A 57,671-nucleotide genomic window follows, 5' to 3' on the forward strand; every position below is an offset into this window, starting at 1 on the left:
ATGCTCAAAAGACTAGCTGCTAGCTAGCTAAAAAAGATATCAAATGGGTTCTATATTCTCTAGTTTTTAAAAATTAACATGAAAGACTCTGACCCAACTGCTGATATCACTAGAGAGTACCTGGAACGAGAAAACAAGGAAAAACAGGTACTAGCTTTACTCCTAGAGAAGTTTTTAGGGAGAAAAGATCAGATTCTAGTTCAAAAAACCGAGATGGGTGGTACTGAGGCTTATGTTAGCTCTGTTACCTTGGAATGGTTTGCAGGTCGGGTTCACTTCGCCTCTGGCTTACCTCTGTTTCAAAAAAAGTATAATCCTGAAACTGATAATGTCGAGATTGACGCGGATAGTATTGATGAAATTCAGCAGCGTCCCCTTGATTGGTCACGTCAAGCACCGCTAGTACAGTATTTGGCGGCTAGACACAACCATAAGTTTCCACCAGTACTAGTAGTAATTAATCAACCGTGGGTGGATAATCCCAAAACTGCTGAGTGGGATAGTGAAGGACGCGCCACAAAGTCTACTACTGATTTTATACCCTTAGATAAAGACGCTAAAGTAGGTCTGCTAAATATTTCTGAGGATGATGTAACTATTTATGCGCTAGATGGTCAACACCGATTAATGGGTGTACAGGGGTTGATGGAGTTAATTAAAACTCGCAAACTCCAGCGCTATAAAAAAGATAAAGGTGCTGATGACAGTTTTATTACAGTAAATGATTTGATAGAAAAATACCAAGTAGACCTTGCTTACTTGCAAAATTTACCCAAGGAGAAAATTGGTATTGAGTTCATCTGTGCGGTAGCGGCTGGGGAAACTCGCACCGAGGCAAGGCGGAGGGTGAGATCGATTTTTGTTCATGTCAATCTGATGGCTGCACCATTGACTAAAGGTCAGCTAACACAGTTGAATGAAGATGATGGTTTTGCGATCGTTGCTAGAAAAATTGCAGTTACACATCCACTATTAGAACAACGACAAGAGCGCAATCCTCGTGTTAATTGGAATAGTGCAACAGTCGCTTCAAATTCTACAGTTTTGACGACATTACAAGCTCTGCAAGATATGTCTGAGCGATATTTGGCTCCAAAGTTTCCTCACTGGAAACCCTTGGAAAAAGGTTTAATTCCCATGCGGCCAGAAGATGAAGAAATTGAGCAGGGAATTGAGGAATTTAAAAAGCTATTTGATTCTTTGGCTAGTCTTTCCAGTTATAAGATTTTAGAACATGAGGATACACCAGCTTTACGGCGCTTCAGCTTTGAGAAAGATGGAGGTGAAGGAAATATGCTTTTCCGTCCAGTTGCTCAAGTTGCATTAGCGCAAGCTTTGGGAATTTTAGTTTTTAAAAAAGGTTTTTCACTGGCAGATATTTTTAAGAAACTGCGGAAGTTTGACCAGCAAGGTGGTTTTAGTGGTATGGAATATCCCCAATCTCTTTGGTATGGGGTTTTGTACGACCCAAATAAAAAGCGAGTGCAGGTTGCTGGACGAGATTTAGCCGCGAAATTATTGGTTTATATCTTGGGTGGAATTCAGGAGCAGATGGAACGTGCTGAACTTCGTAAGGCTTTGGCGGATGCTAGGACTGTGGAAGATAAAACTATAAGTTTTGATGGCGAGTTTGTTGAACCGAAAGCGGTAGGACTTCCACATATCCTGAACTAGTCAAGTTAAGTAAGGATTTTTCAGTGTGGTTTTCACCGATGCTACAGCCCATAAGGGTTGCATATCATGTTTGCTAACACCTGCCAATTGGTATAAATATTTATATGGCTCAAACAAACCAGGATAGTAATAATAGTGTTTCACCAGAGATCAAAGCTAAGTTTAGTACTTTGGTTGCGCCGTTCTTTGAAGACCATTATCGAGATTCCTGCTATCCAGGGCTGATTTTTCGCCAGGGAAAGCGGAAAATGCTACAAATTAATATACCAGCTAAGGACTTTCCAGCACTTTTAGTAACAAAACCTGCTAAGGACGATGATCCTGAATTAGGTAAACAACGCCCAGAAGTCCCCGGTCATGCTGAGGAGATCAAAAATTATATTATCGAACAAGCCCGAAAAGGAAAACCCTGGATTTTGGGGACGCTGACAGCAAATGTACCCGCAGATAAAATAACAATTCTCGAATTAGGCAGAGGTATTTGTATAGTTGTAATTCCTCGTGATGTTAAATTAGAGATTACAGATGGACAACATCGTAAGACTGCTATTCAAAAGTTAATTGAAAGTGAGGAAAGTTCCTTAATTAGTGATAATGTTTTTCCCATTACGCTGGTCTTAGAAGACGATATTGACCAGTGTAGGAAAGATTTTGGAGATATGGCTCAAACTAAACCGCTAGGTAAAGCATTGCTATTATCATTTGGTGAAATTGAAGGTCGTGTTGGTATTACTAAAAATTTAGTAAAACAAGTGAAAATTTTTTATGACAAAACAGATAAAATTCAAGATTCTCCACGTATTCAAAAGAAATTTATTTACACAAATAACTACATAACAAGGTCTGTGAGTTGTGCTTTTACAAAGAATCCTGATTCTGAACTTCAAGACTATGATGTGGAGAGTTCATCTAATGCTCTAGCTAGTTGTCTCAATAAGTTTTTCTTTGAATGCAGTAACACAAGATATATTTCTGAGACAAAGGTAGCTGATTTGACTATTGCTGAACTAAGAAAATTTAAAGATGAATGTATACTGGGAGTGAGTGCTGGTCTGGAAGTTTTAGGTCGATTGCTATACTTCACTTACAACAAAGACAGCAATTATTTTGATGATGCAAAAGTTTCCCAACTTGCACAGCTAGATTGGACAAGAAGTAATCCAATTTGGGAAAATAATTTAATTAGGATAGATCCTAATCCTAAAAAACCGGATAAGCGTTATAAACTATACACTAATGCTAATGCAGTAAGTGGTGCAGTCAAGGCGCTTAAAGATAAACTAGGATGGATGGAAAACCCTTCCTATTGAAGATACCCTGATTCAAGAGAGGAATTTGGTGAGATCAAATTCCTCGTCTTGTTGCTCTATATTCGTTCGCTCATAACTGAGAAATAATAAAATTCGCTCTGCATAATCTACTGATCCACGTAACTCATTTTGCAATATTTCTAATCCACCATTAGCGTACTCTTCAAATATATGATTACGTTGCCTTTCATATTCTTCTTCATTAATAGATAGTGTTTTAATATCTTTCGTTTCATTAATTGCTAATAATTTTATTAAAATATCATTTCCCATTGAGGCAAAATACTCTATCCTGATTGGCGATGGTTCCCTTTTAGAAATCTCTCCCAAAACCACACGCTTTTTATGCTTTGCACCCAAAGCTGCTGCAAACACAATCACATCAGCAAAAGTATTAAAAGGCCCTGTTCCACCATCTGAAGATGTTAAATCTTTCACCAACTCAGCTTTATCTTTAGCAACCCTGATTCTGCCAGTTTCAGCCATTGTTTTAATATCTATATTGTTGCTATTTTAACTGAAAGCGATCACACATCTTGCTGCATTATTTTATACTAGTATGCGGGCGATCGCTTAAACGATAATCTTAATTTAAATAGGAAACTGAATATTTTCATACACCAAAGAAATAGGAAAGTGAAAATCAACACTAGTTAAATGAACTTCATCCCCTTCTTCGTAAGGGTGTAACTCCCAGAGTCCTCTATCATTTAACCGAAAGCAATCTAAACCAATTTTTTCAGCATCGATGAGGACGTATTCTTGCAAAGTCTGAATACGACGATACCGCGTAAATTTTGTACCTCTATCGTAAGCTTCCGTACTTGGGGACAAAACTTCAACAATTAAACAAGGATATTGGAGAAATTCAATAGCTTGTTTATCCCGTTCATCACAACTCACCACAACATCGGGATAATGAAAAGGCCCCTTCTCAGATACACCTACTTTCGCATCCGCCATAAAGGGAAGATACTCACTCCCTCTTAGATGAATTTTTAACGCTGAAGCTAAGTTTAAAGCAATAGTTGTATGGGGAAGAGTACCCCCAGTCATGGCAAAAACTTCACCATCAATATATTCATATTTAATTTCTTGGCGTTCTTCCCATTCCAGATATTCTTGGGGAGACATATAATTTCTGTCTGAACTCGCAACCATAACTTTATTCCTCTCTTTTTCTCAAATGTAACCAAGAAAAAACCTTTGCGCCTCTGCGTGAGTAATTACCCATTCCGTTCAACTGCGATAATTTCCGTATACTCAAACTCATTCGGACTTTGTTTCACCAAAGGATATCTTTCTCCACCCAACTCAATATAATCTTGTTCGCAATCTGGCTTAGAAGAATAATACGTAAGCACATATTCTCTACCAATTCTGCTTGTCATTTCTGCTTCAACTTCACCCCGCCACTGAGTCTTAGTGACTAAAACTATCAACTGATTCGCTAATTGAGGAATTGTCTTCGCAATGTGTCGCCGCGAATTCTCATCCAAACTACCGAAGGGTGAATCCATGACAATTGGAAAAGTGCTACTATCGGGAATCATCATCATTTTGCGTTTCTCACTCCATTCGCGCACTTTGTCAATGATGCTGGCAATAAAAGATAAGCTGAGAATCTGATTCTCCCCAGTGGAAGCTGCAACTGGTGCTTCTATACCCGTGGTATTTTCTACTAATGTCAGTTCATATTTTTCACTAATTTTAGGAATGTATGGAGTCACAGAAATCTCCATGAAGATTTCTTGTACTCGCTTTTCTAGTTGCAGACGAAATTGTTGTTCTTGACGATTTCTAACTTCCGTTAACCGTTCGATTGCATCTTGGGTGGCGTTAATTCGTCGCTGTGCTAAAGTTTGCTTATCTTCATTCAGCTTTTGTTTGGCGATTTGTTTATTTAAACCTTCAATCTCAGTTGTGAGTTGAGCAATTTGCTGCTGATTTGCACCCTGTTCTCGATTTAATTCATCAATTTTACTTTCAATTTCATCTAAACGTTTTTGCAAACTGCTAATTTCTTCATTAGCATCTTTTCTTAACCGTTCTTGAATATTGTCTAAATCACCTTCAATTTGAGATATGCTTTGCCTTAACTGATTAATTCTATTTTGTTCTCTATCAACCTCTTCCCAAAATCCTATAGCTTGTTTATCAATTTCATCTACTTGAGCTATCATCCGAATTGCAGTTTCTTCCACCGCCGAAGAACCTGCTTTATTTAACCAGGTACTCACATGAGTATGAGAATGATTACCCTCGTGTAACTCCGCACCACAAATACAGCGTTGAGAATTGAGTAAATCATTCACAAATTCCCGCGAGATTCCAGAGGTTAACTCGCCTCGTTGTTTCAAATCATTGATAATTTCTCGAAACTGAGATGTGGTTTCTGACAGCAAAACTGTATAACCCCGTGCGGAGATAACTTTCTTCAGCGCTTCCTTCGTTTTTTTATATTCTTCTTGATTCGCCGCTTTCTGTGATTCTAAATCTTGCCATCTTTCTTGCAATTCTTTAGCTGCACTAAGTTCTCGCAAACGGTTACTTGTCTCTTTTTTAAAAGTTTGTTGATATTCTAACTCTTCTTTAATTTCAGTTTGCCGTTTCGTAATGCGTTCGCGCTCTCGTTCTATCTTTTCTTGTTGTCGTAGTAGTTGTTTAATTTCAGAATCACCAATAGCTTTCAACTCATTTTCTAGAGTTTTTTTAGCATCTCCCAAATGTCTGATGGAACGGTTGATTACTTCCACACCTAAGAAAATTTTTGTAGCTTCGGCAATTTCAGCTTTTTTGTCAGAACGGGTTATTTGTTCAATTCGTTCGCCGTCAAAGAAAAAATATTGATGTAAAGTAGCAGGTAAAATTTGATTAATGATATCGTCGAGTTGCTGATATTGTATATTCCATTTACCATCATCCCCACCAACCCACATACTTAATTGAGTTTTGCTAGCGTCAAAATCACCATCGTTTTTATAACCCCGACAGGCGCGTCTAAGTCGATAACGTTTACCTTCATGTTCCCAGCCAATCTCTACCCAACATTCTACAGCTTGACCTTTTTGAGTTTCTGCGATCGCACGCTTATTTACTAACTGTTCTATCGATGCAAATGCTGCACTAAATTTCTCATATAATACCCAAGTAAAGGCATTTAGTAAACTGGTTTTTCCAGAGCCATTATTACCATGAATAATCGTTGTGTTCTGAACATCTCCACCAGCTAAGAGCATCTCTGGTGTCGTACCATAAAAGGAGCGAAAGTTGCATAGCTTGATTGAAGTTAGCTTCATCGCACCTCTTCCTTAATAATGTCCAAAATATTATAATTTATATGGCTGTTAATCTTCTTATCTAGTCTGCCTTTTTCCAGCTTCCATACCCGCTCAATAATTCGCCGTACCTCTGGCGGAGCGCTGTTGATTGGCTCTTGCACATCATCGATATTCGCATCTTGTGACATCTTGGGTATTGGAAATATAGTTTTTCTATATTTTAACTTTCTCTACTGCTGTATTTACCTCCGTAAAGCCACTGTTAGCATTATCTTTAATTTTGCAAAAACTATTTTTTCAAATTTATAATTTTATTTGAAAAAATAGTTTATTATTGAATTGCTTTCTGCTATTATTAATATTAACGATTTAGATAGAAATGGGATATAATTGAAATTTTTAACGCAGCTTATATTCCATTATTATCAAACTCATAATCTTATTATTTCATACTTAATGCTTCTTTTTTCAAAACTCGAAAGATTTTACAAAAAAATACAACTATTCTCTGATTCATCATCAAATATCTAATAACCCATATCGCTTTTGTAAATCCAGTAATTTCATTCTGGCAACGCCTGCATTATCAGCCAAATCAGCAAACTCCACAAAGCGACGCAGTTCCTTTTTTAACAGATTGCGCTCAACTTCTATAGTTTCTCTATCTAAATCTGGTGGCAAAACAATCATGTCAAATATTGTTGCGCGTTCCTTACCAGGATGAGGACGTAAAACTCGCCCCCGTCGCTGAATAAATTGGCGGGGATTGCCAGAACTTGATAAAATCACCGCAGTTTGAATTGCCGGAATATCAACACCTTCATCTAAACAACGAATTGCGACTAAACCCTGCAATTCCCCACTTTCAAATTGGTGGCGCAATATTTCTCTTTCTTGCAAAGTTGTTTGGGCTGTATAGGTACTAACTTTATACCCTAAATCCACCCCCAGAATTTTTGCAACAGCTTTGAGTTGGCGTAGAGATGAACGTTGTCCCGCATCTTGGGAACCATCACTACAATAAAAAAGAGTGTGAGTAGTTTCGCGGCGAGTAATCATTAAATCCCGCAAAGCATTTAATTTATTTTCGGCTGCACCAATTAATCTTGCTCTTTGCATCAATAAGGGCTTTAAATCTTCATTGTCTTCAAAGCTTCCCGCTTCGCCATTTTCTCGATCTCGATAAAGTAGCGATCGCCCAATTCTTTTAGTTAACTTTAAATAGGCAATACTTTCTGCTTCAGTTAACTCTACCAACACCGGATAATACAGATAATGCACCAAAGCACCTTGAGCGATCGCATCCCTCAAAGTAAACTCTGGCTGGAGAACTGGGCCAAAATAATCCAATAAAGATTGCGTCCCAAAATCATCAAAATACCTTTCCGGTGTGGCAGATAAAGCCAGTCTCAACCCCACACTGCGCGGTAAACTTTCTTCTAACTTAGGTGCGCCTAAATTATGCGCCTCATCCCCAATAATTAAAGTTTTGGCGGGAAAATATTTTAGTTGAGACTGAAACCCATCTCCAATTAAAGTAGAGTTCGTAGTAATGACAGTGATAAATCGTTGAGAACCAGAACGCAGATTATAAATTTGCGTAGACAGTTGACTTTGCCAAGTGCGTAAATTCTCAAAAGCTAAAATGGGTTGCAAATTAAATTTTTCACATTCTCGCGCCCATTGAGTGACGAGATGGCGGTAGGGACACACCACCACCAGAACTTGTAAATTAATCTGTTGATATAATTCACAAGCGATCGCTAATGCGGTAATTGTTTTACCACTACCAGTAGCCATTTTTAGCGTCCCTCTACCATTGTTGGTAAACCAGCTAGCGATCGCTTGGCGCTGATATTGCCGCAATTGCAGAGACACAGGCATTCTTGGGCATCCTGGTAATGGTTGCGTATAATAACTGCCCTTACTTTCCCTTGCATAAGGTGATTTCAACCGGAAAGTGGGCAGTTGCTGCACTGGATTTTTCGTCAGGTACATATAGCAAATGGGCATTGGGCATTGGGAATTGGGAATTGGGAAAGAGGAGATAGAAGTTCTTCAATTTTGAATTGATTTCTCCCCACTCCCCATTAATCAGTTGTAACCGCGCCAAACACCAATGAGTGAACCCTGCACCTGTACTTGCATAGCACTGACTTCAATGGGATTGTACTTGGGATTTGCTGGTTTAAGGGTGACGCGATCGCCTTGGCGATAAAAACGTTTTAATGTTGTACCAAATCCATCTACTCTGGCGGCGACGATGGTGCCATTTTTCAAATGATTTGGTTCTGCTACTGGACGCAGAAATACCACATCACCATCAGTAATTAAATCTTCAATCATACTATCGCCAGCTACGCGCAAAGCGTAAGTTTGGGGAGGTAAATCGAAATTAGAAAAGTCTAAATGATCTACAGCATCAGTAAACGGTTCTATTAAACCACCAGCCGCGATCGTCCCCAAAATTGGTACACCTTGCTTCACAGGACGCAAAATCCGAATCGTTCGCGCTTGTCCTTCAGTCCATTCTATATATCCCTTGGTGCGTAAATGTTCTAAACGACTTTGAATTGGTGCTGGTGACTTCAGGTTCATCGCTTGCATCATTTGCCGAATAGAAGGCGAATGCTGGTGCGATCGGATGTATTCTGCCAACCATTCGTAAAGTTCTTGTTGAGCTTCCGTTAGACGTTCCATAAATTTGCGGGAAGTAATTATTAATGTCTCTAGAACATTAGTACTACAAAAAACTCCCCATAACAAGAGAAAAGTAAAAATATGAAAGGCAAAAGTAAGATTATTTTTTCTCTTTTGCCTTTTGACAAATAAGTAATCCAGAAAATAACAGGGTAAAAGTAAAGGGAACAGGTTAAAGGTTAAAGGAAAGAAAACTATACCCAATGCCCAATGCCCAATTCCCTTACTCTGCCCCTAAAATACTCGCAAGTAAAGCTTTTTGGGCGTGCAGACGATTTTCTGCCTGTTCCCAAACTCGTGATTGAGAACCTTCAATAACTGCCTCGGTAATTTCTTCACCGCGATGGGCTGGTAAGCAGTGTAAAACAATTGCCTGTGGATCAGCAAGGCTCAATAGCTGCTCTGAAATTTGGTAAGGCTGGAAAATTGGCATTCGGTTGTCTGCTTCTGCTTCTTGCCCCATACTCGCCCAAACATCAGTGTAAAGTACAGCAGAACCCTTAGCAGCTAATTCTGGATCGTGAGTGAGGAGGACTTCAGTTTTGTTGTTAGCGATCGCTCTTGCTTGTTCTACAATCCTAGAATCTGGCTCATATCCGCTAGGAGTAGCAATTCTGACATTCATCCCCACCAAAGCACAGCCTAACATCAAAGAATTAGCCACATTATTCCCATCACCCACGTAGGTTAAAGTTAACCCAGCAAGAGTACCAAAGCCTTCTTGAATCGTCAATAAATCAGCTAATACCTGACAAGGATGTTCTGCATCGGTAAGTGCATTAATCACCGGAATCTTGGCATAGTGAGCAAAAGTTTCCAAATCTTGCTGGGCAAAAGTGCGAATTGCCAAAATATCCAGATATCGATCTAACACCCTCGCCGTATCCTGCAAAGGTTCCCCGCGACTAACTTGAGTGACGTTAGGGTTGAGATCAATTACCTGTCCACCCAGTTGGTACATCGCCACAGTAAAACTTACTCGCGTGCGAGTTGAAGCTTTGGAAAACAACAACCCCAAAACTTTATTACACTGCAACTTCAACTGCTGTGATTTAAGTTGAGTTGCCAATTGCAGGAGTTCTTGAAGTTCCGTAGAACTAATGTCCGCTAGACTTAATAAATCTCGTCCGAGCAATGCTGCCATGCTTGTAATCTGTAAAAAATAATTATATATTTCTGTTCCTTTATTCAGCCGTGCCAAGAAAAAACAATTTTAGAACTGTGCCAGATATTTTTGCGTCCAGCCCAGGATTTGAGTTAGCTTTTGATATGAATATTAATCTATCAACTTTATCAATGATTGCGATCGCTGGTTTGTTTCTGTTTCATCACAATTGCAACGCCAACTCAACCATCTAGGCGTACAAAAGCAGTGATATTGCTTAAATTTCTGCACTTTTAGCCTAATTTTTGAAGAGGCAGATATTTTTTAGCATTTACAGCTAGACAAATAAATATATTATGGTACAATAATATATTGTGGTTGCTAATTAAGAGTAATCCTCAAACTTGCCAGCATAGCACAGTGGTAGTGCATCCGACTTGTAATCGGAAGGTCGCGAGTTCAAATCCCGCTGCTGGCTTTAACGAAAAACCCCACGTTTGCAGGGGTTTTCACTTTTTGAGCAATACTCCTTACCGCGATTTAGCATATTAATATTGTGCTAAATTACCCTGAAATATGGTTAACTGTGGGAAAGATTTAGCGCAAATTTAGCCCAGGGTGTCAGACGTGAAATGGACTATTGAGGCAGTTAATGAGCGGCTGAAGGTAGGGAATGTGGGGGTGGCAGTGTACCAGAGAAGCGATCGCATCTTTTAGATACAGGTAGGTGAAGATGCAGGTGAACCTCTAATACCCATTTGGTTGGAGAAAATTTCCCAACGAGTAGCAAACCAGTTGTAACGGTAACTCGTGCAAATTTTAACGAACTGGTTTAAAAGGTCTAATAGATTGTAAATTAAAAGCTCTGAGGCAAGGGAAACTGATATGGCAAGGCAGAGGAAATCAGAGCAGAGAGAAATTGAGCAGTACAAGCATGAAAACCAGCAACGAGCCAATAACCCGCCAATTGGGCTAGTTAACCCAGATACTGACCCAGAAGAGGGTACTAAGAAATATGCCTACGATCCTCACCTTGATCCTCAGTTAGTTTGGGCTGGGAAAGCAGAGCATACCAGTTTTGAAGTGCCTACAGTATCACTACACGTCCATGAACGCATAGATCCGCGCACAATTATTGAGGCAGTACGAAAGCGCAAGGATGAAAAGGTTAAACAACTGTCCTTATTTGAAACCCCAGAAGAAAATCCCCCCATTCGACAGGCTATCGAATTTTACAAGCACAAGCATAATTGGACAAACCGATTAGTTGCTGGAGATTCCCTTTTAGTAATGAACTCATTACTAGAAAAGGAAGGTATGGGGGGGCAGGTGCAGATGATTTATATCGATCCGCCTTATGGAATTAAATATGGTTCAAATTTTCAGCCATTTGTCAATAAGCGAGATGTAAAGGATGGTAAAGATGAAGACTTGACCCAAGAACCAGAAACAATCAAAGCATTTAGGGACACTTGGGAGTTAGGAATTCATTCTTATTTATCTTATTTGCGCGATCGTTTATGGCTGGCAAAAGATTTACTTCATGATAGTGGTTCTATTTTTGTGCAAATAGGTGATGAAAACGTCCATCGAGTAAGGTGCTTAATGGATGAAGTATTTGGCAGTGATAACTTTTGTATGGAAATTGTTCTTATGAAAGCAAGCAGCCAGTCATCTAAATTATTGCCAGGTGTAAATGATTTCTTGCTATGGTTTGCGAAGGATATAAACCAGATAAAGTATAACGAATTGTTTACAGAATGCGACCCTATAGAAAATCCAAATGAGCGATATATTTGCGTTGAAACAAAACATGGAGAACTTATTGATCTTTCTGTAGCCCAAAAAACAAACAAGAAACCATTACCAGAAGGTCGTATTTGTAGATTATGGCCAACATTTTCCCAAAGACGTGGCAATGATAATTCATTCAAATACACCTTTAACAATGTTGAGTATGAGCCACCTGCAAGATATGGCTGGCAAACTACTATCACAGGTCTAAAACGTTTAGCATCCGCCGCAAGGTTACATCCTATTGGTAAATCACTAAGATGGAAAGTCTATCACGATGAGTTTCCATATAAGACTTTAAACAGTACTTGGTTAGATTTAAGACCAGGTGGATTTGGGGAACAGAGAACCTATGTTCTACAGACAGATCATAGAGCAATAGAGCGTTGTCTTTTGATGACAACTACTCCAGGAGATTTGGTACTAGATCCAACCTGTGGAAGTGGTACTACAGCCTATGTTGCAGAACGCTGGGGAAGACGTTGGATCACTTGCGATACTTCTCGTGTAGCTATTACTCTTGCAAAGCAGAGGTTGATGACGGCAGTTTTTGATTATTATCAATTGGCGAATATAAAAGAAGGCTTAGGTGGCGATTTCAAATATAAAACAGTGTCACGTATTACGCTGAAATCCATTGCCAACAACCCAGAAATTAAGGAAGAAATGGCAAGGAAAGAGATTGAGGAAGTTATTCAAAAATACGCTGCTAAAGAAACTCTTTACGACCAACCTACTATCGATAAATCAAAAGTAAGAGTTACAGGGCCATTTACGGTTGAAGCTGTTCCTGCTCCAACTGTTAAACCTCTTGATAATATTGAAGGGTTTGCCAATACTCCAGTTACCGATCAATCAATTGCTCGTTCTGGTGAAACGCTGCGGCAGGCAGAATGGCGAGATGAGCTTTTCAAAACAGGAATTCGAGGTAAAGGCGGTCAATACATTCTATTTTCCAGAGTTGAACCTTTACCGGGAACTCGTTGGCTTCATGCTGATGGCGAAACTAAACCCAGTAATGAAGAAGATGACACTTCTCAGGGAAGTGGCGGTACTCAGAACAAGTCAATGCGAGCCGTTATTTCCTTTGGGTTAGAACACGCTCCTCTCGATCAACGCCAGGTAGAAATGGCAATTCAAGAAGCAGAAACCCAGAAACCCAAACCCAAATTAGTTATTTTTGCGGCCTTTCAATTTGATCCTGAAGCAGCAAAAGACATTGATGAAACTAACTGGCCTGGTGTTACTCTACTCAAAGTACAAATGAATGCGGATCTACTTACAGAAGACCTGAAGAAAAAACGCGCCAGCAACGAGAGTTTTTGGCTCATAGGTCAACCCGATGTCGCACTTCGTCGTATTCATAGAGGAGAAAATACAGGTAAATGGGAAATAGAAGTGCATGGCTTCGATTACTACAACACCAGAAACGGAAATATTGAATCTGGAACTGTTGAAAAAATTGCCATGTGGATGCTGGATACTGATTACGATGGCAGAAGTATTTTTCCTTGCCAAGTTTTCTTTCCAATGGCAGGAGAGAAAGATGCCTGGTCACGTCTTGCTAGAAATCTTAAAGCCGAGATTGATGAAGATTTAATTGAGTCCTATCAAGGAACTATTTCATTACCTTTTCAAATGGGTAATTATCAGCGCGTTGCTGTAAAAATAGTTGATGATCGGGGAATTGAATCTCTGAAAATTATCCGGCTAACTTAAAAGATTTAACTAATTAAAATATCCGTATGCTCACCAATATAAAACTAAAAAACTTTCGAGCATTTCGAGAAAATATAGATATTCGGATCAAACCGATCACAATTTTGATTGGTCGCAACAGTGCTGGAAAATCCACCCTAATTAAGTTTTTGCTTATGCTACAGCAAACTCTAGAATCCAGTGAATCTAATGAAGGTGATTTTTTTACTACTGAGGGGCGGCACGTCAGTCTTGGCACTTTTAAAGATTTAAAAAATACTAAATCTAATAGTAATGGGTTTCAATTTACTTTAAATTTAAAAACTAATTCTTTGCCTGAATCTATAATTCAACAAATTAGAGAAGCACTCCAAAAAAGTACCTCTATACAAAAATTAGAAAGCGATAGTGTTGAATTGTCAGTTAGTTTGCCTTTTTCAACTGTTACTACCGAAGATGCACTAGGTAAAACAACCAGCGTGAAAATTGCCTCACCAATAAAAGCAGATGAACTAATGGCTGAATATCGCGTTTCGGGAAATATCCCATATCGTGAAATTCTAGGTAACAAATATAAGCACATAGTCACTTGTAAAATTCAAGGTGAACAAGTTATCCATAAAGAAGAAACTAATCTTAGGAGAACTAGATTTCTTAAATTTCCTCTTCCAAACAATCCTATAGATGTACTTAAATCCGCTTTTGATAATCTCTATCTAGATACCGTAAAAGATGAAATTATATCTATCCGGCATCTCTCACCTGTTCGTGAAGAATCAGAGAGAAGTGTCATACTAGGTAGCCCGCCCCTAGATGATGTTGGACATAGGGGTGAATACGCTATGCCTCATTTACAGCGTTTGCTTACTAACGGTGGAGAAAGAGCAGATTTTGTTTTACGACATATTGAATCTGTTATTGATATTGAAGATGTAAAATTTAAATCTCAAGTGAAAGGGTTTATTCCTGAATTTCGAGCAAAAAACAAGTTAACTGGAGCCGAATCTTATCTAGCTGATTTTGGCTTTGGTGTTAGCCAATGTATACCAATTTTTGTACAAGGAGCTTTACTCAGTCCAGGAAAGTTACTAATTGTTGAGCAACCAGAAGCTCAAATTCACCCCACAGCACAACTTGAAATGGGTTCTTTTTTCGCTGAATTATGGACAGAAAGAGGTGTTCCGTCCATAATTGAAACCCATAGTGAGAATATCATTATCAGGTTGCGTAAGCTGATTGCAACAGGACAATTGAATTCAAAAGATGTGACAGTTGCATATTTTTATATCAAGGATAATTCTGTCCAAGTAAAAAATATAGATATTAACTCGGATGGCAGTTTTCAAAAAGGACTTCCTATGGAGTTTTTTGGAGCAGATATTTTGGAAGCTCTCAGTATTGATATTATGTAATGGATCAAAAATGACAGATAATAAACAATTAATACCAATTGTGATTGATACTAGTGTATTTATCCATATTCTTAATCCCCAAATCAATGAAGGTAGGCATATCGACATCCTACTTGCCCGACTTGCATCCACACATCAACTTCAAATTGACAAATCAGGTAAAATTGACCTTGAGTATAAAAAGAAGCTTGTGGAAACAATCAAGAATATGGACGAGCAAAGGTTTGAAAAATACACTCTCCAGTTCTGGATTTTAATCAAGGAAAAAAATATAATAGACATTGAACCATCAGAGCAATTAAGAAATGGGATAGAAAAGATTATTAATGATAAAACCAAAAGTGTTGATCGTTGCCTTGTAGCAACTGCTGCTTTAACTACTGCGGATTTAATTACTAATGATGGTGTAGACATTTTGAATAATGCTTCAGACCTGCATAAAGAAATTAAAAGAAATAAACTAAAAAAAATTAAATTAATGAATTCCCAAGCGGCACACACTAATTATTGTATAAATACGAATTAAAAATCACAAATCCTTGTTAGGGAATATTGAAAAAGCTATGATATCTACATCTACAATTCACCAGCTTATTATAAATTCCCCCTATGAGGAGCCAAAAAAATATTGGCAGTACAATTACCAAACTCGTCTGTTTAAACTTGTAGAAGGCAGAAGATCCGCAGGTTACACGATCGCTTCTGAAAACTCAAAATCTTTTGATGTTCCTGGTAAATTTGTTGAAATTCCTCTAGTTAACCAAATACGTCTGCGTGTCAAAGCTTGGTGTGAGAATGGGCATCCCGGCGTTACAGGTGTTACCAAGCGTCTATTAGAACACTGGCACAATCCAGAAGAACGTGATTTGCCTTTGTTCTTTTGTCAGTTAGAAGCAATAGAAACCTTAATCTGGATGGTTGAATCTCCACCATCTGACAAGGTTGGTATTGATATTCCCTCTGATGGTGGAGCATTCAAACGTCTCTGCTGCAAAATGGCGACAGGCTCAGGAAAAACAATCGTCATGGCAATGCTAATTGCATGGCAAATCCTTAACAAAGTCACCTACCCCCAAGATCACCGCTTTTCCAAAGCCATCTTTATTGTCGCACCCGGACTAACAGTTAAAAATCGCCTTCAAGTTCTAATTCCTTCCGCCGAAAACAATTATTATGAGATTTTTAACATCATTCCTCTTGGCTTGTTTGATAAGCTGCGTCAGGGTAAAGTCCTAGTACGTAATTGGCACATTCTCAATTGGGAAACACAGGAACAGATTGAGAAAAAGAAGGGAGTAGATAAACGTGGAGCAAAAAGTGACGAAGCTTATGTCAGGGATATTTTAGGTGAACTTGCTAATTTTAGGAACCTTCTAGTCATCAACGATGAAGCACATCATGCTTGGCGGATTCCTGCTGAATCTAAAATAAAGGGCATTAGTAAAGAAGATATTGAGGAAGCAACAAAATGGATTGGTGGACTTGATCGTATCCACAGGGCTAGAGGAATACTCACCTGTTTTGATTTTTCCGCCACACCCTTTGTACCTTCTGGCAAGAGAAGTTCTGAAGAAGCTTTATTCGGCTGGATTGTTAGTGATTTTGGGTTAAATGATGCCATTGAATCAGGTTTAGTTAAAACTCCCCGTGTTGTTATTCGTGATGATGGCAGGCTTAACCTCAAAGATTTTAAATCTCGTTATTATCACTTATATAATGATGTTGAAGTTAAAGATGATTTCAATCGCAAAGCAAAACCAGATGAATCTTTACCTGATTTACTAAATAATGCTTATTATTTGTTAGGTAAAGACTGGTTAGAAACAGCCAAAGCTTGGGAGCAAGCTGGACATAAAGTTCCTCCAGTAATGATTTCTGTTGCTAACCAAACTGAAACCGCAGCCCGGATTAATTATGCCTTCAATCATAATAAAATTCAAATAGAAGAACTTTGCATTCCAGAACGCACTCTCCACATAGACTCTAATGTTCTGAAAATGGCAGAGGCTCAGGAAGAAAGTTCTGAGATACAATACAAAACCTCAGATACTAATGAAGACGATACATCTGATGAAGAAAATACTCCCAAGTTAACTAAACAGCAGCAAGCAGAACTTTTAAGACAAAAGGTTGACACCGTTGGTCAAGTTGGTAAACCAGGTGAACAAATTCAAAATGTGATCTCAGTTGGGATGCTGTCTGAAGGATGGGATGCTAAAACAGTAACTCACATTATGGGTATTAGAGCCTTCACCAGCCAACTTCTCTGTGAACAAGTTGTGGGTAGAGGCTTGAGAAGAACTGCTTACGACATTAACCCTGAAACCAATTTACTTGAACCAGAGTATGTCAACATTTTTGGTGTTCCCTTTACCTTTATTCCCCATGAATCTAATGAAGAAACAACACCTGCACCTCCTCAACCTAAAACTGAAATCAAACCCGACCCAGAAAAGCAAGAGTTTGAAATTAGCTTTCCTAATATCATCCGAGTTGATTACATTTATAAGCCTGAACTTAAGCTTAATTTAAGTCAAGTTGAGCCTTTAGAGTTAGATGCTTTTGATAATAGTACACTGGCTGAATTAGCGCCAATTGTTGATGGTAAACCGGATGTCACAAAAATTAAGGGGATTGATCTGGAAGATTTAGGGCGCAAATTTCGGATGCAGAAAATTGCCTTTGAGACTGCCAGAGATATCTTTGATCAGATGAAACCTGGATGGAAAGGTAATCGAGAATATTTATTAGCCAAGCTGATTAGATTAGTGGAAGACTTTATTGACTCAGGTTTAATCCGAATTAGTCCACCTTTATTCAATTTAGATGAAATTCGACGGCGGATTATTATTACTCTCAATCTGAGTAAATTAGTTCAGCACATTTGGAATGCTATTTATTTAGAAAATACAGAAGCAATTGAACCTGTTTTTGACCAAAATCATCCAATTCGCTCTACTGGTGATATGCGCTTATGGTATACGGGTAAGCCATGTGAATACACGCGGAAGTCACACATAACCTGCTGTACTTTCGATAGTACATGGGAAGCTAGTGAAGCATTTGAATTAGATAGAAATCCCAATGTTGAGGCTTGGGTTAAGAATGACCATCTGGGGTTTGAAATTCTCTACATATTTGAAGGGGTTGTTCGCAAATATCGGCCAGACTTTATTATTCGGATAAAAACTGGGAGTTTCTTGATTTTAGAAACTAAAGGCCGTTATAGTCAAAAAGACGCAGCTAAAAGTGTATTTTTAGATCAATGGATTCAAGCAGTTAATCAGCATGGTGGCTTTGGTTTTTGGCAACGGGATATATCCAGAAATCCAGCTGACGTTAAGATGATTTTAGATAGGGCGGTTTCTCTGTCAAAATAAAGAAGTGAGATTCCTGGATATAAACGACTACTAAACAATTAAAAGAAGGGAAATTCGCTGAAGTCGATAACTAAAACGTATGTTTCATATTCAGGACTTCTACCAATTCTTAATTACGAATTACGAATTACGAATTACGAATTAGTACAAGTCCTATTATTTAGGAATTTGCAAGTTGTCGGTAGCGTTCTTGAACTTCCTGAATCGAAAACAAAGTTTCAAACTTCAAGCCTGCTGACTGATACAACTCACTTCCCCCTTGTTCTCGATCTACTAGTGAAATTACTTGATTGACGGTATAACCTGCATCTTTAAGACGCTCAACTGCTTTCAGAGCAGATTGCCCAGTTGTCACGACATCTTCCAAAACTACTACTTTTGCGCCTTCAGATAAACTGGGGCCTTCTATATAAGCTCTTGTCCCGTAACCCTTGGCTTCCTTACGAATAATCAATGCTGGTATCGGGCGGTTTTCATAAACAGAAACTATACTCACTGCTGTCACAATTGGATCAGCCCCCATCGTTAAACCACCCACAGCCTGTGTATCTACAGGTAATAAAGGGAACAGCAATCGTCCTACTGCCAAAGCGCCTTGAGGATGGAGTGTTACCTGTGTCTTGTTGACGTAATAAGAACTACGTAGCCCGGAAGAGAGGAGAAAATCGCCCTCTTGATAAGCAAGTTGACAAAATAAATCTAGTAGCTTGTGGCGCAAGGTAGTCAAATCAGTAGTGGTTGCCCAAATATCTGAGTGGGTAAGAGTTTCAGTAGGATACGTCATTACAAAACATTAAAAGTTGTGCTACACCAAAGGTTGAACTCATGAGAGTTCTGAACTTAAGCATAAATTAAGATTGCCCAAAAATTGAGGAGTCAGAAACGTGCATATAAAATTCAAAACCTTTGGTGGTTTATTAGTGCTATTTGCTGTTGGTATTGCTTTTCCCTCTGTTGCATCTGCCCAAACCGCAACACCCAATTATGAAACGACGAATGATGTATTTGAACGAGCTTATTTTCGTCACGATCGCAATTTCTACGAAAATGGTAGCCTGAAGCGTCAGCTCGACTCATTTCTCGGATCTGGTTCTGGTTTCGGTGGTTCCTTCCCAGAAAATGAAATTGCCCGCGATGCGGAGTTGGTTAACACTTTATATCATGATGTCTTGACTCAGCAAGTCGGCAATGATCCTTATATTCGCACTCCTGATTTACCAAATCCTTATGACACATCACTGATTATGTCTCCGCGTTTAAATAGCAACAAACTCAAAGTGGGAACTGAATTCCGGTTTGAAACTTTACCATCCCGGTAAGATTGAGGAGTGGGCAAGTGGTAGTACTGAGTGCTGAGTGGGAAATCTCACTTCTTTACTCAGGACTCTTAACTCAGAACTGATTTGCCCAATTCCACGTGCCCTTTATGTCTCTATTACTGCTTTTTGATGATTCAGTGCGCCCTGCTGGAATCGAACCAGCCTTAAGGCGAATTATGAGTTCGCTGCCTCCCCAATCGGCCAAAGGCGCATATTTTTTTGGGTTTCGGTTGCTATGAGTAAATTGCTTTAACTCTTAGGTCAACTTTATTTGCTAATTTTAGACTGAGGAAAATACCTCATGCACTAACTTTAGCCAATTCCGTAATTATAGCATAAATTTACCGCTTGTGAATACTGGACAATTATTCCCCAGATTTTTATACTACATAATTTGATCATGGATATAGTGCAAACTAATATTGATTAAGTTCCTTTAAGGATTGAGGTCAAAAGCTTCACTATTCTTAAATAGACCAGCATTCTCTTGTGATAGCTTGTCAGCGATGAAAATAAATTCTACTGTACTTCTTACTTTGATTTTGTTAATTCTGATGATGGGAGCAGGTTCTGTGAGCGCGTTTTTGGGGTTTGAACTAGGGAGTTCAGCACTTAAAGGCGTTACCACACCAGACGGGCGTCCCACAACCAAATTTGCCAGCAATAAGGCAAATAACTCCCAACAGGGAGGGCTAGTGCTATTAAAAGAGGAAGAGATTCTGAAAATTGTCAAGGCGCGAATTGAGGGTAAGACCAAGGCTGCTAAATCAGAAAAGCTAGAGGAAGATGATGAAGAAACCAATAGCAGCAAGCAGAAGCCAGAGGAAAAACCCCCAGAAGTGGTTGAAGAAAAACCCCTACCAGGTTTTCCGGTTACTGCCCAGAGTGAGGGTGTAACCATGACTGTGCAATCTGCCCGCTACTCTGGTGGTGATTTGCTACTGAAAGTGAAAATGCAGAACAAAGGTAAGGATTCTGTGCGCTTCCTGTATAGTTTTTTAGATGTTACCGATGATAAAGGACGAACCCTAAGTGCAAGTACAGAGGGTTTACCAACAGAATTGCCTGTAAATGGGCCAGCATTTTCAGGTACAGTGAGCATTCCCACAGCTTTACTTGATGATGTCAAGAAAATATCACTTGCTCTCACTGATTATCCCGCTCAAAAATTGAAGCTAGAGGCATCGGATATTCCTGTAGAAAGGTAGATGGGCATTGGGCATTGGGCATTGGGCATTGGTGATTATCAGTTATTTTTTACTATTCCCTATTCCCTATTCCCCTAAATGGAGGGCGTGAGTTTTACACGAGCTTTGGCGGTGAGTGGTTTTCCTAATTTAATTTGGACAGACGTGGCGCTGCGGTTATTGTCAGTGCTACTACTGATTGCCATAAATGCCTTTTTTGTGACAGCGGAATTTTCGATGGTGAGCGTGCGGCGATCGCGTATTCACCAGCTAGTTAAGGCTGGGGATATTCCAGCGATCGCTGTAGAAATGCTACAACGTAGTATTGACCGACTGCTATCTACCACCCAATTAGGCATTACCCTCTCTAGTTTGGCGCTGGGATGGATTGGCGAAAGTACGATTGTCGTACTGGTAAATGCATGGCTAAGATCCTGGCCTTTACCGAGTGGGATGACTACATTTCTCGCCCATTCCCTATCAATTCCCATTGCCTTTTTCTTAATTGCCTATTTGCAAATTGTGATCGGAGAACTATGTCCTAAATCCTTAGCCATGCTGTACTCAGAACAGCTAGCAAGGTTTTTGGGGCCTTCGGTAAAAGCGATCGTGCGTTTTTTTGGCCCCTTTATCTGGATTCTCAACCAATCAACTCGTTGCTTGTTGCGGATTTTTGGTATCCAATACACAGGTCAAGGCTGGCGACCGCCTGTAACCCCTGAAGAATTGCAACTGATTATCTCAACAGAATGGGGGTCTACTGGTTTACAGCGTGCAGAGCGAGAACTGCTCAATAATGTTTTTGAGTTTGGGGATGTTATGGCTCAAGATGTAATGATCCCTCGCACCAGTATTATCACGCTGCCAAAAGATGCTACCTTCCAGACATTACTCAGGGAAATGGCTTCTACTGGTTACTCTCGCTATCCCGTGATTGGTGAATCTTTAGACGATGTTCTCGGCATTGTTTATTTTAAAGATTTGGCACAACCTTTAGCTGTAGGAAAGCTCAGTTTAGAGACACAGATCCAACCTTGGATGCGTCCCGCCCGGTTTGTTCCAGAACACACGTCTTTGAGTGAACTTTTGCCCATGATGCAGCAAGAGAAACCCGCTATGGTCATGGTAGTGAATGAATTTGGCGGTACTGTGGGACTAGTGACAATCAAAGATGTCATTGCCGAAATCATTGGCGATCCCAGCGAACCGGAAAACAGCGACGACTTACTGATTCAGATGTTAGATAAGCAGAAATTTCTGGTGCAGGCACAAATCAACCTTGAAGACCTCAACGAAGTTTTGCATCTTAATTTGCCCTTGACCAGAGAATACCAAACACTAGGGGGCTTTTTACTATACGAGTTACAGAAAATTCCTACAAAAGGCGAAACCTTCTGTTATCAAAATCTCGAATTCACTGTGATATCAATTGTTGGGCCACGCTTGCATCAAATTCAACTACGACGGCTAGAGGAGGAGGGGGAGTAGGGGGATGAGGAAGCAGGGGGAGCAGGGGAGCAGAGGGGAAATACCAATGCCCAATGCCTCTACTGTGCATACGCCAGTGGATCAACAAGTCCCAATTCAGCAAAAGCTGCTAGCCGCAAGCGACAAGAATCACACACGCCGCAAGCAATATCACCACCAGCATAGCAAGACCAAGTTAGCTCCCAAGGAACTCCCAATTGGTTCCCCAGTTGGATGATTTCGGTTTTTTTCAGGTTGATTAGGGGTGCAACAATATTAATTGGTTGTCCCTCACGCCCTTGTTTAGTTCCCAGGCGAAAAACTTCCTGCATTGCCTGGATATAGTCGGGGCGACAGTCAGGATATCCTGAGTAATCTAAGGCATTAACGCCGATATAGACACGCTCTGCGGTGATCGCTTCGGCGTAACCAAGAGCAAAGCTCAGAAAAATAGTATTACGAGCCGGTACATAAGTGACAGGAATATTTTGAGACATTTCATCCAGCGATCGCTCCTGGGGTAAATCAATGGCATTATCGGTAAGTGCGGAACCGCCCCATTGCCGTAAGTCAAAATTAACCACCTGATGTTTTGCGATCGCAGCTTTTTGAGCGATAGTGAGGGCTGACTGTAACTCTCGTCGGTGTCGCTGCTGGTAATCAAAGGAAATAGCATGACATTCACAGCCATCAGCCTGAGCCTTGTACAGAATTGTGGAAGAGTCCAATCCCCCGGATAACAGAATTACAGCTTTCATCTCAGTTGCAAGTTTTGGATTTCAAATCGCCAAATCAAACCTTAACAAGATGCCAGAAAGCAATGTCAAGGAGAATTTATACTTAGGTCTTACTGAATTTTTTCAAGTTAATAAAAAAACATATATTTTTGTAGAAAGTGCAAAATCCAAACCAAACTCGAAATATCTATACAAAAGATATTTGGATTACGGGAACCGATCACAAACTTTGAAATTCTTCATAAACATAGGCTCTATGTTACCATCTGGATGGTTTTAGACGGATCGTAACTGGCTTTCGAGTATAAACGCCAACGGCCGTAGCGTCTCTAAATTTGGTGGTTGAGGAGAGAATAATAGTGCAAGATAGCATGTCAGTGGCAGAACCGAATCTATATACACAGCGCAACCAGCCACGACCGATCCGCATAGGCGTGATTGGAGTGGGTAACATGGGACAACACCACGCTCGCGTGCTGAGTTCAATGAAAGATGTTGAACTAGTCGGAGTGGCAGATATTAACGTCGAGCGAGGATTAGAAACTGCCAGCAACTACAAGGTGCGTTTTTTTGAAGATTACTGTGACCTGCTACCCCTTGTGGAAGCAGTTTGTGTCGCTGTTCCCACCCGTCTGCACTATGCCGTGGGCATCAACTGTCTGTTAGCGGGAATTCATGTTTTGATTGAAAAACCGATCGCAGCCAGTATTTCAGAGGCAGAGTCTTTAGTCAATGCTGCGGCTGAGTCTGGGTGTATCCTGCAAGTGGGACATATTGAGCGTTTCAACCCAGCTTTTAAAGAATTGAGCCAAGTATTGAAAACAGAGGAATTGCTGGCGCTAGAAGCCCACAGAATGAGTCCTTACTCAGATCGGGCAAATGATGTTTCGGTTGTGCTGGATTTAATGATCCATGACATCGACCTACTTCTGGAATTAGCTGCTTCCCCAGTCACAAAATTGACTGCTAGCGGGACTCGCTCCTTAGACTCTGGTTATTTAGATTACGTAACCGCCACCTTGGGGTTTGCCAATGGTATTGTTGCTACTCTGACTGCCAGTAAAGTCACCCACCGAAAAATTCGCCGGATTGTCGCCCATTGCAAAAATTCGTTTACTGAGGCAGATTTCCTCAAGAATGAAATTTTGATTCACCGACAAACCACTGCTAATTCTCTCACCGACCACCGACAAGTACTTTACAGGCAAGATGGTGTGATTGAAAAAGTCTACACCAGCAACATTCAACCTTTGAGTGCAGAATTAGAACATTTTGTCAACTGTGTACACGGTGGCAATCAACCCTCAGTAGGTGGTGAACAAGCTCTCAAAGCCCTGAGACTGGCAAGCTTGATTGAACAGATGGCGCTGGAAGATCGAGTTTGGAATCCGCTAGACTGGCAATCGGAACCAAGAGTACAATCATTGACCCCGACAGCCTAGAAGAAGATGCACAGAGGGGGACAAGGGGGACAAGATAAAATTTTTTCCTTTCTTTCCCCCCTGCTCCCCTATTCCCTTCATCTTTCCCACAGCATCAACCTCAGAAGCAAGCCCTAAAGTATGTCCTAAAGTATGTTTTTAAACTTGCCATCAAATCTTTAGATCCTCCCTAGTCCTTCTAAAAAGGTAGCTAAGGGGGATCTAAAAAATTAGAGAATAAAACCTAGTAGTTCGTTTGATGAATTTTGTAAAGTTCGTAGTGAGCCATTTATCACTCAAATTCAAGGGCTAGAGCTACTGACTATGAACTTTTATAACCCTCAAAATTAATGAAACAAACCCCTAGCTTCTACTTGTCTTACTCTGTTTATCAATTGCGACGCAGGGATAATTACCTTTTTATAACTTACGTAAAAATAGGGAAAGCCCGATTTTTAGATAGGGAAAATACCGTGCGAGAAGCCGCCTTGCGTTTACATCAATTACCCCGATAGGATGTGATTTTGCCTAAATGCTTGCTTTTAAAAAAGCTAAGGCTGAATTTAGTAACAAGACTAGTACAGCAATTTCAGGAATTGACTCAATGCTTGAATGGATAACTAATACTATCAACTATTTTGGCCATTGGGGAATTGCCCTACTAATGTTCTTAGAGAACCTTTTTCCCCCCATTCCTTCAGAATTGATCATGCCATTGGCTGGATTTACAGCAAGTCCATATCAGCCAGGAGGGGCAAAGCTGAATATCATTGGTGTGTTTTTCGCAGGACTTTTGGGTTCTGTATTAGGCGCACTTATTTGGTATTATCCGGGTAAGTTTTTGGGCGAAACTCGTTTGAAAGCTTGGGCTGACAAGTATGGCAAATGGCTGGCTATATCTAGTAAAGATATCACCAAGGCCAAAAAGTGGTTTGACCGCCAAGGTAGAAAAGCAGTATTAATTGGTCGCCTTGTACCTGGAATCCGTACCTTGATTTCTGTTCCCGCAGGTATTAGCAATATGCCCTTGCTACCATTTCTGTTTTACACTACCTTAGGTAGCGCTGCTTGGGTGGGCTTGCTAACATACTCAGGATACATATTGGGTAGTCAGTATGAACTTGTGGACAAATACCTTGCTCCTGTATCCAAAATCGTACTTGGGGGTCTGGTTTTGGCATTTGTTTTCTGGATATTCAAGCGCCAGTTAAGACGTACTAGAAGATGAAACACGGACGCTTTTGGTTTGAAAGCAGTGAAAGCAGGGGTTACATCTGGCCAAAATTCGCCTACACTATGCCAAATAATACTAGATGTACGTTGGCAAAGCCCATCGGAGGTATCGCCGGAATTAATTTTTGGCGTATTTCTAGCTACACTTGACGCAACCTAGAATTTCTGGTTGCTCGCATTTTTGTAAGATGAGCATGACAACTTTTTACAGTTAAGTTTGTGAACTAGGAGCTTTCATGACAGACCAACCTTCCGCCGCTACCCCAATCAATGCTGCTGCTATACCCATGAATAGGCAGCCGTTAGCATCAACTCCCATCAATGCTGTTAATAATAATCCTCCCAAGCCAGCCGGTGTTCCGGGAAAAACCATTCTCAGTGTTGACTTAGGCAGAACTTCCACAAAAACTTGTGTGAGTCGCGAACCCGGCAATGTGGTGTTCGTGCCTGCTAACGTCAAGCAGATGTCAATAGAACAAGTCCGCGGTGGTGTTTTTGAAGCCAGGGCTACTGATCCCTTAATGGATTTGTGGCTGGAGTATCAAGGAAATGGATATGCTGTTGGTCAACTAGCAGCCGATTTTGGGGCGAATCTAGGAGTTGGCCAATCTAAGGTAGAGGCTGCACTAGTAAAAGTGTTAGCAAGTGCTGGCTACTTCAAACTCAGAGACGATATCTCAGTAGTACTGGGTCTGCCTTTTCTTTCCTTGGAGCAATTTGAAAAGGAAAAAGCACAGTTGATTAGCCAAGTAGGTGGCCCTCATGTGTTGAACTTCCGAGGCGAATCTGTGTCGCTGAACGTCAATAAGGTATGGGTAATGCCAGAAGGCTACGGTAGCCTGCTGTGGTCTGAAGCTCAACCGAAGAAAAGTCCTGGTAGCCCTGATTTTACAAAAATATCGGTGGCGATCGTCGATATTGGTCATCAAACCGTCGATCTTTTGATGGTAGATAACTTCCGTTTTGCCAGAGGTGCTTCTAAGAGCGAAGACTTCGGGATGAATAAGTTTTATGAATTGGTGTCTGCCGAAATTGAGGGAGCAGATAGTCAATCTCTAGCGCTGATTTCCGCTGTAAACAAACCCAGAGGTGAACGCTTTTATCGTCCTAAAGGCGCTAGCAAGCCCACCAACCTAGATGATTTTCTTCCTAACCTTACGGAGATGTTTTCTCGCGAAATCTGTAGCCGTGTGCTAGCCTGGTTGCCAGAACGCGTCACTGATGTGATTCTTACTGGCGGCGGTGGTGAGTTCTTCTGGGACGACGTTCAACGTCTGCTCAAAGAAGCAAAGATTAATGCTCATTTAGCAGCACCTTCCCGTCAGGCGAATGCTTTGGGGCAGTATATTTATGGAGAGGCACAATTATCCTCCAATCGCGCTGCTAGGGCATAAAGCTGATGTTCCAATGGTCAAAAAAGGTAGTTAAATCCGTCACGTTCAACCCAGAGCTTGCTGATGAAAGCTTGTTAGCGCAAGTAGAAAGTTATTTGGAAAAACAACCAGACAAGACTTTCAGCGACCTCTGTAAAGAAGCCTTATGGCAATCTTTATGTGTACCGGAACCTGTACAACCTGCTCCACAAACAGCAGTAACAACACCGATTGATCAACAAATCGGTGAACTGCAACGTCAAGTGGCTGGACTTGAGGAACGTTTTTTTGCCAAGGGATCTAATCGTTTGGAGGCGATGGAACATCATCTACTGCAACTTTCTCAACAAGTCGCACAACTGGCGCTCATAGTCAATGATCGATCATTCATTCCGTCTCCAACTCAATTAGAAGTAGTAAATAATACTTCTTATACTGTTGCTACCCCTCCTCAAGAGGTTGACCCCGTAATCAGTCGCCTTAGTCAGTTTCTCGATGATTTTTAAGGAAAAATCATGTTTGTGAGCAGTTTTTGCTCATGTTAACAATCCTTAATAGTATTCACTATTAAGGATTATTAATGTTTATTGATATTTTTTAGAAGTGGAATTTCTGGCGCGAAGCGCCTTTGAGTCTTTGCAACTAATTAAGTTTGGTAAAAAAGCGATCGCGCATAGAGATTTCGCGGTGATTAAAATTATTGTAGCTGGGCGATCGCTCTTATTAGGGAACTCCAAGAAATAAATTATTCAATTTTGTGGGTCGGCGTCTCGCCCGCCCTACAATAGTTAATTGGATATTTTTTATGTGGAAGTCCCTTACCAAGCAGATTTTACTCAACACTGACTATGAGTAATAACCTCAAAATAACTTTACATTCCCTACATAATGTATGATTTTCTCAGAACTAGGGACAGTATATTGAATTAGTAAGAGGGTTTATCTGTGGATAATCTAGAGCAGTGTTATCAGGTTTTAGATGTTTCATCTGATGCTTCTGTTGATGAGATTAAGCAAGCTTACAAAGATTTATTTCAAGTTTGGCATCCAGATCGTTATGCTCATAATCCTCGCTTACAAAGAAAAGCTGAAGCTGAGTTGAAAGCAATTAATTCAGCATACGAAATAATAATGGAGTCTTTAGCTTCTGGTCATAATGTCAGAAAAACAACTATAGGAATCATATTTGATTTCTGAAAAAAGGTTGGAAACAACCGTTCTCAGTTATTGATATTGATGTTAATCAAAATCTTCTGCGTACTAAAAGGTCTGCTCTTGGAAAATCATATCTTGAAGTCTGGCAACTTGACACAGGTGAATTAATTAATGTTAAACATTTAAACTGCGAGATAAGCGACTCATCTGTATTAACGTCATATAACAAGTCATATAAAATAAGTCCAGATAGCAAATTACTTGTTAACCTTCAGCAGAGTAGTGATAGTGACTATTTTATTATTCAAGTATGCGACCTAACTAATGGCGAACGTGTTCATACTTTATCTAAAATAGCTAAGTATCTAAATGTAGAATTCAGTCCTGATAGCAAAATTCTTGCTATTGGCAATAGGAATAGTTGGAATAAGACGATTGAGCTATATAATTTGGAAACAGGAAAAATTGACCAGTCTTTTATTGATGTTACGAACTCGATTGCATTGAATAAAACTCTTACTTTCACTCCTGATGGTCGATTTTTACTCACTGGAAGTGATAATGGTATGAGGATTTGGCGGATACGTTAGGTACTCGAATCCAAAAATTCGCTCACTTTTGTGTTGAAACAGCCGAATATTATTAGTACATATTTTTACTAGATTCTTTTTTTACTCTGCACACTGTATAAATGCTAGAATCCTCAAGTAGACAGTTAGGATACCTAGATGCCAGTTGTAGCTAACTCAATCAAGTTTGGTACAGACGGCTGGCGGGGCGTTATCGGTGACGAGTTCACCTTTGAACGTCTAGCCCTGGTCGCGCCAGTTGCCGCAAAAGTATTATATGATACGTATTTTTCTATAGTTGGTAGCCGAACAATAATTGTCGGTTACGATCGCCGATTCATGGCTGAAGACTTTGCTCGTGCTGTTGCCGATACTGTCAGTGCTGTGGGATTTGATGTGCTACTGAGCGAGAGCTATGCCCCAACCCCAGCTTATAGCTGGGCGGCAAAAGAACTCAATGCTTTAGGGGCACTAGTAATTACAGCCAGCCATAATCCTGGTAAATATTTGGGTTTAAAAGTCAAGGGTTATTTTGGTGGATCAGTACCGCCAGAAGTCACCAAAGAGATAGAAGATCAGTTGTCGGTGGGAGTACCATTAGCAGCTACCCCAGGTAAGCAAGAGAAATTCGATCCTTGGCCCAGTTATACCCAAGCGCTAGAAGGTAAAGTTGATATTGCCAAACTTCGAGAAGCGATCGCATCTGGTAAATTGACGTTATTTGCTGATGTCATGCATGGCGCTGCTGCTGGCGGATTGGCGAGATTACTAGGCAATCAAGTCAAAGAAATCAACAGTGATCGCGATCCCCTATTTGGTGGCGGTGCACCGGAACCCTTACCTAAATACCTTTCAAAGCTATTTGAAGTCATCAAGACTCACCGAGAAACCGATAAATCAGGTTTAACGGTGGGGTTGGTATTTGATGGAGACTGCGATCGCATTGCAGCAGTAGATGGAGAAGCCAACTTCCTAAGTTCCCAAGTCTTAATCCCGATATTAATTGACCATTTAACCCTGCGGCGCGGTTTTACTGGAGAAATAGTCAAAACTGTTAGTGGTTCCGACTTGATGCCCCTTGTAGCAGCACTACATAACCTCTCAGTCTTTGAAACAGCAGTTGGTTATAAATATATTGCTGACAGAATGTTAGCAGCAAAAGTGTTACTGGGTGGCGAAGAGTCGGGAGGAATTGGCTATGGTAGCCATATTCCTGAACGTGATGCCCTACTGTCAGCATTGTACGTCCTAGAGGCGATCGTCGAATCTGGTTTGGATTTAGGTGAATATTATCGCTACTTGCAGAAAAAAACAGGGTTTACCTCAGCTTACGATCGCATTGATTTACCCTTAGCAAGTATGGAAGTGCGATCGCGTCTTTTACAACAACTGCAAACCCAACCCTTAACAGAAATCGCAGGTAAGGCAGTGATTGATTGTCAAACAATTGACGGCTACAAGTACCGCCTTGCAGATAAAAGCTGGTTAATGATTAGATTTAGCGGGACTGAACCAGTTTTACGCCTCTACTGCGAAGCCCCGACAATTGAGCAAGTGCATCAAACTCTTGCTTGGGCGAAACAGTGGGCGGAGTAAAATTCATTATTAGTCATTAGTCATTTGTCCTTTGTCCTTTGTCCTTGGTAAATAACTAATGACTAATAACCAATGACCAATGACTAATGACCAATGACCAAATTACTCGTAGTAGCGACAGGAAATCCAGGTAAGTTGCGGGAAATGCAGGCTTACCTGGAAAATTCTGGTTGGGAATTAACCCTCAAACCGGAAGAATTGGAAATTGAAGAGACTGGTGAAACTTTTGCCGCTAACGCTTGTCTGAAAGCGTCACAAATTGCTAAAGCTACGGGAAACTGGGCAATTGCTGATGATTCGGGCTTGCAAGTAGATGCCCTAAATGGCGCACCAGGGGTGTATTCTGCACGTTACGCCAAAACGGACTCAGAACGGATTGCTAGGATATTGAGCGAATTAGGCAATGAGGTAAATCGGCAAGCTCAGTTTGTTTGTGCAGTAGCGATCGCTCGTCCTGATGGTGCGATCGTATTACAATCTGAAGGTGTTTGTCGTGGCGAAATTCTCCACGCACCTCGTGGTGATAGTGGTTTCGGCTACGACCCAATTTTTTATGTGCAAGAGTTGCAATTGACCTTTGCTGAGATGACACGGGAGTTGAAGGGATCAATTAGCCATCGAGGCAAGGCTTTTACAGCTTTACTTCCGCAGTTGGAGAGAGTTAAGAGTTAGGGGAGACGCGATTAATCGCGTCTGTACAAGAGTTAGGATTTATGAATTCTGCTAAATTTTCTTCATTAGTCCTGACTCACAACTCATAACTCTTAACTCATAACTTTTTTAAACTGCCTCTGTGTTCTTTTCGCCGGTGCGAATCCGAATCACTTGCTCAACAGGCGAGATGAAAATTTTACCATCGCCGATTTCACCAGTGCGGGCAGCAGCAATAATTTTGTCTACCACCATATCAACTTGATTGTCGTCAACTACGATTTCCACTTTGAGTTTTTGGAGAAACTCAACGGTGTACTCAGAACCGCGATACCGTTCAGTTTGACCTTTCTGCCGTCCGAACCCCCGAACTTCAGAAACAGTCATGCCAACAATACCAGCGTTGACCAAGGCAATTTTTACCTCATCTAGCTTAAATGGGCGGATAATAGCTTCTACTTTTTTCATCTTCTTGACTCCTGACTTCTACTAGCTTCGTTTATATATCTAACCAGATCCGCTGTCTGAAGCTGTAACTAGCAGTGCTTTTCCTAAAACATATGTAATAATTACCACTTTTTTAAAGTGTAGATGCTTTGCTTGAGGGTTTGGGACATGAGAACCAGCAAGGATTTATTAATTAGATAAGCTTTGAGGTTCTAACATAAAGAAGTTGCTGTTAATTTAGCATTTTATGTAGCTTTTATAACCTAAAAATAGATAAACTTCGCCATTTAGCAGATTTGTTCGGATATTTAGAAAGTGATTACAGACAAATTGCACGGTAGCCTGAAAGACTGTTGCTGCTGACTGTGGGAGTGTCAACTAACGTTTCTGATGTTCAAACAAGGGACGCACAACAAAATATCCCGCACTAAAGGCAGTAAGCATGATTAACAAGATGGTGATAATTAACCACCAGCCACTAACTCCCTTCACATCTGGCTCAGTAGTGGAATAATAACTTACTTGTTGCTCTTCTATAAAAACTGGTTCTGGTATCGGGAAATTCATTTCCATTACAGATGTAGAAAAGTCTTGGCGGCGGCTTTTTTCGGGTGGCGCTTTAGGTACAACTGGTGAACGCGAACGAGAAATCTGCTGACGTGGACGCGCTTGTGTTGCTGGCTGTTTGACGGCGACGTTAAAAGTTTCGCCAGCTTGCGTAGCTTGATAAGAACTAGGTGTAGCATGGGAATCCACAAAATTTTGCAAACGAGAAAAAGACTCAACCACTTTAGTAATTTCTTGGCGTAATAGTTGATTTTCTTGTGCTAGTTGCTGATTTTGGCTGGTGAGTGCATTTAGCCTCGCTTGTGCCGCTTGTAACTCTGTTGACAATTCCCTGTATACAGATAGTGGTACAGAGGGAGGGTAGGCTTGAGTAGTCGAAGTTGGCGAATTTCTGTGAACAGAACCTATGGTTGTTCGCATCGGGGGCTTGGTATTAAAAATCAAGGTAATTAGATCGTACAGAGATGCTAACAGAGATAGTCACCCCTGAAACTATGCCCAAGAATAATAGAAAAATGTCGAAAGGGCAAAGAATTTATTATTGGGGATTGGGGATTGGGTATTAAGAAAACTTTTTTTAGTCCCTAGTCCCCAGTCCCCACAATGGGAAGAAGTGTCCTACAGGGCCTTGCCCTTTGCCAATATCTAGGGCGTAAGTGAGTGCAGTAGTCACATACTCTTTTGCCTGTTGCACTGCCTGCCACAAGTCTTTTCCTTTAGCCAGATTAGCAGCGATCGCAGCCGATAGTGTACAACCAGTACCGTGGGTATTTTTTGTCTCTACCTGCTGGCAAGTCAAAACTTCCAATTTGTCCCCATCAAACCAGATATCAACGCCACGCAAATCTCCCTGCATACCTCCGCCCTTGACTAAAACAGCCTTCGTCTTTAAAGTCTTGTGAATAGTTTCAGCAGCGGCTTGCATATCTTCCAAGGAATTGATTTGTAAGCCGCTCAAAATCTGGGCTTCATAGCGATTGGGCGTCACTATAATCGCCTTGGGAATCAGAGTATGGCGCAGAGTCTTTACAGCATCATCATCAATCAATTGTGCTCCTGTACGTGACACCATTACTGGATCAACTACTAGATTATTGATTTGTAAAGTTTCCACCTGCTGGGCAACAGCAAAGATAATTTCCTGATTGAGCAACATTCCCGTTTTGGCAGCTTGTACGCCAATATCCTCAACTACTGCCTGAATTTGCGCCACGACAGCCTCTCTTGGCATGGCATCAACCCTCCTCACTCCTAGAGTATTTTGTGCCGTGACGCAGGTTATAGCACTAGTACCGTGGACACAGTGAAAAGCAAAGGTGCGTAAATCAGCTTGAATTCCTGCACCGCCACCACTATCTGAACCAGCAATGGTTAAAGCAACAGGTATTCTGGAGTTTTTTTCAGTGTTCATATTATGAAGATTAAGTTAAGTTGGCGTCATCAAACCAAATTATCTCGAACAGATTGATTGAACTAGCCTAAAACCCTCTTCCCTCTTGCCCGATCGCAACTACAAACATTTTCAGCAACCTGACTTAAGAGTGCTGTTAGCGGATAGCTAGGATTTAGCCCGTGCTGAGTTAGGAGTTCCCAGTCCCAAGTCCCTGTTCTAGTGTATGCAGTTCATAATCGCTACTTACTTCTAAGATGATCGTTGCTTGGCGACGCCGAATAGCCTGCCAAAGGCATCGCTTCTTTAAAAATATTTAGATAAACTTCATCAAATCCTTGCACAAAGCGCTTTCTATTTCCATATCACTCAGGAAATTAACAAGACTCCACCAGGCACTTCCATAGTTTTTTAGGATTTGTTGTAAAAAAACTTACCGCATTAAGGGTATTTGCTGATATCAAGTGCTATTTGTAAAGGTTACTTTTAACTAAGTTCACAAGGTTCAGTTACACCGCTTAAAACAGGTTCGACTAAGTTGTTACATTAGTTCCCTTAAGTTAAGGGGTCAACCTACTAAAGTTTCAACCAATTTAACTTTGAACATTGTAACTTTAAGTCCTCAGTTATCAGCCAGGGGTGTATTTTACCATGCCGATTCGGCAACCTCCTGACCTAAAACAACGGATAAAGTTCAAAGGAATTACTATGCCAAATACGATCGCTGTATCGAATATAGCAGATGGTAAAACTGGCTCACAAAGAGCAGCGATGTCTACGACGGGCTATTCGGCGTCGCGGCTACTACTACAGATGAAGATAGGATTCAATTCGACTCCATCCAGTCTTGCTAATCAGATGATATCTGATCACAAGCCCGGAGGCGAAGTGTCTACGTACTAATCGTCCGATCACCCTCAACAAAACCCTGACGATTGACGGTATCGATACCCCATATCCCTGGTTTAACCATCAACGGTTGACAGGAGAAAAATTTTCAGTTTTACAACAGCGTTTCTAGAACCGATGCGATTTCAACTCGCGATCGGACAACTGTGACTATCCTGAACAGTCCAGACAGATGACCTATTCAAATAACTACTTAGCAACTAAGGAAAGTTGTTGAGAGATTACTACCAATTCCCCTTACACATATTCGGAGTAAACCTATGGCTGGCAAAACATACTACGTTTCTGGAACAGGCAATGATAAAAGTAATGGTTTAAAGGAAGAAACTGCGTTTCGCACCCTGACAAAAGCTGTGTCTCAACTGCAAACAGGTGACACGCTCTATGTCATGAACGGAACTTATGACAAAGGGTTTACGCTTTTTAACAAAAATGGCTCACCAGATAACTGGACAACAATCAAAGCTTATCCAGGACAGACGCCTAAGATACAAACAACAGGAGGCGGCATTAATGTATTTAGTTCTTCTTATGTGCGGATTGAAGGACTTGATATAGAGGGCAATCGGGAAAACATTACTCTAGAATATGCCTTAAGTCAGAAAGATAACCTTAATAACCCTTTGACCTATGCCAATGGGATTGCTGTACAAGCATGGAAAGATAGCCAGGGAGTGGGCGGCAGTAATCCTCATCACATTGTTATCACTGGCAATACAGTTAGTAACTTTCCAGGTGGAGGCATTGCATTCAGCGATTCAGACTACATCACAGTTGAGAAAAATGTTGTCTCTGGAAACGCTTGGTATTCGCCTTGGGGTAATCAGGGTATCACCGCACTTAACAGTTTTAATTTGGATAACAATACTACTGACTACAGGATAATTTTTCGAGACAACATTGTTTACGATAATCAAAGTCTGGTTCCGTGGAAACAAGTAGGTAAAATAACTGAAGGGCATGGCATCATGCTTGATACCACTATGGAGACTACAAGCGGCGTAGCCTATAGCGGAAAGGCACTAATCGCAAATAACACAACCTACAACAATGGAGGTGCAGGCATTGAAATTTTTAAAGCTACAAATGTCGATGTTGTCAACAACACAGCTTACCAGAATGGTCGTGTTCTTACAGATACTGGAGAGATTGGTGTTCTTTATTCAGAAAATGTTCGTGCCTACAACAACATTTTGTACGCAAGCAACAATCAAAAAGCGAACAGCATCAAGTTCGCCAAAAATGTAACCTTTGATCGCAACCTTATTTATAACTCTAATGTATTCCAAGCTTCAGATAATCTAAAAGCTACAGGATTGCAGAACATTTTGGGTCAAGATCCTCTATTTGTTGATGCAACCAAAAAGAATTTTGCGCTCAAACCTGGAAGTGCTGCGATCGATGCTGGTTCCAATGCCTTCAATGCCATCACTGGGAATATTCCTCTGGATGGTGATGGCAATGGCACTGCATTGATTGATATCGGTGCATCCGAAGCCCCCCGCATGATCATTACCGCCCCGGAAATCCAAGTTCTCAATGGTACAGTTGACATTGCAGATGGCAGCACTACCGCCATTAACTTTGGCGACACCACTGCTGGTAACACCCTGACCAAAACCTTTACCATCAAGAACACCGGTACAGCTGCACTCAGCCTGAGTAATCTTAAACTTCCCGACGGATTTAGTTTGGTCGGTACTCTTCCGACGAGCGTAGCTGCCAACGCTTCCACCACCATCTCAGTGGCACTCAATACCACTACACCCGGCACCTATAGTGGCAGCCTCAGTTTAAACAACAACGATAGTAATGAAAGCCCCTTTGACTTTGCCATTAGTGGCACAGTTAAACCCGCTCTGGCTCCAGAAATCCAAGTTCTCAATGGTACAGTTGACATTGCAGATGGCAGCACTACCGCTATTAACTTTGGCGACACCACTGTTGGTAACACTCTGACCAAAACCTTTACCATCAAGAACACCGGTACAGATGCACTCAGCCTGAGTAATCTTAAACTTCCCGACGGATTTAGTTTGGTCGGTACTCTTCCGACGAGCGTAGCTGCCAACGCTTCCACCACCATCTCAGTGGCACTCAATACCACTACACCCGGCACCTATAGTGGCAGCCTCAGTTTAAACAACAACGATAGTAATGAAAGCCCCTTTGACTTTGCCATTAGTGGTATAGTTAAACCCGCTCCGGCTCCGGAAATTCCAGTTCTCAATGGCACACCTGGCAATGACACCTTTATTACCCGACAAGGTGGTGGCAGTTACATCATCACCGACTTTGGTGGTGTCGGTACTAGCTCAAACCCTTCGGCTGCGGTAATTGCCAAAGTAGACACCTTGCAATTTATTGGGGCTGGCTTGACTGCAAGAAATCTGCAATTAACTCAAAATGGCAACAATTTAGAAGTCACCTTTGAAGATGTGGCTAATACCAAAGTCACTCTGCAAAACTTTAAGTTAGAAAACCTAGAGAACTTGGCTGCATCGACAACACTACCCGCCATAGGTAATATCCTATTTGACGGGCAGGCTAAGGTTACTGACAACTTTGATGTGATTAATGCCAACTCCACTCAAACTAGCATTTTCAACACTAACACTGTTACCTTCTTTAATGACTTGAACAATAACATCACCGGTTTTGACAATTCCAACGATGTGATTAATGGACAAGGGGGTAATGACACTATCAATGGCAACAGTGGTGACGACTTACTGCGGGGCGGTGCTGGTAATGATATTCTCATCGGTGGAAAAGGCAATGATACTCTTGTGGGTGGTATAGGTGCTGACTCTTTCGTCTACGACACCAATGCTGCCTTTACTAGCGCTGCTGTGGGTATTGATACCATTGCTGACTTCAATCGCTCTGGTGGTGACAAGATTGTTCTGGATAAGACCACCTTTGGTGCAATTACTTCTGTTGTGGGAACGGGTTTTAGTAACGCCAGTGATTTTCAAATCACCAGTTTAGGGGCGGTTAGTAATGCTGTGATTGTCTACGACCCTCTAACTGGGCATTTAGTATACAATCAAAATGGTAGCGCTGCTGGTTTCGGTAGTGGTGGTCAATTTGCACAACTTACTGGTGCGCCCACTCTTACTGCTTCCGACTTCATCATTCAAGCATAGTTGGGTCGGGTCAACTGAGTGAAACTGTAATCCAAATATGAATCAACTTTCAAGGTAGTTTTCAATTCAATAGACTACACTCATAGGGGCACAATATGTTTATTGCGCCCCTACAATTTGGACACTTGAATGAGTAGCATTTGAGTAGTGCGATGATCGCCAAAAATCTAATTAAAGATGGCACTTTTGAGTAGCAAATAAGCAACAAACGCGCTGAATTTGATAGAAATGGCGTTTTTGCATGATTTGCTCCTTTTTTTACAAACCAAGGCATATACTTGCATCCTCTCATAATCCAAAATCTAAAATCCAAAATTGAATGAGTCGTTTTTTCATTGCCCTCGTACCACCGCAAGACATTCAAGACTACACCAACCAGATTAAGCAGTACTTTGCCGATCGCTATGTTAGTAGTGGGGCGCTAAAGTCTCCGCCTCATATTACCCTGCAACCGCCCTTTGAATGGGCAGATGCTAACTTGCCACTGCTAGAAGCATCCTTGAAGGAGTTTGCTAGTGGACAACAACCAGTAGTAATTACACTTAGAGAGTTTGATGCCTTTGTGCCTCGTGTCATATACATTAATGTAGTCAGAAGTCAAGAACTTTTGACTTTGCAAGCTAATTTAATGGCTTATACAGAAAGCAACTTGGGAATTGTTGATAAAGTTTCTAAAATCTGCCCTTTTGCGCCCCACATGACGGTTGCGTTTCGGGATTTAACAAAGCAGAACTTTAAAGCTGCTTGGCCAGAGTTTGAAAAGCGTCAATTGCATTTTGAGTTTACTGCTAACCAAATAACGCTACTGCTTCACGACGGTAAGCGCTGGAATATTAAATCGGAGTTTGGTTTTTTGGCTTCTGAGCAATGAACATTCCTCCGTTCCGCATTCCTCATCCATGTAATCATGGGCGGGGTTAGGGACGGTAAAAATTTGATTACTACCTTCAGAACTAACCTTGCTGCTTCATCAGGGTAAGTGCTGGAATATAAAACGAGAACTTGCTTTTTTGTCTGGTAATAATTGAGCGATATTTTTGTGATAGATGCTGGCGATATTGGCTGATTGAACTAATTTTATTTTGGATTAATTGGTGATTTATATATTCTCTCACTATCGGTGCTACAGAGAAAAGAGGATAATTTTTGTTAACTAGAGAACGCTCTTGCAAAGATTCCAAAGCATCTAGTAATTCTTGTGCTGGTATATGAGGTGATAGTTGCGATCGCAGTTCTGAAAATGAAGCTGGCTGAGAATTATTTGCTAACCACTCAATAATGATATTTTCTATATCTGACAAGCAGTAAAAATATTCTTTTAAAAACTGGTTAATCTCGTTAAAAACTAATGTTTTTTGGTTTAAAAATTCTGAAATATTCCCTTCAAATAAATTGCGAATTTTACTCGAAGCTATATTTAGTAATAAGGGATTACCTGCATAGCTATCAATGAGTTGATGCCAATCACTATTTGAACCCCAAAAAGTACCCTTGGACTTAAATATTTCTTCTATATCTATTACTTGTAAGCCTTTTAGTTGCAATGCCCTAACGGGTAATTTTTCTCCTATGATTTGTTTAATTTCTTTCGGCGTTTCCTGACTTGTAAGCACTAAACAGCTTTGATGACATGTTTCTGCAAGTCGTTTTATGAGTTCACCATAATCTTTAGAAATTTGACGACAATATCCAATATCATATTTACCTAAAGCATCTTGTGAAATTGTTTCTAGATTATCTAATATCAATAAACAACGAGCATTTTTTAAATAATGAATCAACTGGGAAATCCTGCAATCTAAAGTTTTCGGTAAATCATTTTTCTGCCCTTTTGATAAAATTTGAATTAGTTCAGCTAGCATATCTTTGACTGGTAAAATATTACGCAGACTACGCCAAATCACGAACTCAAATTTATCTTGAATTTGCTCTGCTAGCTTTACTGATAAGCTAGTTTTACCCATTCCATTCATACCAAATAAAGTCACTACTCGGCAGTGTTCTTCGAGAATCCAGTATTTTAGTGTCGTTAATTCTGCTGTGCGTCCTAAAAATGCAGAGATATCAGGTGCTTGGCCCCAATCAGTTAAATTTTGGATTGAATGCTGATTACTAGTTACTTCATCAGTCTGAGGTAGTTGATAATCACTGGGTTCAAGTAATAAATTAAAAGCCCGGAAACAGGTATTTAGAGTTTGCTTGTCAACTCCTACTTGGCAATGAAACACCTTCATCAGTGTATCTGGATCTAAGCCAGTGCGATCGCTTAAATTTTCCAAAGTGTAACGTTTATCTAAATTTTCCCAACTTTGTGCCTGAAATTTTGCCGTTTGAAGTTTCTGAAATCCTTGAGGTGTAAGAAGAACACCCCGTTTGCGCCTGCGTTGTAGTGGATTCATTACTGGGCCCTCAGTTTTGTACATACACTCATAAAGTAATAGTCAGTAGTTAGCGCCTATAATATGCCGCTAAAATATCTACTCCACTCAAGAGGGTGCTACAAAGATGAGATATGCTTTTCCTGAAATTAGGTTTGTTAAATATTATGAATATTGTTACTCACGATACCTTTTTTGCGGAACTGTCAGAGATCAGGCGGGAGTTTTGCTCAAGTTTTCGATAAATGAAATCTTTACTGGTTAAAGCTTTGGGAAATTGACGATTAAAAAATTTTAAGTTTAGGTCTTAAGTTCCTTAACTTCGGTTGTTAGAGGCGGATTAGACGTGCAAAATACAAAAAGTTTTCCAATTCAGAAACCCAGTGAAAAAGTTAAGTCGTATTTTTATAGTTCTCCTCACCTTTATGCTCTGGCTAGGTGCGCTGAGTCCGGCTTTCGCAGATAACAAAACAGTATTAGGTATAACCAGCCTTTACAGCACTCCAGAGGAACAAGGACAAGGAGTTAAGGTCTATCAGGATATACTCCAATACAAAATTGCTACGCCTTTTGCTCTGCCTCCAAAGTATCCAATTCCTGCTACTAAAGAAGAGTTTGATAAAATAGTAGTACCAGGACTAGTCGAACAACTAGGAGATGGTTCTGTTACTAAAGCTTGGTTCGATTTTCAAGCTGGACAAGCTCAAATTGCTGGCAAAGAATTATTTAGTATTAATGCTCCTTTGGGGCAGAAAATATATAGTGTAGTAGCTGGAAAGCCTTTACAGCAATGTCCTCTAGAAATTCAAGATACTCAGATTGATTTCTTTCTAGATTCAAAAAAAGCAGCTAAAAGAGCTACAGAACTAGATGAGCAAGGTTACTTTATCTACGTTTCTCCTGTAGAGGAATTACGCCGGAAAGTACTTGATGCTCTGTACGATCAATATAGCAGTGGAAGTAATAATCCATCTTGTTTCTTAGTTAACGGCACTACTAAGAAGATTACAGTTGATTTCCAAGATCCAGATATTTACCCTTTACTTCCCCCTGATTTAGTGCAGCCAGGGAAGGACAAACCACTCGTTTTCTTACCTAAGAGTGGAAAGGAGTTTTTATATGTTGTCAACGCCAGACAGTTACCTAGCTAGTACTCCATCACATCAATTTTGATAAGTTCGTAGTGGGTAGCACAGTTAGCTGTGCTACCTTCCTGCGTAGTATCATCATCAATAGTTGAGAATAAGCGATCGCGATCGCCCACCAAGACTTCAAATCATCTTTCTTTTTCCCGGTGTGTAGTCGCCTAAGCCCAACGTCTCAAAGAGTTGCAGCTTGTCGTCACACATCGCTTAACTTTTGAAACGCCTTGCAAACAAGAAATGTTAGATTTAGTTATTTCTACTTACTTAATTTTTGTAAAACAAGATACATTAAATGGTAGTTTAGTAGCAAAGGAACCAAAAAGCATGGCTGTTAGTAGCCCTGAAGTCATCCGTCATATATTGATCGGGCTGGGATATTTAGCTCCTGAGATTGATCCTAAGCCGGATTTGACTAAATTTGCTCCCTGGAAGCGGAATAACAACTCTTTGACAGATGATCCTACTGAAGAAGCGATTAAAAAGTTTCAGAAACAGTACTCACAAAAACTTACGGTTAATGGTAATGCTGATTCCGAAACTCGAACTGTAATGGAAGATACAGTCAAAGGGCTTCAGAATAGATTGAAGTTTCACGGTTTTGCAACCAATGCCGAAATTCCTCCAGATAAGCCTTTTTATGGGCCAGCTACTTATACAGCAGTCAAGAAATTTCAGAAATCCCAGGGTTTAACTGAAAATGGCATTGCCACTATTGAACAGCGTCAAATTCTCCAGCAACCTAGCTTAACAGATAAGCCCCAACCGCAGCCCCAGTCGCAACTCAAGCTGATAGATTTGTGTTTCCAATTCAAAAAGAATCCTCAAAATCCTTCTTACATCGCAGCCCTAAATAACTTACAACAAAATCTCCCCAAGGACGTTTTACACAAAGTTACTAACAAATGGAGGGGGACAAACGATCAAAATCCTGAGATTGTCAAGCTGACGAATGTGTTTACTTATTATGATGACAACAATCAAAACCATCGTGATGCACTAAATCACTTACAAAGTCAGATTACCCCAGCCATCTCTCAAGCATTTTTAAGTCTCTGGAATAAAAAGTAAGCAAATGGGACGTATATAGGCGTAATCTGCTTTTCTACATCTGACAAACTGATATACGAGAATTAAAAACCAGGTTTCTGATCTCTGCTGAATAGGAAACCTGGTTTTTTGACAAATCAGAATTCAGAATAAACAGGTCGCGCCCAGGATTCCCCAACTTTTCTCCGAGACGCACTCGTATTCAGGTCTGAATCTCCATCTAAATCTTCCCAATCCCTAGGACACCAATTCAGTAATCCTGGAAGAACCTCTCCCCCTACCCCTCTCCTACGAGGAGAGGGGAGTTTAGCTCCCCCTTCCCTTCAAGGGAAGGGGGCTGGGGGATTAGGTTTTTGATTACTGAATCGATGCTCTAGTCCCTAGTTCAATACTCAATTCCCGGTTGCGCTTTCACACCTTGATCGCGGAAAGGGTGCTTAACTAGGGTCATTTCGGTTACTAAGTCAGCACGCTCAATTAAAGCAGGTGGTGCGCCTCTACCAGTGAGAATAACGTGTTTGTTAGCTGGTTTTTGTGCCAAACCCGTTAAAACGTCTTCTACTGGTAAGTAAGCCATTTTGAGGGCGATATTGATTTCGTCTAACAACACCAGATGAAAGTCTGGGTTGCGGATGTATTCTAATGATTTTTCCCAGGCAGCGCTAGCTTTGTCAAGATCGCGATCGCGGTCTTGAGTTTCCCAGGTAAAGCCTTCGCCCATTGCGTGAAATTCTATCTGGTCTTCCCAATAGCTGAAAACCCTTTTTTCGGAAGGTTCCCAGCTACCTTTGATGAATTGGATGATCGCTACTTTATACCCATGACCGAGCGATCGCAACACCATCCCCAAAGCCGCAGTGGTTTTACCCTTGCCGTTACCAGTATTTACAATAATTAACCCTTTTTCTGGTACAGCTTCGGCTATGCGCTTATCTTGCACTTCTTTGCGTCGCTGCATCTTTTTGCGGTACTGTTCATCAGTCAGAGATGAAGACATTACCTCATCAATCAAGCGCCCAATTTCTTGGTCTGGGTTCAATTCTTGCGGTGTATCGTTTTTCATCAAGCTTGTCTAGAAATAACTGTTAAAAGTGTTGAAAATGAACCAAAATCGCCTTACTTATCTAATTTCACTTAAATTGCTTGATTGAAAATATCCAGTAAGTTTTCATGTGAAATATTAATAGTGTGTTAGCTTTGTTAACGATTTGCAGACAAGTGGAAATATATATGATACACAAGCTGAACTTATAATTTGAGTTTACTATTACTGTTTTAAATAATTTAATATGTTCATTAAAGCATTTTACCAGTAAAATATTATGATTATCTCCTTTAGTACAGTCATAAGTTAGATGCTTTAAATGTTAAGGGTATGATGTCTGATATCGGGAATTGTGCATTTATGGATGTTGTTGTTTCCATTTTTCCCATAAAGGTTGCGTATCCTCTGGTTGCCCGTCATAGTTGAGCAATTGATCTGAAATTACCACCCATGACTGGGCACTGCGTGTCCAAATGTTACCCACTGGGCTTAACCAACTTGTATCATCTAAGGTTCCAGCTTTGACATTAATAGTATTTGAATTGTAAGTCCGTTCATGGAACAATCGCGTTCCGCAGTCGCCACAGAACAGGTTATTTACTTCACGTCCGCTATCATTTTTCCGAGTCCAAACTTTCGGTTTTCCTTGAACAATTACAACAGCATCTCGTAGTATTGTGAGAGACATTCCAAAGGCACTAGATGATTGTTTCTGACACTCCTTGCAGTGGCATAGGTAAAGGGTTAACGGTTGGGCATGAATTTCATAACGAATCTGTCCACATTGACAACCTCCACTATATGGAAGACTCACAGATTTTATCTCCTGACAATTTATTGTTGCTTCATTGTAACTAAACCTATCTTAATCTTAAAGCAGGTTTTAGTAGACACAAATAGTAGACATGGGGACACGAGGAAATTTTCATTCTCTGAACTTTCCTAAATCCTCCTTATCCTTCATCTTCATCCAATTCCTCATCTTCACTCCAATACTGTTGAGGTGCATTTCCATGAACTTCTAAAACTTTTGCTTTTTTGATTTTCTGATCAGGTGGATTAATTGCTTCTAACTGCACATCAAATTTCCAGTTGTCACCAAAATCATAAAGATAGGTAATTTTAGCACCTGGTTCTAAAGGCAAATCACCAATCTGCACTTGGTCTGCAAATGGGGGTGTTTCCATGTAAGCATGGCCGATTTTGATTATGCGACCAAAATGGTCTTTATAACTAAACTCATACAGATGATCGTAATCAAAGTCAAAAGCATCAAGAATTGTCTCTGCTAGCCAGCTTAATGGTTTTTCTGCTGGAATGGCAATCCGTCGCCAAGCTTTAGAAAGGAACACTTTGAAAATATAAATTCCATCAGTGAACCCTTGCTTGGGGATAAGTAAATTCTGCTCCCATTCGGGAAAAAATGGTTGGAAATGTGACTGCAATTTTCCAAAATTGACATTTACATCATCCTGTAATTCTCCTCGTATACCTAATGGAAATAGTAACTGCAACAGAGCATCACCAAAGGGTAAGCGTTGTAAACTATTAATGCGCCACCCCTTGCCTTCTTGTGGTTTTCCATGTGTGATAGATAACAATCCAAATAACTCTAATAGGGCGATGTTATGTAGTCCGGGATAATAACTAATATCATGTTGAGTTTCATACTTAGGAAACTTTAAACCTTTATCTGGAACGCGAGGCCAAAGTTGAATACATCTAAATAAATTCCCGAATGAATCTTGATGTTCACCCAAAATTTCGTTATTTCCCCAAATTAACCAAGCTTCTAATAAGTTGAAATAACGTTCTGTTGAATTCAGGCTTAACCATGATTGCAAAGTTGCTGCGTCTAAAGCTAAAACCTGCTTCTTCCCTTGGGATCTAATTTGGGCTATTCCAGAACTGCGTAATAACAGATATAGTCCATTAATGTAGGGGTATGATTTCTGTACGGGGCGTTTGAGTTTAGTTTCAATTGGGTGACTTAACTGAGAATTAAGTTCTGATAAGACTTTTAACGGTAGAAGGTTATTAACACTACTAACTTCCACTCCATTTGGTTGCAAGAAATCTATCAGGGTTTGAAAGTCATGCAGAATCGTACCGGGTTGATTTTCATCAATACTAAGTTCTTGTAGGAGTTGTTGTTGTGACTCTGTTAGGGAAGGTAGTTCAGGATTGAGTGTGCGTTCTAGTCGCGCAAATAAATCTTCCATAAATAAAAATTCTAAATTCTAAATTCACAATTTAACTTTCTGTGGAACCTGTTTTCTTTATACTATGACTACAGAAGTTCTCCTGAGAAATATTGACATGCCAAGTGTCACAACAGGACTATCAATACCGTAAGTTTAATGAAATGTGAATGATAATATTTTCACCTTCTACTTGACAATCCCAGGAATTTGATATGAATAGTAACACTCGCCTACAGATGATTTTAGCTGATACACGGATTAATACAGTATTACCTGCGATCGCTCAACTAAATCTACCTAACTGGTGGTTAGCCGGGGGTGCAGTCCGAAACACCGTTTGGTCTTCAATTTTTGGCAATGACTGTGGATTAGGTATTAAAGATTTTGATATTGCATTTTTTGATATAGAGGGGAACCGTTCCCAAGAACTAGCAGCAAAGGTAACTCTCACAGAACAATTTCCTCATGACGAGTTTGATGTCAAAAATCAAGCCAGTTTTGCTCGTTGGCGACTTGGCAGCAGACCTTACACTAGTACAGAGGATGGCATCGCAGATTGGCTGCACACCGCTACTGCTGTGGGAGTTCGACTAGATGCCCAAGGACAATGGCAGTTTTTCACACCCTACGGATTGGATGACCTATTTGGTGGCATTATTCGACCTACGCCAACGCATACTCATAACATAAACGCCCACAATAAGGCCTCTGGTTTTTTACAAAAGTGTCCTTATCTGCGGTTGGCGTAAAAATTACAGTCAAATTTTAGCCACTAGTTTCCGTTACAAGGGAATAATCGCTTTTTTATGTACAAACCTTGGGTACAGCATCCCAATGTTAATAATTTTCTCTCGCTGGGAATAATTAAAGTAGAACCCCTTTTACGACAGAACGGGGGTGATGCTAATTTTATAACTTTATAGTCGAAAATCAATGCCAAATCGTACTGGATACCAAATCAACTCGACTCTCCACGAAGGAATCCAAACAATTATTTATCAAACACAAACGCCAAAAACGCAACAGCGAGTTATCCTCAAGCTGCTGAAAAATGAATATCCGACTCTCGAAGCCTTTACTCGCCTTAAAAATGAGTATCAAATTCAGCAAGGTTTAGACCATCCCAATATAGTTAAAGCTATCAGTCTAGAAACCTTTGAAAATCGTGTGGGACTGTTGTTAGAAGATTTTGGTGGTCAGTCTTTAACTCAACTGCTACAAATAGAAAAACTTGACTTAATTAACCATTTAAAAATTGCTATTCAACTAACTAAAGCCTTAGATTATTTGCATAAACACCAGATTATTCATAAAGATATAAAACCTAGTAACATCATTATTAACTCTCAGACAGGTATTGTTAAACTCACTGACTTTGGTATAGCCTCCCGCCTGAATAAAGAAAATCCCCAATTTAATAACCCTAACTGCGTTGAAGGCACACTTGCCTATATGTCTCCTGAACAAACTGGGAGAATGAATCGCATTCTCGATTATCGCACTGACTTTTATTCGCTTGGTGTGACTTTATATGAAATACTAACTGATAAAATACCATTTTTTAGCCAAGATCCTCTAGAAATAGTTTATAGTCACATTGCTGTTCAACCGATAAACCCGCAATTATTAAATTCACAAATTCCTACCGCCGTCTCGGAAATTGTGATGAAACTGATGGCAAAAAATGCGGAAGACAGATATCAAAGTGCTACAGGATTATTAGCAGATTTAGAATTATGTCTCCACCAGTTAGAAACCAAAGGTATAATTACTAATTTTGTTTCAGGTCGTTTAGATATATTGAGCCAGTTATTAATTCCTCAAAAATTATATGGTCGTGAAGAACAAGTTAATGAACTGTTAGCTGCATTTGAGCGCGTTGCTAACCCCCCGGAAGGGGGACTAAGGGGGGTAGAAATGATGCTAGTTTCTGGTTATTCTGGGATTGGTAAATCAGTTTTAGTCAACGAAGTTAATAAACCCATTACTCGCAGACAAGGATACTTTATTGCTGGTAAATTTGACCAATTAAAACGGAATATACCTTATGCTTCTTTAATTCAAGCTTTTGCTTATTTAATGCGGTATTTATTGACAGAAAATAATGAAAAAGTAGAAATATGGCGAAATAAAATACTATCAGCTTTAGGAACAAATGGAAAAGTTATTACTGATGTGATTCCAGAAGTAGAATTAATCATCGGTACACAGCCGGAAGTGGCCCAAATTGGGGCAACAGAATCACAAAATCGTTTCAATCATGTTTTTAAAGAATTTATCCAAGTTTTTACTCAAAAAGAACACCCTTTAGTTATATTTTTAGATGATTTGCAATGGGCAGATTCAGCCACTTTAAATCTAATTCAACTGCTCATAACTGACACCGACAGCAAATATTTTCTATTTATTGGGGCATATAGAGATAATGAAGTTAGTCCGGCACACCCTTTAATCCAAAAAATAGAAGAAATAAAAAATAGTGGCACGGTTGTTAATAATCTTGTATTGCAACCTTTAAATTTAGATAACGTCACTCAGCTAGTTTCCGAAACTCTGCAAGAAACTGAGGCTAACCAGGATGAAGAAACCAGAATATTTAACAAAAAAATTATTAAGTTATCTGAACTAATTTGTAATAAAACAGGTGGAAACCCATTTTTTATCACACAACTAATTCAAGCACTACATCAAGAAAAGCTGTTAAGATTTGACTTTATTAATACTAAATGGCAATGGAGTCTAGAGGATATTCAAGCAATTGGCATTACTGATAAAAATGTAGTTGAATTAGTTGCTAGTAGAGTTGAAAAACTACCAAAGTTCACCCAAGATGTTTTAAAATTAGCAGCTTGTGTAGGCGACAGATTTAGTTTGGATGTTTTATCGATAGTCAATGAAAAATCACCTTCTTTGACAGCGAATGATTTACACTCAGCTTTGCAAGCGGGATTAATTCTGCCTTTAAGTGAAGCTTACCGCATTCCTTTAGTTTTTAATCAAGAAGAAACGGTTAATTTAAATTTCGATACTTCACGGGTGGGTTACAAGTTCTTGCATGACAGAGTACAACAAGCAGCATATTCCTTAATTCCAGAAGAACTGAAGAAATCTACTCACCTGAAAATTGGGCAATTGCTTCTCCAAAATATACCTAAAGAGGAAATAGAAGCTAATATTTTTGATATTGTCAATCAGTTGAATGTAGGTATTATTAACCTGATAGAGAAATCTGAAAAAACTGAATTAGCACGATTAAATTTAATTGCCGGACGAAAAGCTAAAGCTTCTACAGCTTACGAAGCTGCTCTTAAATACTTCACAAATGGGATAGAACTTTTAAATATAGACGCTTGGCAAACTGAATATACCTTAACCATTGGTTTATATGAAGGAGCCGCAGAAGCAGCATATCTGGGCGGTGATTTTGAGCAGATGCAAAAATGGGCTGAGGTGGTGCAGCAAGAAGCTAAAATTCTTTTAGATAAAGTGAAAGTCTATGAAGTACAGATTATCGCTTCTATCATTCAAAGCAAGCAACTGGAAGCTATTCAAATAGCAGTATCAATTCTGCAATTGTTAGGAATAAATTTTACAGAGGAGCCGACATCAACTGATATTCAGCAGGGAATGGATGAAATCGCTGTTTCTTTGAAAGGGAAAGCCATTGCAGATTTAATTAACTTACCATTAATGACCGATGCTAACAAGATTGCAGCTATGAGAATCTTAATGGGAGTTCTCCCTGCGGCTTTTCAAACTGCTCCGGCAATGATGCCAATTATTGTTTGTAAAATGGTCAATTTGTCCTTAAGTTATGGCAATACGGCTGTATCTGCCTATGGTTATAGTCTTTATGGATTACTTCTTTGTGGAGTTCAAGGAGAAATTAATTCTGGCTATGAATTTGGGAAGTTAGCTTCTAGCTTGGTGTCACAATTTAATGCTGAAGAACTCAAGGCTAAGATTCTGACGGTTGTTAGCGCCCATGTTATGCATTGGAAAGAGCATGTTAGAGAGACATTGACATCATCAATGGCAGGGTATTCTAGTGGTCTAGAAACTGGAGATTTAGAATATGCTGGTTATTGTGGTTACATTTATCCCTATCATTCATTTTGGCTGGGTAAGGAACTTTGGGTTCTAGAAAAAGAACTGATAGCTTATTGTGATTCGCTGAAAAAAATCAAGCAACAAGTAGCTTTAACTTGGAACTTAGTATATTTACAAACAGTTTTGAACTTGAAAGGAAGTTTTGAAAATGTGGACTGTTTAATTGGAGAAGCTTACGACGAGCAAAGTATGCTGCCAATTCATCAGCAAGTAAATGACCTTTACACAATTAACCATTTATTTGTTAATAAACTAATGCTCTCTTACATATTTGGGGAGTATTTTAAAGCTGTAGAAAATGCTGCGATCGCAGAAAAATCTCTAGGTGGTGTTACAGGCTTGTTTGTTGTTCCACTGTTCTATTTTTACGATTCTTTAGCTCACTTGGCAATATATCATACTGCTAAAGAGTCTGAGAAGCAAGCTATTCTGAAAAAAGTCCAAACTAATCAGCAAAAGATGCAACTCTGGGCTACTCATGCTCCCACGAATCACTTACACAGATTTTATCTTGTGGAGGCAGAACGGTATCAAGTTTTGGGTCAAAAGCTGGAAGCAATGGACTACTATGATAGCTCCATTGCCAAATCTCAAGAAAACGGTTTTCTCCAAGAGGAAGCTTTAGCTTATGAGTTAGCTGGAAAATTTTATCAGTCTCTAGGTAAAGAATTAATTCATCAAACTTATATAACTAAAGCCTACTATGCCTATATTCGTTGGGGTGCGATCGCTAAAGTTAAACACTTAGAATCAAAGTATCTTTTTCTAGTAGGACAAACTACTACTATAGAAAACACTACTTCAAAAATAGATACAATTCATCTTACCACCAACACTACTACCAATAGCAGCTTGAGCGATTTTTTAGATTTCAATGCATTCATCAAGTTTTCACAAGCGATTACCAATGAGATTGTTTTAGAAAATTTATTAGGTAAGCTTATTAAAATTTTACTAGAAAACGCTGCTGCCCAAAAAGCAGTACTACTTCTACTTAAAGATAATCATCTGTATATCGAAGCTTCTGGAAATACTGCTGACGATGGGGTGACAGTTTTACGCTCTATTCCTGTTGAAACTTATCAGGATTTACCACTCTCTGTAATTAATTACGTTTTCCGAACTCAGCAATATCTTGTATTAAATGATGCGATAATTGCAGAGCCTTTTAACTTTGATATCTATATTCAGAAATCTCAAACAAAATCAATCTTTTGTTTGCCCATTATGTACCAATCACAGCTTACTGGTATTATTTATTTAGAAAATCAGTTATCCTCAGGAGCTTTTGTTCCAGAAAGGGTAGAAGTATTAAAAGTCTTAGTTTCTCAAATGGCGATTGCCATAGAAAATGCCAGCTTGTACACAAGGGCGCAAGATAAATCTAGGGAATTAGAACAGTCAATCAAAGATTTACAAGAGGCACAACTACAACTTATCCAAAGTGAAAAAATGTCTTCTCTAGGAAATTTAGTTGCAGGTGTAGCACACGAAATAAACAACCCCATTGGTTTTATTACAGGTAGCATCGCTCAAACAAAAGATATTGTTAAAGATTTAATAGACTATTTGCAACTCTACCGAGAAAAATTCCCCAATCCTGGTACAGAAATTGAAGAAAAAGCCGAAGAAATAGATATAGATTTTCTGCTAAAAGATTTACCTAAAATGATTGATGGGATGACAGTAGGGACACAGCGTATTCGTAATATTAGTACATCTCTCCGTACTTTTTCTCGTGCCGATACTACCTCGAAAGTTTTAGCTAATATCCACGAAGGTATTGATAGTACTTTGCTAATTTTACAGCATCGTCTGAAAGCAGATCATAATCGTCCAGCCATTCAAATAATTAAAAATTATGCATATATTCCATCAGTAAAATGCTATCTGGGACAATTAAATCAGGTATTTATGAATATTATTGCTAATGCAATCGATGCTTTAGAAGAAGTAAATATCGGCCGTAACTTTTTAGAAATCCAAGAGATATATCCTAATATTATTACTATTGAAACCAATCTAAAAGTAGAAGATGAAACTGTAGTCATTAAGATTCAAGATAATGCTAAAGGAATGACAGAAGAAGTTAAAACCTGTATTTTTGAGAATTTATTTACTACCAAATGTGTAGGAAAGGGTACGGGATTAGGATTATCTATTAGTCGGCAAATTATAGTAGAAAATCATGGTGGAAGTTTAATTTGTGAATCAGTTTTAGGACAAGGGACACAATTTATAATTTCTATTCCCATTTTGGGAGAATAGTTTCTCATGGTAGAGGCGTATTAGCAAAGCAGAAAAAAGTGCGATTTTACGTCTCTACAATATCTATCAATAGGTAAATTTTATTGTAAGAAAATTATTCTTTTATAGAAATAATGTTTAAGTGATATAAATCGTAAAACATAGATTATTGGTAATTTAATAAAATATAAAATTGCTCATTTGATTACTTAATCAAATCAACATAAACATAGTTACTATTAGCACCTATAAACTTAACAATCACCTGTTATAACTGATTATATACATCAAATTTTGTACTAGCTTTATCATTTACTAGAAAATAATATTTCTGACTGATAGCACGTGTGAAGTCTATTAAACTGTAAGTGTTTAGCCAACTGTTATGAGCTAATATCCTCAGATTTAATTTGAGTTTACGGCAAGGTACAAGATGCGAAAATCGTAAAAATTAAGGTGGCGATACTGTGCAAAAAAGAAGAGAAAATGGGCAAATAGTTACAAAAGCTATCTCGTTTCTATTAAATCGGATAACTTTGGTTGTGATTGCAGTCGCTCTTGTGCTGTTTATTGGAGGTAGGTTTGAAATAGCAAGTGCAACTCAACCTAATGCGGAACTAGAAATTCAAAAATTAACATCCTGTTACTCGCTGGGAACTGACGCCATTGGTAGGGGAAATCTCCAAGAAGGAAAGAATATTTATCGGGATTGTTTTACTCAAGATGCAGTTCTCACTGCCATTTTTCCTGATGGGGCAACTCAAACAAATTATGGAACAGATTCTTGGGCAGATTTTGTCTATTCAGTATTTCAAGGAAATGGTTATACAGCCACTCAACACTTGATGGGTACGATAAACATTTCAGTTCAAAATAATCAAGCAACGATGACTTCTTACCTCCACGCGACTCACAAACGTTCAGAAACTAGCATTGATGTTGCTAATGGTACTTATGAAGATGAAGTCGTCAACAGAAATGGGCGCTGGAAAATTCGTAAACGTACCCTTAAACTGATCGATTTCTTGAATCTCAGTTCCCCAACCACTAATTCTTCAGCCGCTAATTCTCGAACCACTAATTCTTCAAGTACCTTGATAATACCAAATATACCTCGCTTAAAGTAATAATTCCTGAGACATGAATGGTACTAATACGGTTTGGATCAGTATTCTTTACCTCCCTTGTGGTCTGGGAAAAAGGTAAGAATAAAAGGTTAAGGGGTGAATATTTGAATTCACCCCTTTTTTATTTACCACTTAACCGAAGCATACTGCAAGCAAAATACAGTTTGGCGTTCAATAATTTAGCGAAAAAATATTCACAATCTAAATGTTAGAAAACCTTTGAATTCAGCCTTGATTTTGTTTGACGTATGAGTAGAGAAGTTCGCGATCGCTTCGAGGATTTACAATTAAGCATGGACTATTTCCGTGACTTCCATTACTTACAATAACTACAGTAATGCCCATGCGGGGACAAACTCCTAAACAACTGGTGCTAACCACCCGAAAATCACCCCATAATCCCTCAAACTTTAAACGAGATTTCAACCAATTCTCTAAGTCTTCGGAAGCCGTTGAGCCTAACTGCTCGTTTGCACATTGCGAACACACAAGCACTAAACCAGATTCCCATCGGGGAGAAACAGTTGGAATAGAAGTTTCTAATCGAGTATTTATTGGAGACGATAGTTGCTGAGAATTGGATGCAGACCTCTTGAGGATACGTTGGAGCAATGTCTTAATACGCTGGATCAGTTTTTTCATGGATGACCCTACCTATTTCTCTCTCTGACAGAATAATATAAGTTTCCCGTTTAGTCTGTTCAAGTAGATAACTAACTGATTCATGCCCGTATATGGAGAGTAATGACTATCAAAGTGAACAAGCTTCCAATCACTCTCAACTAAAAGCTTGGTTAGCCGAGGAATAATTCTTCTGGACATTGAAACGTATTTACAACAGCTTGAATTTCAGGTACAGGGAAGTACCATCACTCAAGAAATAGATGGTAGGATACTCACTCGTGTTGCTTGGATTGAGAAAGCGCTTTAGTCGTGCGCTGTCAATGTGTCGTTTCAGTAACCTGACATTGGCTAAAAGTTTTAGCCTCAAAGACTCAAGTTACTATCTTTAATTGCAACTCAGTATTACAATCTAGGGGTTCCCACTCGCTGGGGAAACTATATGGAATTAAAACATGACTAAGCTGATCGAATACGAAGAAGCCAGCGACGAAGTACGTGCAGTGTATGACGACATCCGCGTTACACGTCAGAATGACTACATCAATAACTTCTGGAAAGCTGTAGCCAACCATCCTCCGACTCTGCAACGAACGTGGCAAGCGTTAAAAGAAGTGATGGTTAGCCCTGGTGAAATTGATCCACTGATGCGCGAACTGATTTATATCGCCGTGAGTGCGACGAATGGCTGTGAGTATTGCATCGCCTCGCACACAGCAGCGGCACGTGCCAAGGGTATGAATGATACTATGTTCGGGGAACTAATGGCGATCGCAGCCACAGCCAATATGACCAATCGCCTCGCCAACGGCTATCAAATTCCCGTGGACGAGAAATTCAAGACGTAGGAGTTTAGCCTTGTCTATCCCTGCTTAAAAATAAGGTTTAGCAGAATTATTTACTATGCCCAAGGTTCAGATTAACGGGATTGATTTGTTCTACGACATTAAGGGAACGGGTGAGCCTTTGCTATTAATAGCTGGCTTTCTTTGCGATCATGCTTATTGGTCGTTGATTATGCCATCGCTGGTTTCGCAGTATCAAGTCATTCGCTTGGATAACCGAGGTATGGGGAGAAGTTCTGCTCCCGAAAACCCCTATAGTTTGAAACAGATGGCTAGTGACATTGCAGCATTACTCGATCGCATCGGCATTGATCGGGTGCATCTAGCAGGTCATTCAATGGGTAGTCAGATAGCCCAAGAGCTAGTCTTAGCACACCCTGAAAAGGTAAAAAGTCTGATGCTACTTTCATCTTTAGCAAAAGGTGATGCATTATTCAACAGCATCATTGAGACTTGGGGCGACCTCTCTAGTAATGTAGACCTGAAACTTTATGAAAAAGTCGTATTACCCTGGATATTTACAGATGCGTTTTACTCGATTCCTGGAATGATCGAAGGTCTGATTGAATTTGCCATCAGATATCCTTTCCCACCAGCAACTCATTCACTCTATCATCACAGTCAAGCCATCCTTAGCAGTGACACAACAGACCGCCTCCAACAAATTCATTGTCCTACCTTAGTTATGGTTGGTAAACAAGATATTCTCACTCCGCTAAAGTTTTCCCAACAACTGGCTCAAGGTATTCCCAATGCTGAACTTGTAGTCATCGAACGCGGTGGTCATGGCTTCTTGATTGAGTCGCCGGATGCTGTGGTTTCAGCTATGCTCAATTTTCTGGGAAAGTTGAAGCCAGCTTATAGCAATTTTTGATTATTTAAGAGTATTTACCAAAACCACCGCCGCCAGGAGTTTCTATCACAAAAACATCTCCAGTTTTCATCTCTACTGTTGCTGTGCTGTCTAAATTTTCTTCAATTCCATTCTGACGTTGTATCCAATTCCGTCCTACTTTTCCTGCTTCCCCAGCATTTAATCCAAAGGGAGGAACAACCCGATGACCAGAGAGAATATTAGCTGTCATCGGTTCAAGAAATCGAATGCGCCGGACAACTCCATTACCACCCGAATATTTTCCTTTGCCACCGCTATCAGCACGAAGACCAAAGCTTTCTAAAAGTACAGGATAACGGGTTTCTAAAACTTCTGGATCGGTCAAGCGGGAGTTAGTCATGTGAGAATGAACACCATCAGTGCCATCAAAATCAATTCCTGCGCCAGAGCCGCCGCAGATAGTTTCATAATATTGATATTGCTCATTACCAAAAGTAAAATTATTCATCGTTCCTTGAGAAGCAGCCATAACACCCAAAGCACCATATAAAGCATCGACAATGGTTTGAGAAGTTTCGACATTACCCGCGACTACTGCGGCTGGATAGGTTGGGTTGATCATACAGCCAACTGGGATAATAATTTCTAGAGGATTAAGACACCCGGCATTGAGAGGAATATTATCATCAACTAAAGTACGGAAGACATATAAGACTGCTGCTTGAGTTACGGCTTTGGGAGCATTGAAATTACTATTTAGTTGTAGAGAAGTCCCAGTAAAATCAATGGTAGCACTACGGTTTTCTGGGTGAATCGTTACTTTAACTTGAATTTGTGCCCCATTATCCATTTTATAAGTAAATGAGCCATCCTTGAGAACTGCGATCGCACGTCTCACAGACTCCTCAGCATTAGCTTGCACAAATGTCATATAAGCTTGAACAGTATCGAGCTTGTATTGTACAACCATTTTAGAAAGTTCTTGAACTCCCCGTTCATTTGCGGCAATTTTGGCTTTGAAATCGGCTATATTTTGGTCAGGATTACGAGCAGGATAAGTATGATTTGAAAGGTGCTGTCTGACTACGGTTTCTCGAAAATTTCCCTCTTCAACCAAGAGGAAATTATCAAAGAGAATTCCTTCTTCTTCTACTGTGGTACTGTGGGGAGGCATTGAACCGGGAGTAATTCCGCCAATATCTGCTTGGTGTCCACGAGAAGCAACGAAAAAGATGGGCATTGGGGATGGATTATTTTCACTACTTTCTAAAAATACAGGGGTAATTGCAGTTACATCAGGCAGATGTGTTCCGCCGTTATAGGGGTTATTAGATAGATAGACGTTTCCTGTTTTTAGGGTGTCGCCTTTATCATTAATTAAACTTCTGACACTTTCACTCATTGAGCCTAAATGTACAGGAATATGTGGGGCATTTGCTACTAATAATCCCGATGAGTCAAAAATAGCACAGGAAAAATCTAGCCTCTCTTTGATATTCACTGATGTAGCCGTGTTTTGCAACACAATCCCCATTTGTTCGGCGATAAATTGATAGATATTTTTAAATATTTCTAAGCGGATGGGATCGTATTTAGATGTTGTGTGCATTTGGAGATTTTCTTTAAATAGATGATTTCATAGCTAAATTTGCCATACTAACAGCAAATTTATTTATTTAAGGAAGTCTAATTAGACATTTCTTACTTTTCTCCTTAGCTAGCTCTTCATTAAGATTTTGTCTAGCTCTTTCAGCATTATCTAATTTTTGCTCAAGCTCTTGAATTCTTTATGGTTTAGCGATTTTTTGTAACTCTTGATTTTCGGATGTCAGGTCTTGAATATCTTTTTTATAATTGTCGATTTGCAATTCTAAATTTGATATTTTGCTTGTGTAGTCGGATATAGCCTCAGATTCCTTTACAAAATTAGCTATAAAACCTTCTACCCAGTAATACATATTATCTGGGTCTATTGGACTCCACCAACGATTATCTTCACCCGCAGCCCAAGCAAAACAATTATATGATGTACTTTGCTTACTGATTACAGAATATTCAGTATGGTAGAAGTTGGGAAATTTATTTTCTCTGTAGCTTTCCAACTTACCATCTATATCCATTTGCTTTCCCCCATTCAATCCAAGCTACAGCCATTTGCTGAAGTCTACCACGCTGTTCGGCTTCGACAGGGTTTGCTCCTGTAATTGCACTTAAGACCCAAAACCAATGGTCTGGTTCGCGCTCAAGTTCACGCATAATCAAAGGAACCACAGGTTGTCCCATTCCGATTATTCTTTGATAAGCGGGATGCATTGATATTTTTGAAACAACAGAGAGCATTCCTATCTCACACCGCCATTGTTCTGCTAATTCTGAGAATGTAGTTTCTATTTCTGCGGTTTTAATAACCGGATAAACGTAAGGTGACATTTAACTTCTATTTAGGTTTACTACAAGTGACTTGATATTGATTATCCTGTAAATTACAGACTAATCCTGATGAATTAATTAATATTTACGGTGCAAAATTAGATGATTGTGTG

General features: G+C 39.9%; 50 protein-coding genes and 2 tRNA genes (1 of these 52 running past the window's edge). 30 read left to right on the plus strand and 22 right to left on the minus strand.

Annotation, left to right across the window (positions count from 1 at the left end):
* Window positions 1-78 precede the first annotated feature (78 nt).
* Window positions 79-1,674: a DGQHR domain-containing protein gene (locus HWQ44_RS31965; RefSeq protein WP_292726271.1), complete on the plus strand. Its 1,596-nt coding sequence runs from the start codon at window positions 79-81 to the stop codon at window positions 1,672-1,674.
* Window positions 1,675-1,778: 104 nt separating this feature from the next.
* Entirely contained in the window at window positions 1,779-2,984 is a 1,206-nt protein-coding gene (locus tag HWQ44_RS31970; RefSeq protein WP_292726273.1) for a DNA sulfur modification protein DndB, read from the plus strand.
* A 12-nt stretch (window positions 2,985-2,996) separates the two neighbouring features.
* Here the strand turns inward: HWQ44_RS31970 and HWQ44_RS31975 are convergent, their stop codons facing one another.
* The 7 genes from HWQ44_RS31975 to argF form a co-directional block, all read right to left on the minus strand.
* Window positions 2,997-3,470, minus strand: coding sequence for a DNA phosphorothioation-associated protein 4 (locus tag HWQ44_RS31975; RefSeq protein ID WP_292726275.1), 474 nt, complete (start codon window positions 3,468-3,470; stop codon window positions 2,997-2,999).
* Between the two features lie 105 nt (window positions 3,471-3,575).
* Window positions 3,576-4,145: a Uma2 family endonuclease gene (locus HWQ44_RS31980; protein ID WP_292726277.1), complete on the minus strand. Its 570-nt coding sequence runs from the start codon at window positions 4,143-4,145 to the stop codon at window positions 3,576-3,578.
* Between the two features lie 65 nt (window positions 4,146-4,210).
* The gene (locus HWQ44_RS31985) at window positions 4,211-6,283 is read right to left on the minus strand and encodes an AAA family ATPase (protein WP_292726279.1); all 2,073 of its coding nucleotides are present in this window, start codon (window positions 6,281-6,283) and stop codon (window positions 4,211-4,213) included.
* Window positions 6,280-6,453 (minus strand): hypothetical protein, encoded by a 174-nt coding sequence (locus HWQ44_RS31990; protein ID WP_292726281.1) that lies wholly within the window; start codon window positions 6,451-6,453, stop codon window positions 6,280-6,282. Before HWQ44_RS31990 ends, HWQ44_RS31985 begins: the two co-directional genes overlap by 4 nt.
* A gap of 331 nt (window positions 6,454-6,784) precedes the next feature.
* The gene (locus HWQ44_RS31995; protein WP_292726373.1) at window positions 6,785-8,263 is read right to left on the minus strand and encodes a DNA phosphorothioation system restriction enzyme; all 1,479 of its coding nucleotides are present in this window, start codon (window positions 8,261-8,263) and stop codon (window positions 6,785-6,787) included.
* Between the two features lie 96 nt (window positions 8,264-8,359).
* The gene (gene lexA, locus HWQ44_RS32000) at window positions 8,360-8,965 is read right to left on the minus strand and encodes a transcriptional repressor LexA (RefSeq protein WP_163929533.1); all 606 of its coding nucleotides are present in this window, start codon (window positions 8,963-8,965) and stop codon (window positions 8,360-8,362) included.
* 223 nt (window positions 8,966-9,188) lie between these two features.
* Window positions 9,189-10,109 (minus strand): ornithine carbamoyltransferase, encoded by a 921-nt coding sequence (gene argF / locus HWQ44_RS32005; protein ID WP_292726285.1) that lies wholly within the window; start codon window positions 10,107-10,109, stop codon window positions 9,189-9,191.
* A 77-nt stretch (window positions 10,110-10,186) separates the two neighbouring features.
* Between argF and HWQ44_RS32010 the strand changes: the two genes are divergently transcribed.
* The 6 genes from HWQ44_RS32010 (at window position 10,187) to HWQ44_RS32035 (ending at window position 18,354) form a co-directional block, all read left to right on the plus strand.
* On the plus strand, window positions 10,187-10,324 hold the full coding sequence (locus HWQ44_RS32010; RefSeq protein WP_292726287.1) for a hypothetical protein: 138 nt from the start codon (window positions 10,187-10,189) through the stop codon (window positions 10,322-10,324).
* A gap of 152 nt (window positions 10,325-10,476) precedes the next feature.
* A tRNA-Thr gene (locus HWQ44_RS32015) sits at window positions 10,477-10,548 on the plus strand.
* Window positions 10,549-10,955: 407 nt separating this feature from the next.
* The gene (locus tag HWQ44_RS32020) at window positions 10,956-13,583 is read left to right on the plus strand and encodes a site-specific DNA-methyltransferase (protein ID WP_292726289.1); all 2,628 of its coding nucleotides are present in this window, start codon (window positions 10,956-10,958) and stop codon (window positions 13,581-13,583) included.
* A gap of 26 nt (window positions 13,584-13,609) precedes the next feature.
* Window positions 13,610-14,974: an AAA family ATPase gene (locus HWQ44_RS32025; protein ID WP_292726291.1), complete on the plus strand. Its 1,365-nt coding sequence runs from the start codon at window positions 13,610-13,612 to the stop codon at window positions 14,972-14,974.
* Between the two features lie 10 nt (window positions 14,975-14,984).
* On the plus strand, window positions 14,985-15,500 hold the full coding sequence (locus HWQ44_RS32030; protein ID WP_292726293.1) for a hypothetical protein: 516 nt from the start codon (window positions 14,985-14,987) through the stop codon (window positions 15,498-15,500).
* Between the two features lie 37 nt (window positions 15,501-15,537).
* Window positions 15,538-18,354: a BPTD_3080 family restriction endonuclease gene (locus tag HWQ44_RS32035; RefSeq protein WP_292726295.1), complete on the plus strand. Its 2,817-nt coding sequence runs from the start codon at window positions 15,538-15,540 to the stop codon at window positions 18,352-18,354.
* A gap of 160 nt (window positions 18,355-18,514) precedes the next feature.
* On the opposite strand, the gene pyrE is transcribed toward HWQ44_RS32035, so the two are convergent.
* The gene (pyrE, locus tag HWQ44_RS32040; RefSeq protein ID WP_292726297.1) at window positions 18,515-19,138 is read right to left on the minus strand and encodes an orotate phosphoribosyltransferase; all 624 of its coding nucleotides are present in this window, start codon (window positions 19,136-19,138) and stop codon (window positions 18,515-18,517) included.
* Between the two features lie 100 nt (window positions 19,139-19,238).
* On the opposite strand from pyrE, the gene HWQ44_RS32045 reads away from it, so the two are divergent.
* Window positions 19,239-19,673 carry a hypothetical protein gene (locus HWQ44_RS32045; protein ID WP_292726299.1) on the plus strand — a complete coding sequence of 145 codons (435 nt, stop codon included), beginning with the start codon at window positions 19,239-19,241 and terminating at the stop codon, window positions 19,671-19,673.
* Between the two features lie 138 nt (window positions 19,674-19,811).
* On the opposite strand, the gene HWQ44_RS32050 is transcribed toward HWQ44_RS32045, so the two are convergent.
* Window positions 19,812-19,884, minus strand: a tRNA-Ile gene (locus tag HWQ44_RS32050).
* Between the two features lie 295 nt (window positions 19,885-20,179).
* Here HWQ44_RS32050 and HWQ44_RS32055 point away from each other — a divergent pair.
* Together HWQ44_RS32055 and HWQ44_RS32060 are read left to right on the plus strand one after the other, a co-directional pair.
* Window positions 20,180-20,881 carry a hypothetical protein gene (locus tag HWQ44_RS32055; RefSeq protein WP_292726301.1) on the plus strand — a complete coding sequence of 234 codons (702 nt, stop codon included), beginning with the start codon at window positions 20,180-20,182 and terminating at the stop codon, window positions 20,879-20,881.
* A 78-nt stretch (window positions 20,882-20,959) separates the two neighbouring features.
* The gene (locus HWQ44_RS32060; protein WP_292726303.1) at window positions 20,960-22,348 is read left to right on the plus strand and encodes a hemolysin family protein; all 1,389 of its coding nucleotides are present in this window, start codon (window positions 20,960-20,962) and stop codon (window positions 22,346-22,348) included.
* A gap of 59 nt (window positions 22,349-22,407) precedes the next feature.
* Here the strand turns inward: HWQ44_RS32060 and queC are convergent, their stop codons facing one another.
* On the minus strand, window positions 22,408-23,085 hold the full coding sequence (gene queC / locus HWQ44_RS32065; RefSeq protein ID WP_292726305.1) for a 7-cyano-7-deazaguanine synthase QueC: 678 nt from the start codon (window positions 23,083-23,085) through the stop codon (window positions 22,408-22,410).
* A gap of 338 nt (window positions 23,086-23,423) precedes the next feature.
* On the opposite strand from queC, the gene HWQ44_RS32070 reads away from it, so the two are divergent.
* From HWQ44_RS32070 to rdgB, 9 genes are all read left to right on the plus strand, one after another.
* Window positions 23,424-24,506 (plus strand): Gfo/Idh/MocA family oxidoreductase, encoded by a 1,083-nt coding sequence (locus HWQ44_RS32070; protein ID WP_292726307.1) that lies wholly within the window; start codon window positions 23,424-23,426, stop codon window positions 24,504-24,506.
* Window positions 24,507-25,089: 583 nt separating this feature from the next.
* Complete coding sequence (locus HWQ44_RS32075; protein ID WP_292726309.1) at window positions 25,090-25,713, plus strand: DedA family protein; 624 nt, start codon at window positions 25,090-25,092, stop codon at window positions 25,711-25,713.
* A gap of 241 nt (window positions 25,714-25,954) precedes the next feature.
* A complete protein-coding gene (locus HWQ44_RS32080; protein WP_292726311.1) occupies window positions 25,955-27,112 on the plus strand; it encodes a ParM/StbA family protein in 1,158 nt (385 codons plus the stop codon).
* A 5-nt stretch (window positions 27,113-27,117) separates the two neighbouring features.
* Entirely contained in the window at window positions 27,118-27,597 is a 480-nt protein-coding gene (locus HWQ44_RS32085; RefSeq protein ID WP_094347280.1) for a plasmid segregation centromere-binding protein ParR, read from the plus strand.
* 97 nt (window positions 27,598-27,694) lie between these two features.
* Entirely contained in the window at window positions 27,695-27,835 is a 141-nt protein-coding gene (locus HWQ44_RS32090; RefSeq protein WP_292726314.1) for a hypothetical protein, read from the plus strand.
* Window positions 27,836-28,036: 201 nt separating this feature from the next.
* Window positions 28,037-28,288 carry a DnaJ domain-containing protein gene (locus HWQ44_RS32095; RefSeq protein ID WP_292726316.1) on the plus strand — a complete coding sequence of 84 codons (252 nt, stop codon included), beginning with the start codon at window positions 28,037-28,039 and terminating at the stop codon, window positions 28,286-28,288.
* A 461-nt stretch (window positions 28,289-28,749) separates the two neighbouring features.
* A complete protein-coding gene (locus tag HWQ44_RS33735; RefSeq protein ID WP_366931412.1) occupies window positions 28,750-28,836 on the plus strand; it encodes a WD40 repeat domain-containing protein in 87 nt (28 codons plus the stop codon).
* A gap of 138 nt (window positions 28,837-28,974) precedes the next feature.
* Window positions 28,975-30,411: a phosphoglucomutase/phosphomannomutase family protein gene (locus HWQ44_RS32100; RefSeq protein WP_292726318.1), complete on the plus strand. Its 1,437-nt coding sequence runs from the start codon at window positions 28,975-28,977 to the stop codon at window positions 30,409-30,411.
* 93 nt (window positions 30,412-30,504) lie between these two features.
* The gene (gene rdgB, locus HWQ44_RS32105; RefSeq protein ID WP_292726320.1) at window positions 30,505-31,083 is read left to right on the plus strand and encodes an RdgB/HAM1 family non-canonical purine NTP pyrophosphatase; all 579 of its coding nucleotides are present in this window, start codon (window positions 30,505-30,507) and stop codon (window positions 31,081-31,083) included.
* 108 nt (window positions 31,084-31,191) lie between these two features.
* Here the strand turns inward: rdgB and HWQ44_RS32110 are convergent, their stop codons facing one another.
* The 3 genes from HWQ44_RS32110 to thiD form a co-directional block, all read right to left on the minus strand.
* The gene (locus HWQ44_RS32110; protein ID WP_012410794.1) at window positions 31,192-31,530 is read right to left on the minus strand and encodes a P-II family nitrogen regulator; all 339 of its coding nucleotides are present in this window, start codon (window positions 31,528-31,530) and stop codon (window positions 31,192-31,194) included.
* 357 nt (window positions 31,531-31,887) lie between these two features.
* A complete protein-coding gene (locus HWQ44_RS32115) occupies window positions 31,888-32,496 on the minus strand; it encodes a cell division protein ZapB (protein ID WP_292726322.1) in 609 nt (202 codons plus the stop codon).
* A 157-nt stretch (window positions 32,497-32,653) separates the two neighbouring features.
* Window positions 32,654-33,487, minus strand: a complete 834-nt coding sequence (gene thiD / locus HWQ44_RS32120; protein ID WP_292726323.1) for a bifunctional hydroxymethylpyrimidine kinase/phosphomethylpyrimidine kinase — start codon at window positions 33,485-33,487, stop codon at window positions 32,654-32,656.
* 630 nt (window positions 33,488-34,117) lie between these two features.
* On the opposite strand from thiD, the gene HWQ44_RS32125 reads away from it, so the two are divergent.
* From HWQ44_RS32125 to HWQ44_RS32135, 3 genes are all read left to right on the plus strand, one after another.
* On the plus strand, window positions 34,118-34,369 hold the full coding sequence (locus HWQ44_RS32125) for a hypothetical protein (protein ID WP_292726325.1): 252 nt from the start codon (window positions 34,118-34,120) through the stop codon (window positions 34,367-34,369).
* Window positions 34,370-34,635: 266 nt separating this feature from the next.
* Window positions 34,636-37,524: a choice-of-anchor D domain-containing protein gene (locus tag HWQ44_RS32130; protein ID WP_292726327.1), complete on the plus strand. Its 2,889-nt coding sequence runs from the start codon at window positions 34,636-34,638 to the stop codon at window positions 37,522-37,524.
* A gap of 319 nt (window positions 37,525-37,843) precedes the next feature.
* Entirely contained in the window at window positions 37,844-38,395 is a 552-nt protein-coding gene (locus HWQ44_RS32135) for a 2'-5' RNA ligase family protein (protein ID WP_292726329.1), read from the plus strand.
* An 82-nt stretch (window positions 38,396-38,477) separates the two neighbouring features.
* Here the strand turns inward: HWQ44_RS32135 and HWQ44_RS32140 are convergent, their stop codons facing one another.
* Complete coding sequence (locus HWQ44_RS32140; protein ID WP_292726331.1) at window positions 38,478-39,923, minus strand: NB-ARC domain-containing protein; 1,446 nt, start codon at window positions 39,921-39,923, stop codon at window positions 38,478-38,480.
* A gap of 362 nt (window positions 39,924-40,285) precedes the next feature.
* Between HWQ44_RS32140 and HWQ44_RS32145 the strand changes: the two genes are divergently transcribed.
* Both HWQ44_RS32145 and HWQ44_RS32150 read left to right on the plus strand, forming a co-directional pair.
* Entirely contained in the window at window positions 40,286-41,053 is a 768-nt protein-coding gene (locus HWQ44_RS32145; RefSeq protein ID WP_292726333.1) for a hypothetical protein, read from the plus strand.
* A 231-nt stretch (window positions 41,054-41,284) separates the two neighbouring features.
* Window positions 41,285-42,115 carry a peptidoglycan-binding domain-containing protein gene (locus tag HWQ44_RS32150; protein WP_292726335.1) on the plus strand — a complete coding sequence of 277 codons (831 nt, stop codon included), beginning with the start codon at window positions 41,285-41,287 and terminating at the stop codon, window positions 42,113-42,115.
* A 364-nt stretch (window positions 42,116-42,479) separates the two neighbouring features.
* Here HWQ44_RS32150 and cobO read toward each other — a convergent pair whose 3' ends face one another.
* The 3 genes from cobO to HWQ44_RS32165 all read right to left on the minus strand — a co-directional run bounded on the left by cobO (window position 42,480) and on the right by HWQ44_RS32165 (window position 45,361).
* Entirely contained in the window at window positions 42,480-43,157 is a 678-nt protein-coding gene (cobO, locus tag HWQ44_RS32155) for a cob(I)yrinic acid a,c-diamide adenosyltransferase (protein ID WP_292726337.1), read from the minus strand.
* 340 nt (window positions 43,158-43,497) lie between these two features.
* Window positions 43,498-43,953 carry a GFA family protein gene (locus HWQ44_RS32160; RefSeq protein WP_292726339.1) on the minus strand — a complete coding sequence of 152 codons (456 nt, stop codon included), beginning with the start codon at window positions 43,951-43,953 and terminating at the stop codon, window positions 43,498-43,500.
* 139 nt (window positions 43,954-44,092) lie between these two features.
* Entirely contained in the window at window positions 44,093-45,361 is a 1,269-nt protein-coding gene (locus tag HWQ44_RS32165; RefSeq protein ID WP_292726341.1) for a plasmid pRiA4b ORF-3 family protein, read from the minus strand.
* A gap of 194 nt (window positions 45,362-45,555) precedes the next feature.
* Here HWQ44_RS32165 and HWQ44_RS32170 point away from each other — a divergent pair, with 194 nt between their 5' ends.
* From HWQ44_RS32170 to HWQ44_RS32180, 3 genes are all read left to right on the plus strand, one after another.
* Window positions 45,556-46,092 (plus strand): nucleotidyltransferase family protein, encoded by a 537-nt coding sequence (locus tag HWQ44_RS32170; RefSeq protein WP_292726343.1) that lies wholly within the window; start codon window positions 45,556-45,558, stop codon window positions 46,090-46,092.
* A gap of 184 nt (window positions 46,093-46,276) precedes the next feature.
* Window positions 46,277-51,721 carry an ATP-binding sensor histidine kinase gene (locus HWQ44_RS32175; RefSeq protein ID WP_292726345.1) on the plus strand — a complete coding sequence of 1,815 codons (5,445 nt, stop codon included), beginning with the start codon at window positions 46,277-46,279 and terminating at the stop codon, window positions 51,719-51,721.
* 446 nt (window positions 51,722-52,167) lie between these two features.
* Complete coding sequence (locus tag HWQ44_RS32180) at window positions 52,168-52,827, plus strand: nuclear transport factor 2 family protein (protein WP_292726347.1); 660 nt, start codon at window positions 52,168-52,170, stop codon at window positions 52,825-52,827.
* A 225-nt stretch (window positions 52,828-53,052) separates the two neighbouring features.
* Here HWQ44_RS32180 and HWQ44_RS32185 read toward each other — a convergent pair whose 3' ends face one another.
* A complete protein-coding gene (locus HWQ44_RS32185) occupies window positions 53,053-53,469 on the minus strand; it encodes a (2Fe-2S) ferredoxin domain-containing protein (protein WP_292726349.1) in 417 nt (138 codons plus the stop codon).
* A gap of 434 nt (window positions 53,470-53,903) precedes the next feature.
* On the opposite strand from HWQ44_RS32185, the gene HWQ44_RS32190 reads away from it, so the two are divergent.
* Both HWQ44_RS32190 and HWQ44_RS32195 read left to right on the plus strand, forming a co-directional pair.
* Entirely contained in the window at window positions 53,904-54,296 is a 393-nt protein-coding gene (locus tag HWQ44_RS32190; RefSeq protein WP_292726351.1) for a carboxymuconolactone decarboxylase family protein, read from the plus strand.
* 55 nt (window positions 54,297-54,351) lie between these two features.
* Window positions 54,352-55,167, plus strand: a complete 816-nt coding sequence (locus tag HWQ44_RS32195; protein WP_292726353.1) for an alpha/beta hydrolase — start codon at window positions 54,352-54,354, stop codon at window positions 55,165-55,167.
* A gap of 4 nt (window positions 55,168-55,171) precedes the next feature.
* Here HWQ44_RS32195 and HWQ44_RS32200 read toward each other — a convergent pair whose 3' ends face one another.
* The 4 genes from HWQ44_RS32200 to HWQ44_RS32215 all read right to left on the minus strand — a co-directional run.
* Window positions 55,172-56,737, minus strand: a complete 1,566-nt coding sequence (locus HWQ44_RS32200; protein ID WP_292726355.1) for a hydantoinase B/oxoprolinase family protein — start codon at window positions 56,735-56,737, stop codon at window positions 55,172-55,174.
* A 178-nt stretch (window positions 56,738-56,915) separates the two neighbouring features.
* Complete coding sequence (locus tag HWQ44_RS32205) at window positions 56,916-57,248, minus strand: hypothetical protein (protein ID WP_292726357.1); 333 nt, start codon at window positions 57,246-57,248, stop codon at window positions 56,916-56,918.
* Window positions 57,232-57,558: a hypothetical protein gene (locus tag HWQ44_RS32210; protein ID WP_292726359.1), complete on the minus strand. Its 327-nt coding sequence runs from the start codon at window positions 57,556-57,558 to the stop codon at window positions 57,232-57,234. Before HWQ44_RS32210 ends, HWQ44_RS32205 begins: the two co-directional genes overlap by 17 nt.
* A 78-nt stretch (window positions 57,559-57,636) precedes the next feature.
* Window positions 57,637-57,671, minus strand: the 3' end of a protein-coding gene (locus HWQ44_RS32215; protein WP_292726361.1) for a hydantoinase/oxoprolinase family protein. It continues 2,059 nt past the right edge of the window; the window shows 35 of its 2,094 coding nt (coding positions 2,060-2,094); its start codon lies beyond the right edge, outside the window — the gene reads right to left on this strand; it ends in the stop codon at window positions 57,637-57,639.

The organism is Nostoc sp. JL34, from assembly GCF_017114945.1.
Classification (GTDB): domain Bacteria; phylum Cyanobacteriota; class Cyanobacteriia; order Cyanobacteriales; family Nostocaceae; genus Nostoc.

Excerpts from the sequence above, each read along its gene's own strand:
- HWQ44_RS31990 (WP_292726281.1), bottom strand. The coding sequence starts at position 6,453 with ATGTCACAAGATGCGAATATCGATGATGTGCAAGAGCCAATCAACAGC.
- argF (WP_292726285.1), bottom strand. The coding sequence starts at position 10,109 with ATGGCAGCATTGCTCGGACGAGATTTATTAAGTCTAGCGGACATTAGT.
- queC (WP_292726305.1), bottom strand. The coding sequence starts at position 23,085 with ATGAAAGCTGTAATTCTGTTATCCGGGGGATTGGACTCTTCCACAATT.
- HWQ44_RS32100 (WP_292726318.1), top strand. The coding sequence starts at position 28,975 with ATGCCAGTTGTAGCTAACTCAATCAAGTTTGGTACAGACGGCTGGCGG.
- thiD (WP_292726323.1), bottom strand. The coding sequence starts at position 33,487 with ATGAACACTGAAAAAAACTCCAGAATACCTGTTGCTTTAACCATTGCT.
- HWQ44_RS32130 (WP_292726327.1), top strand. The coding sequence starts at position 34,636 with ATGGCTGGCAAAACATACTACGTTTCTGGAACAGGCAATGATAAAAGT.
- HWQ44_RS31975 (WP_292726275.1), bottom strand. The coding sequence starts at position 3,470 with ATGGCTGAAACTGGCAGAATCAGGGTTGCTAAAGATAAAGCTGAGTTG.
- lexA (WP_163929533.1), bottom strand. The coding sequence starts at position 8,965 with ATGGAACGTCTAACGGAAGCTCAACAAGAACTTTACGAATGGTTGGCA.
- pyrE (WP_292726297.1), bottom strand. The coding sequence starts at position 19,138 with ATGACGTATCCTACTGAAACTCTTACCCACTCAGATATTTGGGCAACC.
- cobO (WP_292726337.1), bottom strand. The coding sequence starts at position 43,157 with ATGAAAAACGATACACCGCAAGAATTGAACCCAGACCAAGAAATTGGG.
- HWQ44_RS32060 (WP_292726303.1), top strand. The coding sequence starts at position 20,960 with ATGGAGGGCGTGAGTTTTACACGAGCTTTGGCGGTGAGTGGTTTTCCT.
- HWQ44_RS32135 (WP_292726329.1), top strand. The coding sequence starts at position 37,844 with ATGAGTCGTTTTTTCATTGCCCTCGTACCACCGCAAGACATTCAAGAC.
- HWQ44_RS32140 (WP_292726331.1), bottom strand. The coding sequence starts at position 39,923 with ATGAATCCACTACAACGCAGGCGCAAACGGGGTGTTCTTCTTACACCT.
- rdgB (WP_292726320.1), top strand. The coding sequence starts at position 30,505 with ATGACCAAATTACTCGTAGTAGCGACAGGAAATCCAGGTAAGTTGCGG.
- HWQ44_RS32210 (WP_292726359.1), bottom strand. The coding sequence starts at position 57,558 with ATGTCACCTTACGTTTATCCGGTTATTAAAACCGCAGAAATAGAAACT.
- HWQ44_RS32190 (WP_292726351.1), top strand. The coding sequence starts at position 53,904 with ATGACTAAGCTGATCGAATACGAAGAAGCCAGCGACGAAGTACGTGCA.
- HWQ44_RS32110 (WP_012410794.1), bottom strand. The coding sequence starts at position 31,530 with ATGAAAAAAGTAGAAGCTATTATCCGCCCATTTAAGCTAGATGAGGTA.
- HWQ44_RS32055 (WP_292726301.1), top strand. The coding sequence starts at position 20,180 with ATGAAAATAAATTCTACTGTACTTCTTACTTTGATTTTGTTAATTCTG.
- HWQ44_RS32175 (WP_292726345.1), top strand. The coding sequence starts at position 46,277 with ATGCCAAATCGTACTGGATACCAAATCAACTCGACTCTCCACGAAGGA.
- HWQ44_RS32170 (WP_292726343.1), top strand. The coding sequence starts at position 45,556 with ATGAATAGTAACACTCGCCTACAGATGATTTTAGCTGATACACGGATT.
- HWQ44_RS31985 (WP_292726279.1), bottom strand. The coding sequence starts at position 6,283 with ATGAAGCTAACTTCAATCAAGCTATGCAACTTTCGCTCCTTTTATGGT.
- HWQ44_RS32115 (WP_292726322.1), bottom strand. The coding sequence starts at position 32,496 with ATGCGAACAACCATAGGTTCTGTTCACAGAAATTCGCCAACTTCGACT.
- HWQ44_RS32165 (WP_292726341.1), bottom strand. The coding sequence starts at position 45,361 with ATGGAAGATTTATTTGCGCGACTAGAACGCACACTCAATCCTGAACTA.
- HWQ44_RS32205 (WP_292726357.1), bottom strand. The coding sequence starts at position 57,248 with ATGGATATAGATGGTAAGTTGGAAAGCTACAGAGAAAATAAATTTCCC.
- HWQ44_RS32200 (WP_292726355.1), bottom strand. The coding sequence starts at position 56,737 with ATGCACACAACATCTAAATACGATCCCATCCGCTTAGAAATATTTAAA.
- HWQ44_RS32035 (WP_292726295.1), top strand. The coding sequence starts at position 15,538 with ATGATATCTACATCTACAATTCACCAGCTTATTATAAATTCCCCCTAT.
- HWQ44_RS31965 (WP_292726271.1), top strand. The coding sequence starts at position 79 with ATGAAAGACTCTGACCCAACTGCTGATATCACTAGAGAGTACCTGGAA.
- HWQ44_RS32150 (WP_292726335.1), top strand. The coding sequence starts at position 41,285 with ATGTTAGATTTAGTTATTTCTACTTACTTAATTTTTGTAAAACAAGAT.
- HWQ44_RS32125 (WP_292726325.1), top strand. The coding sequence starts at position 34,118 with ATGCCGATTCGGCAACCTCCTGACCTAAAACAACGGATAAAGTTCAAA.
- HWQ44_RS31995 (WP_292726373.1), bottom strand. The coding sequence starts at position 8,263 with ATGTACCTGACGAAAAATCCAGTGCAGCAACTGCCCACTTTCCGGTTG.
- HWQ44_RS32025 (WP_292726291.1), top strand. The coding sequence starts at position 13,610 with ATGCTCACCAATATAAAACTAAAAAACTTTCGAGCATTTCGAGAAAAT.
- HWQ44_RS31970 (WP_292726273.1), top strand. The coding sequence starts at position 1,779 with ATGGCTCAAACAAACCAGGATAGTAATAATAGTGTTTCACCAGAGATC.
- HWQ44_RS32030 (WP_292726293.1), top strand. The coding sequence starts at position 14,985 with ATGACAGATAATAAACAATTAATACCAATTGTGATTGATACTAGTGTA.
- HWQ44_RS32185 (WP_292726349.1), bottom strand. The coding sequence starts at position 53,469 with ATGAAAAAACTGATCCAGCGTATTAAGACATTGCTCCAACGTATCCTC.
- HWQ44_RS31980 (WP_292726277.1), bottom strand. The coding sequence starts at position 4,145 with ATGGTTGCGAGTTCAGACAGAAATTATATGTCTCCCCAAGAATATCTG.
- HWQ44_RS32020 (WP_292726289.1), top strand. The coding sequence starts at position 10,956 with ATGGCAAGGCAGAGGAAATCAGAGCAGAGAGAAATTGAGCAGTACAAG.
- HWQ44_RS32085 (WP_094347280.1), top strand. The coding sequence starts at position 27,118 with ATGTTCCAATGGTCAAAAAAGGTAGTTAAATCCGTCACGTTCAACCCA.
- HWQ44_RS32075 (WP_292726309.1), top strand. The coding sequence starts at position 25,090 with ATGCTTGAATGGATAACTAATACTATCAACTATTTTGGCCATTGGGGA.
- HWQ44_RS32195 (WP_292726353.1), top strand. The coding sequence starts at position 54,352 with ATGCCCAAGGTTCAGATTAACGGGATTGATTTGTTCTACGACATTAAG.
- HWQ44_RS32080 (WP_292726311.1), top strand. The coding sequence starts at position 25,955 with ATGACAGACCAACCTTCCGCCGCTACCCCAATCAATGCTGCTGCTATA.